The sequence below is a fragment of the Pseudomonas sp. CJQ_9 genome, from assembly GCF_043106615.1.
In the GTDB taxonomy this organism is placed as follows: domain Bacteria; phylum Pseudomonadota; class Gammaproteobacteria; order Pseudomonadales; family Pseudomonadaceae; genus Aquipseudomonas; species Aquipseudomonas juntendi.
In genome coordinates this window covers 1-45,266 of the sequence record NZ_JBICMS010000100.1, presented here as the reverse complement: position 1 = coordinate 45,266, position 45,266 = coordinate 1, and the positions used below count along the sequence as shown (strand labels likewise).

The 45,266-nt window shown below is 60.6% G+C and carries 41 protein-coding genes, 1 tRNA gene and 1 pseudogene; 17 read left to right on the top strand and 26 right to left on the bottom strand.

The features are described from left to right. Positions 1–40: 40 nt before the first annotated feature. Together ACF8SD_RS22815 and ACF8SD_RS22810 are read right to left on the bottom strand one after the other, a co-directional pair. Positions 41–997 (bottom strand): FecR domain-containing protein, encoded by a 957-nt coding sequence (locus ACF8SD_RS22815; RefSeq protein WP_392485106.1) that lies wholly within the window; start codon positions 995–997, stop codon positions 41–43. Then, the gene (locus ACF8SD_RS22810) at positions 984–1,499 is read right to left on the bottom strand and encodes a sigma-70 family RNA polymerase sigma factor (RefSeq protein WP_173887558.1); all 516 of its coding nucleotides are present in this window, start codon (positions 1,497–1,499) and stop codon (positions 984–986) included. Before ACF8SD_RS22810 ends, ACF8SD_RS22815 begins: the two co-directional genes overlap by 14 nt. A 170-nt stretch (positions 1,500–1,669) precedes the next feature. On the opposite strand from ACF8SD_RS22810, the gene ACF8SD_RS22805 reads away from it, so the two are divergent. Genes ACF8SD_RS22805 through ACF8SD_RS22795 form a run of 3 tightly spaced genes read left to right on the top strand, consistent with a single transcriptional unit; the run spans position 1,670 to position 5,876 of the window. Then, entirely contained in the window at positions 1,670–2,296 is a 627-nt protein-coding gene (locus ACF8SD_RS22805; RefSeq protein WP_054903916.1) for a DNA-3-methyladenine glycosylase, read from the top strand. A 53-nt stretch (positions 2,297–2,349) separates the two neighbouring features. Continuing rightward, complete coding sequence (gene ada / locus ACF8SD_RS22800; RefSeq protein ID WP_392485105.1) at positions 2,350–3,408, top strand: bifunctional DNA-binding transcriptional regulator/O6-methylguanine-DNA methyltransferase Ada; 1,059 nt, start codon at positions 2,350–2,352, stop codon at positions 3,406–3,408. 56 nt (positions 3,409–3,464) lie between these two features. Then, positions 3,465–5,876 carry a DUF3772 domain-containing protein gene (locus ACF8SD_RS22795; RefSeq protein WP_173887560.1) on the top strand — a complete coding sequence of 804 codons (2,412 nt, stop codon included), beginning with the start codon at positions 3,465–3,467 and terminating at the stop codon, positions 5,874–5,876. 81 nt (positions 5,877–5,957) lie between these two features. Here ACF8SD_RS22795 and ACF8SD_RS22790 read toward each other — a convergent pair whose 3' ends face one another. The 3 genes from ACF8SD_RS22790 to ACF8SD_RS22780 form a co-directional block, all read right to left on the bottom strand. Beyond that, on the bottom strand, positions 5,958–7,388 hold the full coding sequence (locus tag ACF8SD_RS22790) for an aldehyde dehydrogenase family protein (RefSeq protein WP_392485104.1): 1,431 nt from the start codon (positions 7,386–7,388) through the stop codon (positions 5,958–5,960). Positions 7,389–7,400: 12 nt separating this feature from the next. Beyond that, positions 7,401–8,900 carry a purine-cytosine permease family protein gene (locus ACF8SD_RS22785; protein ID WP_392485102.1) on the bottom strand — a complete coding sequence of 500 codons (1,500 nt, stop codon included), beginning with the start codon at positions 8,898–8,900 and terminating at the stop codon, positions 7,401–7,403. Positions 8,901–8,990: 90 nt separating this feature from the next. Beyond that, complete coding sequence (locus ACF8SD_RS22780) at positions 8,991–9,380, bottom strand: YybH family protein (RefSeq protein ID WP_392485100.1); 390 nt, start codon at positions 9,378–9,380, stop codon at positions 8,991–8,993. A 749-nt stretch (positions 9,381–10,129) separates the two neighbouring features. Between ACF8SD_RS22780 and ACF8SD_RS22775 the strand changes: the two genes are divergently transcribed. From ACF8SD_RS22775 to ACF8SD_RS22765, 3 genes are all read left to right on the top strand, one after another. Continuing rightward, on the top strand, positions 10,130–10,504 hold the full coding sequence (locus ACF8SD_RS22775) for a hypothetical protein (protein WP_392485099.1): 375 nt from the start codon (positions 10,130–10,132) through the stop codon (positions 10,502–10,504). Positions 10,505–10,623: 119 nt separating this feature from the next. Further along, positions 10,624–12,006, top strand: coding sequence for an AAA family ATPase (locus tag ACF8SD_RS22770; protein WP_054912439.1), 1,383 nt, complete (start codon positions 10,624–10,626; stop codon positions 12,004–12,006). Further along, the gene (locus ACF8SD_RS22765) at positions 12,003–12,806 is read left to right on the top strand and encodes a retron system putative HNH endonuclease (RefSeq protein WP_392485097.1); all 804 of its coding nucleotides are present in this window, start codon (positions 12,003–12,005) and stop codon (positions 12,804–12,806) included. The genes ACF8SD_RS22770 and ACF8SD_RS22765 overlap by 4 nt, the downstream gene beginning before the upstream one ends. Positions 12,807–12,888: 82 nt before the next feature. On the opposite strand, the gene ACF8SD_RS22760 is transcribed toward ACF8SD_RS22765, so the two are convergent. The 14 genes and pseudogenes from ACF8SD_RS22760 to ACF8SD_RS22695 all read right to left on the bottom strand — a co-directional run bounded on the left by ACF8SD_RS22760 (position 12,889) and on the right by ACF8SD_RS22695 (position 28,417). Beyond that, a complete protein-coding gene (locus tag ACF8SD_RS22760; protein ID WP_392485095.1) occupies positions 12,889–15,261 on the bottom strand; it encodes a DEAD/DEAH box helicase family protein in 2,373 nt (790 codons plus the stop codon). A 1,177-nt stretch (positions 15,262–16,438) separates the two neighbouring features. Then, a pseudogene (locus ACF8SD_RS22755) lies at positions 16,439–17,713 on the bottom strand (tyrosine-type recombinase/integrase). Positions 17,714–17,906: 193 nt separating this feature from the next. Next, the gene (ychF, locus tag ACF8SD_RS22750; RefSeq protein WP_064314338.1) at positions 17,907–19,007 is read right to left on the bottom strand and encodes a redox-regulated ATPase YchF; all 1,101 of its coding nucleotides are present in this window, start codon (positions 19,005–19,007) and stop codon (positions 17,907–17,909) included. A 24-nt stretch (positions 19,008–19,031) separates the two neighbouring features. Continuing rightward, positions 19,032–19,616 (bottom strand): aminoacyl-tRNA hydrolase, encoded by a 585-nt coding sequence (gene pth, locus ACF8SD_RS22745; protein WP_009686183.1) that lies wholly within the window; start codon positions 19,614–19,616, stop codon positions 19,032–19,034. A gap of 79 nt (positions 19,617–19,695) precedes the next feature. Then, positions 19,696–20,295: a 50S ribosomal protein L25/general stress protein Ctc gene (locus ACF8SD_RS22740; protein ID WP_009686184.1), complete on the bottom strand. Its 600-nt coding sequence runs from the start codon at positions 20,293–20,295 to the stop codon at positions 19,696–19,698. 120 nt (positions 20,296–20,415) lie between these two features. Beyond that, on the bottom strand, positions 20,416–21,357 hold the full coding sequence (locus ACF8SD_RS22735; protein ID WP_003247410.1) for a ribose-phosphate pyrophosphokinase: 942 nt from the start codon (positions 21,355–21,357) through the stop codon (positions 20,416–20,418). A 48-nt stretch (positions 21,358–21,405) separates the two neighbouring features. Next, positions 21,406–21,480, bottom strand: a tRNA-Gln gene (locus ACF8SD_RS22730). Positions 21,481–21,501: 21 nt separating this feature from the next. Continuing rightward, positions 21,502–22,362, bottom strand: a complete 861-nt coding sequence (gene ispE, locus ACF8SD_RS22725) for a 4-(cytidine 5'-diphospho)-2-C-methyl-D-erythritol kinase (RefSeq protein ID WP_173887564.1) — start codon at positions 22,360–22,362, stop codon at positions 21,502–21,504. A 4-nt stretch (positions 22,363–22,366) separates the two neighbouring features. After that, positions 22,367–22,984: a lipoprotein insertase outer membrane protein LolB gene (lolB, locus tag ACF8SD_RS22720; RefSeq protein ID WP_392485092.1), complete on the bottom strand. Its 618-nt coding sequence runs from the start codon at positions 22,982–22,984 to the stop codon at positions 22,367–22,369. A gap of 4 nt (positions 22,985–22,988) precedes the next feature. After that, complete coding sequence (locus tag ACF8SD_RS22715) at positions 22,989–24,710, bottom strand: tetratricopeptide repeat protein (protein ID WP_392485091.1); 1,722 nt, start codon at positions 24,708–24,710, stop codon at positions 22,989–22,991. A 250-nt stretch (positions 24,711–24,960) separates the two neighbouring features. After that, positions 24,961–25,320, bottom strand: a complete 360-nt coding sequence (locus ACF8SD_RS22710; RefSeq protein ID WP_392485089.1) for a hypothetical protein — start codon at positions 25,318–25,320, stop codon at positions 24,961–24,963. 1,240 nt (positions 25,321–26,560) lie between these two features. Continuing rightward, positions 26,561–26,944, bottom strand: coding sequence for a hypothetical protein (locus ACF8SD_RS22705; protein WP_392546458.1), 384 nt, complete (start codon positions 26,942–26,944; stop codon positions 26,561–26,563). Then, entirely contained in the window at positions 26,941–27,918 is a 978-nt protein-coding gene (locus ACF8SD_RS22700; protein WP_392485087.1) for a hypothetical protein, read from the bottom strand. The genes ACF8SD_RS22705 and ACF8SD_RS22700 overlap by 4 nt, the downstream gene beginning before the upstream one ends. Positions 27,919–27,928: 10 nt before the next feature. After that, a complete protein-coding gene (locus ACF8SD_RS22695) occupies positions 27,929–28,417 on the bottom strand; it encodes an Hcp family type VI secretion system effector (RefSeq protein ID WP_392485085.1) in 489 nt (162 codons plus the stop codon). 581 nt (positions 28,418–28,998) lie between these two features. On the opposite strand from ACF8SD_RS22695, the gene hemA reads away from it, so the two are divergent. From hemA to ACF8SD_RS22665, 6 genes are all read left to right on the top strand, one after another. After that, positions 28,999–30,276: a glutamyl-tRNA reductase gene (gene hemA / locus ACF8SD_RS22690; protein WP_173887568.1), complete on the top strand. Its 1,278-nt coding sequence runs from the start codon at positions 28,999–29,001 to the stop codon at positions 30,274–30,276. Beyond that, positions 30,273–31,355, top strand: coding sequence for a peptide chain release factor 1 (prfA, locus tag ACF8SD_RS22685; protein WP_173887569.1), 1,083 nt, complete (start codon positions 30,273–30,275; stop codon positions 31,353–31,355). Before hemA ends, prfA begins: the two co-directional genes overlap by 4 nt. Continuing rightward, complete coding sequence (prmC, locus tag ACF8SD_RS22680) at positions 31,355–32,185, top strand: peptide chain release factor N(5)-glutamine methyltransferase (RefSeq protein ID WP_392485083.1); 831 nt, start codon at positions 31,355–31,357, stop codon at positions 32,183–32,185. The genes prfA and prmC overlap by 1 nt, the downstream gene beginning before the upstream one ends. Continuing rightward, positions 32,179–32,934, top strand: a complete 756-nt coding sequence (locus ACF8SD_RS22675; protein WP_392485081.1) for a molybdopterin-synthase adenylyltransferase MoeB — start codon at positions 32,179–32,181, stop codon at positions 32,932–32,934. Before prmC ends, ACF8SD_RS22675 begins: the two co-directional genes overlap by 7 nt. Next, complete coding sequence (murI, locus tag ACF8SD_RS22670) at positions 32,927–33,724, top strand: glutamate racemase (RefSeq protein WP_173887572.1); 798 nt, start codon at positions 32,927–32,929, stop codon at positions 33,722–33,724. Before ACF8SD_RS22675 ends, murI begins: the two co-directional genes overlap by 8 nt. Before the next feature lie 103 nt (positions 33,725–33,827). Continuing rightward, the gene (locus tag ACF8SD_RS22665; RefSeq protein ID WP_173887573.1) at positions 33,828–34,346 is read left to right on the top strand and encodes an acyloxyacyl hydrolase; all 519 of its coding nucleotides are present in this window, start codon (positions 33,828–33,830) and stop codon (positions 34,344–34,346) included. 65 nt (positions 34,347–34,411) lie between these two features. On the opposite strand, the gene ACF8SD_RS22660 is transcribed toward ACF8SD_RS22665, so the two are convergent. The 5 genes from ACF8SD_RS22660 to ACF8SD_RS22640 all read right to left on the bottom strand — a co-directional run bounded on the left by ACF8SD_RS22660 (position 34,412) and on the right by ACF8SD_RS22640 (position 39,485). Next, positions 34,412–35,113 carry an SDR family NAD(P)-dependent oxidoreductase gene (locus ACF8SD_RS22660; protein ID WP_392485079.1) on the bottom strand — a complete coding sequence of 234 codons (702 nt, stop codon included), beginning with the start codon at positions 35,111–35,113 and terminating at the stop codon, positions 34,412–34,414. Positions 35,114–35,132: 19 nt separating this feature from the next. After that, positions 35,133–36,551, bottom strand: a complete 1,419-nt coding sequence (gene phrB / locus ACF8SD_RS22655; protein WP_392485078.1) for a deoxyribodipyrimidine photo-lyase — start codon at positions 36,549–36,551, stop codon at positions 35,133–35,135. Beyond that, positions 36,542–37,441 (bottom strand): MerR family transcriptional regulator, encoded by a 900-nt coding sequence (locus tag ACF8SD_RS22650; protein WP_392485076.1) that lies wholly within the window; start codon positions 37,439–37,441, stop codon positions 36,542–36,544. Before ACF8SD_RS22650 ends, phrB begins: the two co-directional genes overlap by 10 nt. Further along, positions 37,431–38,399, bottom strand: coding sequence for a YbgA family protein (locus tag ACF8SD_RS22645; protein WP_392485074.1), 969 nt, complete (start codon positions 38,397–38,399; stop codon positions 37,431–37,433). The genes ACF8SD_RS22650 and ACF8SD_RS22645 overlap by 11 nt, the downstream gene beginning before the upstream one ends. Positions 38,400–38,498: 99 nt before the next feature. Further along, the gene (locus ACF8SD_RS22640; protein WP_173887578.1) at positions 38,499–39,485 is read right to left on the bottom strand and encodes an NAD(P)/FAD-dependent oxidoreductase; all 987 of its coding nucleotides are present in this window, start codon (positions 39,483–39,485) and stop codon (positions 38,499–38,501) included. Between the two features lie 187 nt (positions 39,486–39,672). Here ACF8SD_RS22640 and ACF8SD_RS22635 point away from each other — a divergent pair, with 187 nt between their 5' ends. Next, complete coding sequence (locus ACF8SD_RS22635; protein WP_173887579.1) at positions 39,673–40,578, top strand: TIGR01777 family oxidoreductase; 906 nt, start codon at positions 39,673–39,675, stop codon at positions 40,576–40,578. A gap of 13 nt (positions 40,579–40,591) precedes the next feature. Then, positions 40,592–41,614, top strand: coding sequence for a ferrochelatase (hemH, locus tag ACF8SD_RS22630; protein ID WP_173887580.1), 1,023 nt, complete (start codon positions 40,592–40,594; stop codon positions 41,612–41,614). Between the two features lie 78 nt (positions 41,615–41,692). On the opposite strand, the gene ACF8SD_RS22625 is transcribed toward hemH, so the two are convergent. Both ACF8SD_RS22625 and upp read right to left on the bottom strand, forming a co-directional pair. Then, positions 41,693–42,967, bottom strand: a complete 1,275-nt coding sequence (locus ACF8SD_RS22625; protein ID WP_392485072.1) for a uracil-xanthine permease family protein — start codon at positions 42,965–42,967, stop codon at positions 41,693–41,695. A 2-nt stretch (positions 42,968–42,969) separates the two neighbouring features. After that, the gene (upp, locus tag ACF8SD_RS22620) at positions 42,970–43,608 is read right to left on the bottom strand and encodes a uracil phosphoribosyltransferase (protein WP_392485071.1); all 639 of its coding nucleotides are present in this window, start codon (positions 43,606–43,608) and stop codon (positions 42,970–42,972) included. Positions 43,609–43,767: 159 nt separating this feature from the next. Between upp and ACF8SD_RS22615 the strand changes: the two genes are divergently transcribed. The 3 genes from ACF8SD_RS22615 (at position 43,768) to ACF8SD_RS22605 (ending at position 45,199) form a co-directional block, all read left to right on the top strand. Further along, on the top strand, positions 43,768–44,325 hold the full coding sequence (locus tag ACF8SD_RS22615; protein ID WP_173887583.1) for a hypoxanthine-guanine phosphoribosyltransferase: 558 nt from the start codon (positions 43,768–43,770) through the stop codon (positions 44,323–44,325). Between the two features lie 44 nt (positions 44,326–44,369). Continuing rightward, positions 44,370–44,840, top strand: coding sequence for a hypothetical protein (locus ACF8SD_RS22610; RefSeq protein WP_173887584.1), 471 nt, complete (start codon positions 44,370–44,372; stop codon positions 44,838–44,840). Positions 44,841–44,908: 68 nt separating this feature from the next. Further along, positions 44,909–45,199, top strand: coding sequence for a PA4642 family protein (locus ACF8SD_RS22605; protein ID WP_173887585.1), 291 nt, complete (start codon positions 44,909–44,911; stop codon positions 45,197–45,199). Positions 45,200–45,266 lie beyond the last annotated feature (67 nt).

Genomic DNA, 45,266 nt, shown 5'->3' with positions numbered 1-45,266 from the left:
GCTTTTCAAATTTTGAGAAAGACAGTTGCTCCTGCAAGCGTCAGGCGGCTGCGATGCTGACCCAATACTGGGTACGGTACTCGACCCGCACTGGCAGGCTGCGGCTGAGCAGGTGCAGAATGGCGCCGGTGTCGCTCAGCTGGAAGGTGCCAGACACCACCAAGCCGGCTACGTCCGGCGCACAGCGCAGCAGGCCGGGGCGATAACGGCCCAGTTCGGCGACAAACTCGCCAAGCGGCATCTGCTGCACGCTGAGTACGCCGTCAGTCCAGCCCCACGGGTCACTGTGCAACGTCACGGCCTGGACACGGCCGTCGCGCCGCACCTGCAAGGTCTCGCCCGGCGGCACTTGCCTGCGCAGTGCCGAGGCGGGAAACAGCGTGACCTGGCCACGACGCACCGCCAGCAGCAGGCCCTGGCGGTTTTCACGCAGCAGCAACTGGCCGTCCAGGGTGACCAGCCGCCCAACCGATGTTTCGATCAGGAACGGCCGGTGGTCGTTGGCGTTGCTCTCCAGGCTCACTTCACCGCGTAGCAGCGCCAGCTGGCGCTGTTCAACGCTGTAGTCCAGGTCGATGGCGCTGGCAGTGTTCAACTGGATACGGCTGCCGTCGCGCCCCTGCACCTGGCGACGCTCGCCGACGGCGGTGCTGTTGTCGGCCAGCAGCTCGGGTAAACCCAGTGGTTCACGCGCCGCCAGGCCCAGGCTGCCACCGACGGCCAGCAGCGCCAGCAGCTTGAGGTGGTTGCGTCGGCTGCCACGCTGCTGCTGGCTGCCTTCCAGGGTGCGCCGGCTCAGGTCCTTGGGCAGCCCTGCCAGTTCGTCGCTGAGCAGGCTCACGCGCTGCCAGGCCAGTGGGTGATGCGGGTGGCTGGCCAGCCATTGCTGAAACTGTTGCCGCGTACGCGGGCAGGGGCTGTCGAAGCGCAGCTTCACCAGCCAATCGATGGCCTGGTCAACCTGGGCTTGGGTGGGGGTGGCATCAGGCATCGGCATAGCGCAACCGGTAGCAGACACCCAGGGCGGTGGCCAGGTCGCGCTCGATGGTCGCGCGCGACACCCGCAGTTGCCGGGCGATCTGAACAATGCTCATACCGTCCAGCTGGGCCAGCATGAAGGCCTGGCGCGCCCGCGGTTTGAGCTGGTGCAGGGCGCGGTCCAGGCGCGCCAGGGCATCAAGGATGAGTAACCGAGCCTCTTCGCTGGGCACCTCGGTTTCTGGCACCTGGGCCAGGCTCTGCTGGTAGGCCCGCTCCAGCGCGCGGCGGCGGAACTGGTCGATCATCAAGCCACGGGCAATGCTGCTCAGGTAGGCGCGCGGCTCTTTCAACGGCGATGCCTGGCGTGCGCGCAATACCCGCACGAAGGTATCCTGGGCCAGATCGGCCGCATGTTCACTGCACCCCACGCGGCTGCGCAACCAGCCACGCAGCCAGGCATGGTGGGACTGGTAGAGCAGAGCGACCTCGGCCGGTTTGAGCGTGTCGTTAATCTGCATCGTTGCCAAGGCCGGTCCCATGAGATGTGCGAATGTGAACAGTTCTCAATTCTATGCGCGGAGGATGGCGCGGGGCAATGGTGGGCCAGGAATTAGCCGCGCAAGAACCGGCGTTCGCCCGATGAACGGCTGCGCTAAGCTGCACCTGCACTCGACGTGATGGAGCCGCCATGATTCTGGCCGACCTTTCCCCAGCGGCTTACCGCCAAGCCGGCGAATACCTGGCGGCGCTCGACCCTGACTGGGCGCGGCATGTCGCCGCGACCGGGCCATGCCTGCACCAGGCCACCCCTGGCCGCGAACCTTACGAGGCGCTGGTGCGCGCGATTGCCTACCAGCAGCTGCATGCCCGGGCGGCCGAGGCGATTCTGGGCCGGTTGCTGGCGTTGTTCCCGCAGCATGCGTTTCCGCCGCCCGAGCAGTTATTGGCCGCAAGCCCGCAAACCCTGCGTGCCTGCGGTTTTTCGGCGAGCAAGATGGCGACTATCCAGGGCATTGCCCAAGCCAGGCTGGACGGCCTGGTGCCGACCCGCGAAGCAGCACTGGCCATGAGCGACGACGCCCTGATCGAACGCCTGGTAGCACTGCGCGGGGTAGGGCGGTGGACGGTGGAAATGCTGTTGATATATAGCCTGGAGCGATCGGATATCCTGCCCGTCGACGATTTTGGCGTGCGTGAGGGGTATCGCCGCCTCAAGGGCCTGGACAAAGCGCCGACACCGGCGCAGATGCGCTCGCTGGGCGGCGCTTGGCGGCCATACCGAACCGTGGCGGCCTGGTACCTGTGGCGTGCCTGAGGTTTATACACCGTCAAGGCCGGAGCCGGCCGCACGAGTCTGGAAGCATACCAATGACCGCGTACACCACCCCCGACCAACGCTGGCAAGCCGTCGAAGCCCGCGACTCCGCTGCGGTCGGCCACTTCGTCTATGCCGTGCGCACCACCGGCATCTATTGCCACCCCAACTGCAAGTCGCGGCTGGCCAAGCGCGGCAACGTCGAGTTCTTCGACACCCCTGCGTTTGCCGAAGCCGCTGGCTATCGTGCCTGCAAGCGCTGCACCGCTAGCGCCAAGGCCAGCGCGGCTCGCCACAACCAGTTGGTCATCCGCGCCTGCCGCCTGATCGAAGCCAGCGACCCCAGCCCCAGCCTCGACCAGCTCGCTGCGCAACTGGCCGTCAGCCCATACCACCTGCACCGGCTGTTCAAGGCCGAAACCGGCGTCACCCCAAAGGCCTACGCCACCGCTTTTCGCGCCCGGCGCCTGCGCGCGCACCTGGAAAATGCTCGGTGCTCGGTTACCGATGCCATCTACGATGCTGGCTACACCTCCAACAGCCACTTCTATGCCAGCGCCGACCAGCGCCTGGGCATGCGCCCCCGGCAGTACCGGGCCGGTGGCGCAGGGGCCACCATTCATTTTGCTCTCGGCCAGTGTTATTTGGGCGCCATCCTGGTGGCCCAAAGCGAGAAAGGCATTTGCGCGATCCTGCTGGGCGACGACCCTGAAAGCCTGCTGCATGAACTTCAGGATCAGTTCCCCAAGGCCCGGTTGATCGGCGGTGACCGCGGTTATGAGCAACTGGTTGCCGAGGTGGTGGGGTTCGTCGAGGCCCCGGCGCTGGGCCTGGCCCTGCCGCTGGATGTACAAGGCACAGCGTTCCAGGAGCGCGTGTGGCAAGCCCTGCGCGAGGTGCCGGCTGGCAGCCGCATCAGCTACAGCGACCTTGCCGAACGCATTGGCGCGCCCAAGGCGGTGCGGGCGGTAGCCCTGGCGTGTGCAGCCAATCGCATCGCCGTGGCCATACCTTGTCACCGTGTGGTGCGCCGCGATGGCGACCTCAGCGGCTACCGTTGGGGCGTGGCGCGCAAGCAGCAACTGCTGAGGCGAGAAACGGCACTCTCCTGATACCTTGAAGCCGCGTAGAATCCCCCGCCAAATCGGATTGTAAAGAGGAATATTCGATGAGGCGTCTGAGCCTTGTTCGTTTTTGCCCTGGCCTGATGGCCATGCTGGCGCTGCTGCTGGTGCTCACCGGCCCGGCCGCGGCGGCTCCCGCCACACCGTTGTCCAACCTGGCCAATGCGGCAGCCCCGGCACTGGATGAAAACGCCAGTATCGAGCAGTTGAGCGATAGCCTGGACCAGATTCGCCAAGGCGTCAGCAGTAACGCCAACGACGACCTGCTGTCGCAGTTGCGGCTGGCGGCCATGCAGGTTCAGCGCCAGGCTGATGCCTTGAGTGCGCAGCGCACCACCGATGTGGAAAAGCTCGACGACAAGCTCAAGGTGGTTGGCCCGGCCCAGCCCGACGAGCCTGCGGCCCTGACCCAGCAGCGCAAGGCCCTGGAAGCCGAGAAAAAGGCCTTGGTCGCCCAGCAGGACCAGGCCACCAAGCTGACTCAGTCGGCGCGCGACCTGTCTACGCAAATCGTCAACTTGCGCCGCAGCCAGTTCAACTCGCAGATCACCAGCCGCGCCGCCTCGCCGTTGAGCCCGGCATTCTGGCAGAGCATCATCCGCCCCACCCAGGATGACGTGGCGCGCCTGCGCGACCTGCGGGGCGAAGCAGCCGTTGCCATTGGCAGCGCGTTCAGCCCCGAACACCGCTGGCCGTTCATGGCCAGCCTGGTAGCGGCCATCCTGGTCTGGACCTTGGTACGCCTGTGGATAGAGCGGCTATTGGCCCGTGCCATGGTCCGCTGGTTGCCCGAAGGCCGGCTGCGCCGCAGTGCCCTGGCGCTAGGGGTCAGCCTGGCAACCCTGGGCACCATCGCCGGTTCGGTTTCCCTGCTGCGCTGGGGGTTGGAGAGCAATGCCGAACTGGGCAGCGATATCGCCAGCCTGGTCAACCACATCCTGGCGCTGGTGGTGTTCAGCGCGTTCATCGCGGGCCTGGGCCGTGCCATGCTGATGCTGCAGCGCCCGTCCTGGCGCCTGCCCGCCATTCACGACGAAGTGGCCAGCGCGCTGGGCTGGTTCCCCAAGGTGCTGGCCCTGGCACTGATGGTCATGATGACCATGGAGCGCATCAACACCGTGATCGGTGCCAGCCTGGCGCTGACCGTGGCGGTGAACGGCCTGACCGCGCTGGTAGTGGCGATGATCTTCGCCGGCGCGTTGCAGCGCTACCGCCGCACCCTGCGCAAGCATGAACTGGAACGCCCCACCGGCCTGGGCGGGTTGATCCCGTTCGTGATGGTCATCTGGCTGGGGTTGATCATGCTGGCCATGGTGACCGGGTACCTGACCCTTGCCTACTTCCTTACAGCCAAGCTGCTGTGGGTCAGCCTGGTGATCACGTGCGCCTACCTGCTGACCAGCTTCTTCGGCGACCTGTGCGAAACCCTGCTGTCGCCACGCCAGCCCGGCGGCCTGGCACTGGCGTCGACCCTGGGGCTGGCGCCACGTCACCAGGCCCAGGCCAGCACCATCCTGGCCGGTATCGGCCGCACCGTAGTGCTGTTCCTGGCGCTGCTGCTGGCGTTGATGCCTTCGGGCACCAGCCCCAGCGAACTGCTGCTCAGCCTGGGCGACTGGGACGGTACTGGTGGCAAATTGCTGGGCAACCTGAACATCGTGCCGCAGGACATTCTGCTGGCGGTGGCGATTCTGCTCGGCGGCTTGTTCGCCATCCGGGTGGTCAAGCGCTGGCTCAGCGAACGGCTGCTGCCGGAAACCGACATGGATGCCGGCATGCGCGCCTCGCTGGTCACCCTGGTGGGCTACCTCGGATTCATTTTCCTGGCCATGCTGGTGATGTCTACCCTGCGCATCAACCTTACCAGCCTGACCTGGGTGGTCAGTGCCTTGTCGGTCGGTATCGGTTTTGGCCTGCAGCAGATCGTGCAGAACTTCATCTCGGGCCTGATCCTGCTCACCGAACGCCCGGTGAAGGTCGGCGATTGGGTAAGCCTGGCCGGCGTCGAGGGCGACATTCGCCGTATCAACGTGCGCGCTACCGAAATCCAGATGTCCGACCGTTCCACGGTGATCGTACCCAACTCGCAGTTCATCTCGCAGAACGTGCGCAACGTCACCATGGGCAACGCGCTAGGGGTGGTCGGCATTACGTTGACCCTGCCGCTGGATACGGATGCCAACCGTGTACGTGAGTTGCTGCTGGCGGCTTACCACGAACACGAGGCGATTCTGGACGCGCCCGCCAGCTCGGTGTCGTTCAAAGACCTGACCAGCAATGGCATGGTGATCGCGGTCAGTGGCTATGTGGCTGGGCCGCGCCAGGTGTCTGGCACCCGCAGTGACCTGCTGTTCACCATTCTTGGGCGGCTGCGTGACGAGGGTATCGCCTTGTCTTCGCCGCAGAGCATGGTGCTGGTACAGGAAGCTGCGCGCCCGGCTGACGAAGCGCCGTGATGCGCTTCATGCCAGTGGCACGCGACTAGATGAATGGCAGAAGCTGTCGAAAGGGGCCGCCACGTGCGGCCCTCCTACAGTTCAGCCCAGGCACCGCGTTACATGCTTGACCGACTGGTAGCCCGACAAGCCCCAAGGGCCCAGCTCACGGCCTATACCGCTGCCCTTGGTGCCACCCCATGAGGTCTCGACGAACACCGCCTGCACCGAGTTGATCCACACATGGCCCACCTCCAGCGCATCGGCCACCCGCTCGGCGCGCGCCAGGTCTGTGGTGCACACCGTCGCCACCAGGCCGAAGCGGCTGTCGTTGGCCTCGGCAATTGCCTGCTGTTCGCTGGCGAAGCGCCGTGCGCACAACACCGGACCAAAGATTTCTTCGTTCCACAGGCGGCTGTCTTCAGGCACATCGGCATACAGGGTAGGGCTGACGAACCAGCCGCCACGGTCCAGCACTTTGCCACCGACCAGGCACTGCAAGCCTTCCTCCCGCGCCGTGGCAAAGTAGCCGGCCACCTTCAGCCACTGGGCCTGGCTGGTCAGTGGGCCCATGTCGGCTTCTTCGCTCAGCGGGCTGCCCACCCGCAGCTTTTCCAGCGCTGCCTGCAGGCGCGGCAGCAGGGCGTCGGCAATGCCGTCCTGTACCAGCAGGCGTGATGTGGCCGAGCACATCTGGCCCGCGTTCCAGCAGATGCCGGCAACGATCCATTGCACCGCCGCATCGACGTCGCAGTCATCGAACACCAGAATCGCCGACTTGCCGCCCAACTCTAGCGTGACCGGCCGGCATTGTGCCGCTGCGCTGCGCATCACCTGGCTGCCAACGTTATTGCTGCCTGTGAACGACAGTTTGTCCAGGCCTGTGTGGTTGCTCAGCGCGGCACCCGTCTCGGCTTTGCCATTGACGATATTCAGCACTCCGGCCGGCAGGCCCAGGGTGTCGGCGATCTGGCCGTAGGCGAGTTCGTTCAGTGGGGTCACTTCCGAAGGCTTGAGCACCACGGTGCAGCCAGCGGCCAGCGCAGGGGCAAGCTTCCAGGCGCTGGTCACCAGCGGGAAGTTCCAGGGTACGATCAGGCCGACCACGCCCACCGGCTCCAGGCGGGTGCGGGCGGTGAAACCGGGTGCAGCCAGCGGTACGTCGCGGTTTTGCCCAGGCAGTTGTTCAGCCAGCTCGGCGTAATAGCTGAAGGTCGCGATGGCGTCGTCCAGGTCGACTTCTGCCTCGTGGCGCGGCTTGCCGTTGTTGCGCATCTGCAGGTTGACCAGCGCTTCGCGGCGTTGCCCAAGCTGTTCGGCGAAGCCGCGCAGATACGCCGCGCGTTCACTGGCGCTGGTGCATTTCCAGGCGGGCAGGGCTGCACGTGCGGCGGCCACGGCCTGGTCGACTTGCTCGGCACTGGCAGCCATCAGTTCGGCAAACGGTTGGCCCAGTGCAGGGTCGTTGACGCTGATGCAGTCGCTGCCCTGGCCGTCGACCCAGCGGCCGGCAATGTAGTGGGAAGTGGTCATGGTGGTTTCCAGTCAGGCCATTTCGGCAGTGGTTACAGGCGTGTGCGCAGTCTGTTTGCAACGCACCCAACGTGGGCCCTGCGGGCCATACACGCCGGCAGGTTCGGGGAACAGGTTGAGCAGCAGCAGGTACAGCACCCCGGCCAACCCCAGGGTGACCGGCAGGCTCAGGTCAATGCCACCGGCCAGGTCGCCCAGCGGCCCGACGAACTGCCCCGGCAGGTTCACGAAGCACAGGCCGACCACTGCGCTGGGGACCCAAGCGCCCATGCCGCGCCAGTTCCAGCCGTGCAGGAACCAGTAGTGGCCACCCCGCTGGCCGCGGGTGAATACCTGCAGGTCATCGGCGTGGTAGAAACCACGGCGGGTGACCAGGCCGAGGATCATGATCACCATCCACGGGCTGGTGCAGGTAATGATCAGCACGGCGAAGGTCGACACGCTCTGCACCAGGTTGAAGGTGAAGCGGCCGATGAAAATGAAGCCGATCGCCAGCACCCCGATCAGCAGCGTGGCGCCGGCACGGCTGAGCAGGCGTGGGAACACGCTGGACATGTCCAGGCCTGTGCCATACAACGCCGTGGTGCCGGTGGACATACCGCCGATCACCGCAATCAGGCACACCGGCAGGAAGAACCAGCTGGGGGCGACAGCCAGCAGCCCGCCGACATAGTTGTTGGCGGCAATGTAGTCCGGTGCCTGGGTGGCCACCAGGGTGGCGGTGCACAGGCCGAACAGGAATGGAATCAGCGTGGCACCCTGGGCCGCTATCACCGCCAGCATGATGCGCGCCTTGGGGGTTTCGCGTGGAATGTAGCGCGACCAGTCACCGAGGAAGGCGCCGAATGACACCGGGTTGCTCATGGCCAGGATCGCAGCGCCGACGAAAGCTGCCCAGAAACCGGCCTGGCCCAGGTTTACGCTGCCTGCGTAGCCGGCGTCGAACGGCTCGGCAAAAGCAGCGATACCCAGCAGGAACAGCAGGCTCGACGCCCACACGGCAATCTTGTTGACCCACAGCATGAAGCGGAAGCCGAAGATGCACACCACCAGCACCAGCACCGCGAACAGGCCGTAGGCCAGGCCCAGGGTCAGGTCGGTTTCCGGCAGGCCGACTAGGCGCTTGGCGCCGCCGACAAGGGCATCGCCCGAACTCCACACCGACAGCGAAAAGAATGCCACTGCCGTGAGCAGCGACAGGAACGAGCCGACGATGCGTCCGTGCACGCCAAAGTGCGCGCCCGAGGAGACCGCGTTGTTGGTGCCGTTCAGCGCGCCGAACAGGCCCATCGGTGCCAGGATCAGCGCCCCAACGGCGACACCGAGCACGATTGCCCACACTCCCGCCTGGAACGACAGCCCGAACAGCACCGGGAAACTGCCGAGCACGGCGGTGGCGAATGTGTTGGCGCCGCCGAAGATCAGGCGGAACAGGTCCAGCGGGGAGGCGTCGCGTTGATCGGCGGGGATCTGTTCGACACCGTTGGTCTCGATACCGGTCGAGTGGCTCATGGTGATGCTCCAGCGCTTGTTGTGGGCCGGCGAAGTGCGCAAGCCTTCTTGTGGGTGCGATGGCAGGGCGGCAGGGCCGCAAAAAGGTGATCAGGCCGGCGATACGGCCGACAGGTGTTCGTGGCAGGCCAGCCACTGGTCAGCGTGGCGGCGGAACACGATGGTCTCGCGCTCGTTCAGCTGGTGCTCGGCACCGCCGATGCGCAGATGCGTGGCCACATCATGCATGAAGATCGCCACGTCGCCTTGCAGGCTGACCTGGGCGTTGCTGGACGCGCAGGCGAGCACGGCAAACCCTTCGGCCTGCCACTGGGCCCAGACCTCCTCATAGGCCCGGCGTGACAGCAGTGGTTGCGCCAAGGTGTGAAAAAGGAACGTGGCGTCTTCGCTGAAGCAGGCGAAGTAGCGGGCGGTGTCATTGCTGGCGAAGGCGGCAACAAGGTCGGCGGCGGCTTGCCGTACCTGCAGGGTCTGGTCCACGGGGTGGCCTCACGGTTTTTTATGATTGTGGTGAAGCGATTCTGGTGGGGCTTGCCGGGGGGAAAAATCGCTGGCGACAAATAATCAGTTCAGGAATTTGTGAAGTGATGCGCTGGCAGCCCGGCGTTTGGCCATACCGGACCGGCGGACCAGGTCGGAGCAATTGTCTTTCTCAAAATTTGCAAAGCCTGCGCGATACATTGTGGGAGATTACCCAGCCCTACGGGCTGGTCTGTCGCGCAGAGGCGGCCTGTGGGAGCCGGCTTGCCGGCGATGAAGCCGGCACAGGCCACAAAAAACGAAAACCCCTTGAGGCATAAGCCGCAAGGGGTTTCTGGTTACTGCAGGCTACCGCTTAGACGTTAAACCAGAAGTCAGAGCGCTTAGGCCTCATAAGGTCTGGGTTTTAGTACGAGTCGATATGTGTCATACCCGGTTTAGCGCCCGGTTTGAGTGGCGTGTGACTTTGCTGTCACCGCGGTTGCGTTTTGCTCCGCACGCTGAGGCATTTGACCAAACCTCTCTGCTATGGTGAGCCCGGTGTCAAGGTGTGTAGCAGTTCGGTGCTCAGCTCCATTTGTGAACCGTGGCGCGTGCCAAGCCAGGTGAATTTGCCTCGGTGGAGCCGACGTCCCGTCAAGCAGATGTCCAAGCCGTCGTCTATCGGGGCTTTCTTTCTGAGAGGGTCGAGTGACGAGGTCGGCGGCATTCAAGTAGACTGATAAAGTTGACAATTTGTAGAAACTCGAATGGTCAGTCTGGAGGACATCGCAAAAGACGCTCAGATTCGCGGCCTGCATGGCGACGAGGTGGTTAAAGGCACAAGTGTCGACAAGGCTGGTGACTCGGCGGTCCGCGTCGGCTACCAGAAATGTGCCGGTCGTCACGGTGACCAGATACTGCTTCGCAGCGACGAGCCCCGCCTTGAGCTGGCCCAGGCTAGTATAGCTCTGGCGGTTGATGCCCCAGCTAGCGAATTCAAGCTGACCTTGGAGGCGTGGTGTATCCAACTGGCGCATCTATTCGATCCGATGATCGCGGAGCACACCAAGAACGAGATCTTCTCCCGCTACAATCCGGGCGAAAAATACATTCTTGCCAATTTACTGGTGGATGGCCGATAGGTGAGTAGCCTTTATTACATTAAGCATCCATTCAAGAGCGAGCTGGAGTTCGACATTGCCAGAGTCAAATGCGACTTGAGTGAGATGTTATCCCTAGTGATTAAGCCGGAGGAAAGCCTGTGAAGCTGGATCTGTTGCGTCTGGAGAACTTCCGCTGTTACGCAGATCTGGAAGTCCCCTTGCATTCACAGCTAACCGTATTGGTGGCTGAAAATGGCCAGGGCAAATCAACCCTGTTGGATGCTATTCGTATCGCGCTCTGGCCCTTTGTCAATAGCTTCGACCTCGCACGTAATGCATTCAACGACCCTGGTAACGCTATCGCTATTGATGACGTGCGCCTGTTGCGTCTGACCAGTGGAGATATGGCCCGGCAGTTACCAGCTCGGGTAACTATGTCTGGAGACTTTGGTAGCGGGGCAGTCTCTACATGGGTTCGCTATCGAGATAAAGAAGCCAGAGCTACCAAGACCAAGGATGACGGTGATACCGGGTTTATGCGGCAGTGGGCTGGTGCTGTCCAGGATCAAATCCGAGACCCGGAAAAGCCGACTTTGGATCTGCCGGTATTTGGCTACTACGGTACTGGGCGGCTCTGGGCGCAGAAGCGCCTGACTGAAAATTTGAAAGGCAAAGATGACACTCGCGAAACCGACTTTTATGTCCGCACATTCGCCTACCTGAACTGCCTGGATCCGGCCTCATCCTACAAGCACTTCAAGGAATGGTTCATCTGGGCATTTCAGAGTCTGCGCGAACAGCAAATTCGCCAGCTTGAAAGGCGCGCACGTGTTGAGGAACTGCAGGCTGCAGAAGATCGTGTTCGTGTTGTTCAGCAAGCCATCGATAGCTTTCTCAGTACGACGACCGGATGGCACCAGTTGGAATTCAGCGTAACTCAGGAAAGCTCGTTGGTACTCAGCCATGACCTACATGGCACCTTGGATGTTGACCAACTCAGCGATGGCATCCGAAGTGTGCTAGCCATGATCGGTGATATCGCCTATCGCTGTATCAAACTCAACCCTCATCTGGGGGGCGATGCAGCAAGGCAAACACGCGGCGTGGTGCTGATCGACGAAGTGGACATGCACCTGCACCCACGTTGGCAGCAAATCATCCTTACCCAATTGCGAGAAGTATTCCCGCAAATCCAGTTCGTTATAACCACTCATAGCCCGCAAGTGTTGACGTCCGTGCCTTCCGAGTGCATCCGCATACTGAAGGACAATAAGGTCTATTCCGCGCCACCAGGCACCGAAGGCTCGGAGCCGGAGCGTATGCTTCGGCAGGTGCTGGGTCTTGATGAAGTACGTCCTCCAGCCAGCCTTGCGACTCAAGAGTTGAAGGAGTACCTGGCGTTGGTTGATAGAGACCAGTGGAGTAGTCCGCGAGCTCTGGAACTGCGCAAAAAGCTAGATGAGCGCTATCAGGGGCAGGAGCCAGCACTGCTTGATGCTGATCTTCAGATTGAGAATCGTAAGTGGGAGTTGGGTGAATGAAGCAAGTCATTAGGCTTGATGAACCCGATGAGCTGGCGGGGTATCGTGCAGGGAATTTGCGGAGTACTTGGGATCAGATGCGGGGCGACGCAACTGGTCGAACTGCGTACGAGGCTATCCGGTTTCGCTTAGTCAATGGGCAGGGCGGACTGTGTGGCTACTGTGAAATTGACATCCGCGACAATGATTCACTTAAGTGTCGAGTGGAGCATTTTCATCCCAAATCGGATACCGCGACGGCCCATAATTGGGCACTTGATTGGCAGAACATGATCGCAGTCTGCATGGGCGGATCTCAGCGCCATGTGCCGGCGCCCTATGCGCTAGATCCGTTACCGTCCAACCTCAGTTGTGATGCCTACAAGGATCAGATGATTGGAACTGGCAAGCTTGCTGAAAGCTGCGAGGGCTGGGTCATCAATCCAACAAATTTACCTTCTTTCCCAAGCCTGTTTTTCCTGGAGAGAAGTACAGGACGATTGCTTCCCGATGAGCAGGCCTGTGCCCGCACGGCGCTGCCGGGGAACAAGCACCCTAGTACCCAGGAGTTGGTGCAGCACACAATCGATATGCTCAATCTCAATTGCGTTCGCTTGTGTGAGGCGCGCTTACGTGTTCACTGGGATATAGAACGCAATAAGAAGAGCTTGCGCCTTCAGAACATTCGTCCTGAGGAAGCCTTGCGCTCACTCGCGGAGCGCTATTACCGTCAACGTTGGCCGGGTTTTTTTACCACCATTCGTTTTTGTCTGGGCAATACTGCCGAGCAGTACCTGAGTGATATTGGGTTTCGAGTGTAAGCGGCTAACGAACCGGATATTGAGGATAACTATGGTTTCGCGATTGCAGCGGAGTAGTGGCGTATGAACCGTCAAACCGTATTCAAACTAGGTCCATGGTAATCAAGGGGTCGGTCATGCGGTAGCCCATCGCTTTGTAACCTGCTTGGCGCTTATCCCACATTCTCATTAGCGCGGCACTGCCCTCGTCAACGAAGTCGATCACTCGCACGTCGGCTTTATCGGCATGTGACCGATGCAATCGTCCTGCATATTGCTGGAGGATTCCCTTCCATGAGATGGGCATTGCCAGCACCAGCGTGTCCAATGGCGGATGATCGAAGCCTTCACCGACTAGTTTCCCCGTCGCCAACAGTACTCGTGGTGCATCCGGGGCAAGGCACTCAAGCTCATGCATACGGGCAATTCGTTGTTTTTTAGGCATTCGCCCATGAAGTGTGAAAAGGTTATTCACGCGCTGCTTCAACTCAAGCTCCAAGGTATCCACATGCTCCGTCCGTTCTGTTAGAACTAGAATTTTTCTACCTTGGCTGTATGCCAGTTCGATCTCCGAGACGATTTTGGCTGTCCGCTCAGAGTCGCTTGCTAACTTCCGGAAAACGTCTTGGATTCCAGAACCGTCAGGGACCACAACTGGCTTTGGTAGCAGTCTGGGCACGACAGATAGATCATGAGGTGCGCTCGCCGGTCGAGCAGCAGAGTGTCGGATCGGTCCGCATTGCATGAAAATTATTGGTTGTTGCCCATCTCGTCGCACTGGGGTTGCCGTGAGGCCCAGCACGTATCGCGCAGTCGTGGTTCTCAGTAGTGCCTCGAATGACACTGCTGACAAGTGATGACACTCATCGACGATAATTTGTCCGTAGTTTTTAACGTGATCGCTGATCTCACCTTTTCGCGATAACGATTGCATTACGGCAATATCGATGATGCCTGTAGGTTTTGCTTTTCCGCCCCCAATCGTTCCAACCACACCCTTGCCAACACCCAAGAACGCTTGCACGCGTTCTTGCCACTGTCTTAATAATTCGGTCCGATGCACAAGTATTAATGTATTAACGCCACGTCTAGCAATCAATGCAGCTGCGCTGACCGTTTTGCCGAACGCCGTAGGTGCGCAAAGAATTCCGGTATCATGATTCAGCATTTTGCCGATGGCATCTTCCTGGTCTGGACGCAAGGTCCCGAGGAAACTCACGTCAATCGGGTCACCGGCGAAGCGTTCATCTTGAAACTCAGGGGAGATGCCATTTACCCCTAGCAGCTCCAGTGCAGCATCCAGGCAGCCACGTGGCAGCGCAATATGTTTGGGGAAGTTCTGGGCGCAACCGATTATTCTCGGCTTGTTCCACACCGACATGCGCATGGCTTGAGCTTTGTAGAATTCGGGATTTTGAAACGCGGCTAGCCGGACAAGCTGGTTTGCTAATGGTTGCGGCAACGCCGACTTTTCAAAGTAAATCATGTTAGCCAGCGTGACGTTGATAGAGGCTGGCAATGGGCACGTCAATTTTGGTGACTTTGACTCACGAGCCTTCCAAGGTTCTGCATCGCCGTCGTCGTCAACATACATGACTCCTGTAGGGTCCTGCTTCCCAATCGCTTGGGTGACAACGAACGGAATATCCTCCGGAGGCATTTTCTGAACCGATGCTAAGAAGGCCCACTGATCGAGATAAGGTTCAAGCTCGCTGTCGACAAAAACGCTGTTGTTGTGAGCTCTGGCTCGCTTTTGCAATGGAAGCGCGATAAGATTTCCGAAGCCGCCTCTAGGCATGTAGTCCTGATTTGGGAACAACCGATCATAAGAAGCGAGTGCCAATTGGCGTGTACGTTCACATGCATGGCTGATGATTGCCGCACCAAGACGTCGGGCATCATGAGCGGGAACACTTTGCTTGAAGAAAATCCAGCAATGAGCGCCTTTACCTGAACGGGATATTTCCAGTGCCATTGGTACGTTCAGTTCATGACACGACTGAGCGAAGGCTCGTGCATCATCACGCCATTCGGCTTCATCAAAATCGACCGCCAGAAGATAGCAGGTGTCATCCGGGAGCAGGGGGTAGATGCCAATAACCACTTCACCAGCTAGATGGCGATAAACGACCTCATCGGTGAGAGGAAGTAGCTGACGATTACCGCAGTCCCCGCATTTAATTCGGGGCTTTTCACAAACGCCAGGTTTCCATTCATTTGCGCAGGCGGGTGTGTATCCTGATTTGCCTGCCTTGCTTTCCCAGCGAATTGGATAAACGTCTGTCCTACCACGAAACAAGCTCCGGAATAGGGCAAGCTTTGCTTCTGTGCCGAATTGTTGTGTGTGTTCTGCTTGAACAACCTCGATCTTGACTGGCTCGGCCGGCAGACGCCAATCGATGCCATGAGCATCCAGCAAGGCGACCAATCTTGCATTCTCAGCCTTTAGCTTCGCCACTAGGCTAGTATCTATCACCGTCTTCAGCCTCTACGTCCCAGGTGAAGCTTGTAGCCTCTCGCTACAATCCTCAGTGAACCAGTAAGCGTAGAGGTTACCAAACAATAGCCCTTGCGATGACGAGGTGTCCAACTTCAGGTTTTCGTGAAGCTTAAATGGGGCCGGCTTCGCTAGTCTTGGGACTGACCTTCCACCCACCTCGCGTTTCAACTACAGCCATGATCTGTGTCCTCTCTTAGCTAGCCTGAAGTCCATCCTCACGTCATCCCGCCAAGAATGCTGAGTGTTATCAGGGATCAAGGCCCCTGCGACCTGTGAGGGTGTCCACTGACGCGGGACTGGCGGCTCCTTACGACTAAGAGCAAGGGCATCTCATGATCTGGCCTCCTGAGCACCGATAGCGGTGGGCGGGTGGAGGCTGCACTGGCTGACGAGACCAGCGCCGCGAGATCCTGAGCCACAAGCAAGCAGCAATGCGATGACCGGGGCATGCCTGACTGTCAGTCAGGTGCAGTCCATTCCCTGGGCTGCGGCACCATCATCTACAGCGCTGTTGCTGGTGACATCGGCGTTTGTCACGCCGATTGTCACGAGGGGGATGGCCGCAAAGCCATGTGCGAGCAGGGCTGCAGCAGTGTCAGGAGCGCCCGTCTATTTTCTGGAAAAAGAGACGGGCGCAAGTTGGCGCAAGAATCGGAGGTTGCTGCAGGACAGCGCAGTACGGTGTAGCTGGCGCACGAGGGCCATGAGGTTAAAGAGCACCCATCACCGGGAAGGTGACCGGGCGAGCTGCCGGATGCTAATCGCCCTTGGGAGAACGACCGTATAAAGCGGCGTGACCTTGAAGGTTCGGGTCACCTGGGTGCTGCCAGCGGCAGCGCTTCGAGGCTTCTTTCTAGCGCCGGTGGGATGGCTGGGTCAATCAAGTTAGGCACTGCTCATTGCGCCAAAATTCGATAGCGGAAAGAGGTAGCCGTGAGTGGTGGTGAGTGGACGATGGGCCGTTTGTCGCCTTCTTGATGCGAGCCCCTGTGCATGGGAATGCGGAGCCTTCCCATGCGCAGGGACTTTGACTGAAAAGCCGTCGTTCACGTCGTACCACGGCGACAGTCGCCACCGATGTCGCCTGCTGCCGGCCAAGTCGCACGTGGGATGTCGCCAGTGTCGCCGCTGTCGCCACACCGTGGACGCGTCATTATCGGGCCATGCTCTTGGTGATCGGCGTAATATTCGTTTCCCCGCGCATCCATGCGTCGAGCATATCTGCCCACTGCTGCATCATGACTGTGCGATCTGCCAAGTATTCCGCCTGATTGTAGGTGCGTCGCACCGCGTTCGGTTCAGCCTGGGCAAGTTGACGCTCAATCCAATCTCCCGGATAGCCCAATTCATTGAGGCGGGTGCTCCCCGTGGTCCTGGTGGCATGAGGGCTGTACTTCCCACTCCAGCCCAGGGATTTCAGCATCTGGCGAAACGACGCCGCGACCATGGGTTTCGAGCGTTCATCTCGATGGGGGAAGAGGTGCTCGTATTTGCCAGTGACGGTTTGCAAGCCTCGTAACATTGCGACAGTCTGAGTTGGCAGGGGCACGTTGTGCTCTTTACGCTTCTTCATTCGCTCGGCCGGGATACGCCAGCGAGCTGCACCCAGGTCGAACTCTGCCCAGCGGGCTTCGACTGCTTCATTGGGTCTGCATAGCGTCAGCCACATCAGGCGAAAGGCAATTTCTGTTTCATGACGCCCGCAGTGGCCTTCCACGTCGCGTAAAAGCTGGCCAATTTCATCGGTTGTTAGCGGACGTTTGTGCTGAGTTTTGTTAGCGGGCAGGGCGCGGCGGACTGGATAGACCGGGTCTGTATCTGCTCGCAGCCTCGAGACGGCGAGTTCGAAAATACCGGACATGCTCCGTTTAGCCGCCGCAGCGACCGTCAGGCCGTTTTTCTTGGCGGAAGTAGTGAGCACATCAAGGATGTGGGCGGGGGTAATGCTCTTGATCGGCCACGGACCAATCTTCGGGAACACTACGCGTTCGAGCATTTCCAGACGCTTGACCTTGGTGATGTCTTCCCAGTCTTTGAGTGCCAGCCACTCCCGCGCGACCGCCTCGAATGTAGTGGCGTTGTCTTGCTGCTGCTTGATGCGTAGCAGTTGTCGATGTCTGGCGGGATTGATGCCTTGTTTCACCAGGCCTCGGGCCTTGAGACGTTCTTCGCGTGCTTCTGCCAGGGTAAAGCGTCGACCTTTACGACGTGCCAGGGCGTCTTCATCACTCTCGCCACGGGACGCAATGGCATAGTCACCCACCCGCGAAGGTGCTTTCCTTGGTGGTGTCTGTGATACGGATACTGAATCGGTAGCGCCACGCTTTGGTGCCGTTGGGTTTGACCTCGAGATACGGCCTTTTCCATCCGTGAGTTTATAAGGTTTGTCCTTGGGCTTCGCGGTGCGGCATTGGGTATCAGTAAGCATCGTCTGATCTCCGGTTTTCGCCATACCCGGTTTTTGAAATCGGGTTATGGGCGTCGTACCCGGAAGAGTAGTCAACGAACGCTCGGATCTCAATGGATGAAAATGGTGGCCCAAAAACACAAAACCCCCGTATCGCCTGGCGATCAGGGGGGTTTTGAAGTCTTTCAAGTACCGTGGAATTCCACGGCATCCATCAGACGTTGAAGCGGAAGTGCATCACGTCGCCATCTTTGACGATGTAATCCTTGCCTTCCAGGCGCCACTTACCGGCTTCCTTGGCGCCGCTTTCCCCCTTGAACTGGATGAAGTCGTCATAGGCCACGACTTCAGCACGGATGAAGCCTTTCTCGAAGTCGGTGTGGATTACGCCGGCCGCTTGTGGTGCGGTGGCGCCCACGCGTACGGTCCAGGCGCGAACTTCCTGCACGCCAGCGGTGAAGTAGGTCTGCAGGTTGAGCAGTTCGTAACCAGCGCGGATCACGCGGTTCAGGCCTGGCTCTTCCAGGCCCAGGGCCTCGAGGAACATGTCTTTCTCTTCGCCATCGTCGAGCTCGGCGATTTCTGCTTCGATCTTGTTGCACACCGGCACCACGACCGCGCCTTCTTCCTCGGCAATGGCCTTGACCACGTCCAGGTGCGGGTTGTTGTCGAAGCCGTCTTCGGCGACGTTGGCGATGTACATCACCGGCTTGCTGGTCAGCAGGTGGAAGCCGCGGATGACCGCCTTGTCTTCGGCGCTCATGTTCTTCATCAGGCTGCGTGCCGGCTTGCCTTCGGTGAAGTGCGGGATCAGCTGCTCGAGGATGGCCTTCTGTGCCAGCGCCTCTTTGTCACCGCCCTTGGCATTGCGCGCGACCTTCTGCAGTTGCTTCTCGCAGCTGTCCAGGTCAGCGAAGATCAGTTCGAGGTCGATGATCTCGATGTCACGCTTGGGGTCCACACTGTTGGAAACGTGGATCACGTTCTCGTCTTCGAAGCAGCGGACTACATGGGCAATGGCGTCGGTCTCGCGGATGTTGGCGAGGAACTTGTTGCCCAGGCCTTCGCCTTTCGATGCACCGGCCACCAGGCCGGCAATGTCGACGAACTCCATGGTGGTCGGCAGGATGCGGTTCGGCTTGACGATTTCAGCCAGCGCAGCCAGGCGCGCGTCGGGCATCGGCACGATGCCGCTGTTCGGCTCGATAGTGCAGAAAGGGAAGTTCTCCGCCGCGATGCCAGATTTGGTCAAGGCGTTGAACAGGGTGGACTTGCCGACGTTGGGCAGGCCGACGATGCCGCAATTGAAACCCATGGGTATTCCCCTCTCTAAAGGAAATCAGGCCTTCTGGCTGTGCAGTTCGCGCATCGCCTTGGCGAAATCGCCGGCAAGCACGTCCGGCAGCACGCCGAGGGCAAAATCGATGCTGGCGTCGAGCTTCTCCTGCTCGGCGCGCGGCGCGCGGCCCAGGACGAAGTTGGAGACCAGTTTGGCGTCGCCCGGGTGGCCGATGCCAAGCCGCAGGCGGTGGAAGTCGTTCTGGTTGCCGAGCTGCGCGATGATGTCGCGCAGGCCGTTGTGCCCCCCATGACCGCCGCCGCGCTTGAGCTTGGCAACGCCCGGGGGCAGGTCGAGTTCGTCGTGCGCCACCAGGATCGCTTCCGGCTTGATGCGGAAGAAATTGGCCAAGGCCGCCACGGCCTGGCCGCTACGGTTCATGTAGGTGGTGGGGATCAACAAACGAACGTCGTTGCCCTGATGGCTGAACTTAGCCGTCAGGCCGAAATATTTTTTGTCAGCGGTCAGCGAAACACGCTGTGCGCTGGCAATGCGTTCAACGAAAAGAGCCCCTGCGTTATGCCGGGTCTGTTCGTATTCGGGGCCGGGGTTACCCAGGCCGACGATCAACTGGATGGCGGTCACGTCAGGGGCTCTTCCTTGGAGTTGGTGGGCTACAGTGCGCGCGGCACTGTAACCCGATCAACGCCGGCGTGCGAGTGGATTACTCGGCAGCGCCTTCTTCAGCAGCTTCGGCGGAAACGCGCGGAGCGTGAACGTTGGCAACAGCTTTGTCATCACCGTGGGCCAGAGCGACGAACTCTACGCCTTTCGGAGCTTTCAGGTCCGACAGGTGGATGATGGTGCCGATTTCAGCGTTGGCCAGGTCGACTTCGATGAACTCTGGCAGGTCTTTGGCTTCGCAGGAAACTTCGATCTGCGATTCAACGTGCGAAACTTCGCCGCCTTTCTTGACCGGTGCTTCTTCGTTGATGAAGTGCACTGGAACAACAGCGGTCAGCTTCTGGCCAGCTACGACGCGAACGAAGTCGGCGTGCATGATGAAGCCTTTGGCTGGATGACGCTGCATGGCCTTGACCACGACGTTCTGCTTGGCGCCGTCGACGTTCAGTTCGATAACGTGGCTGAAGGCAGCTTCGTTTTCGAACAGTTTGGCGATTTCCTTGGCCACGATGGTCAGGGATTGGGCTTCTTTATCGCCACCGTAAACTACGGCAGGGATGCTGGCGGAGTGACGCAGGCGGCGGCTCGCACCTTTCCCCAGGTCAGTACGCGCTTGGGCGTTCAGGATGAAATCGGTCATTTTACTTCTCCAAAATAGCCTCCCGAATGGCGTTTGCGACCAGCGCCAGACGGGGATGGCAAAAAAGCCCCGCCCCAACACAGGTTGGGGCGGGGCGCTTCATATCAACACGGGTTCCGCTTAGCGGAACATCGCGCTGATCGATTCTTCGTTGCTGATACGGCGTACCGCTTCAGCGACAACCGGTGCGATATCCAGCTGGCGGATACGGTCACAGGCTTGAGCAGCGGCGGACAGCGGTACGGTGTTGGTCACCACCAGCTCGTCCAGTACCGACTTCTCGATGTTCTCGATCGCGCGGCCCGACAGGACAGGGTGCGTGCAATAGGCATAAACCTTGGCAGCGCCGTGTTCTTTCAGGGCTTTGGCCGCGTGGCACAGGGTGCCGGCGGTGTCGACCATGTCGTCTACCAGGATGCAGGTGCGCCCTTCGACGTCGCCGATGATGTGCATGACCTCGGAGTGGTTAGCCTTTTCACGGCGTTTGTCGATGATACCCAGGTCGACACCCAGGGACTTGGCGACGGCGCGTGCGCGCACAACACCACCGATGTCCGGGGATACGATCATGAGGTTCTCGAAACGCTGGTCTTCGATGTCGTCTACCAGTACGGGCGAGCCGTAGATGTTGTCGACGGGAATATCGAAGAAGCCTTGGATCTGGTCAGCGTGCAGGTCGACAGTGAGTACACGGTCGATACCGACGACAGTGAGCATGTCAGCGACGACTTTGGCGCTGATGGCTACACGTGCCGAACGCGGACGGCGGTCCTGGCGGGCATATCCGAAGTAAGGAATCACGGCGGTGATTCGGGATGCTGAGGAGCGGCGGAAGGCGTCGGCCATCACTACCAGTTCCATCAGGTTATCGTTGGTCGGGGCACAGGTCGGCTGAATAATGAAAACGTCTTTACCACGAACATTTTCATTGATCTCAGTGCTGATCTCGCCGTCGGAGAATTTACCGACAGAGACGTCACCGAGAGGGATATGCAGCTGACGTACTACACGCCGAGCCAGATCGGGGTTAGCGTTCCCCGTAAAGACCATCATCTTGGACACGCGCAGTACCTGGAGGCTGAGGGTATACCTGGATGAGTATAAGGAAAATGGCAGGGGCGGCTGGATTCGAACCAACGCATGGCAGGATCAAAACCTGCTGCCTTACCGCTTGGCGACGCCCCTGTATCTGTTGCTTGCGAACGCTTATGCGCCCGACTTCTTGACCAGACTTTGCAGCTTGCGATGCAACATCGAAACATTGCTTCCTTTCGCCACAAACCCTGTTTGGGTCGCTGAAAGAAGGGCCAGAACTTTATCAGCTTCGGCTTTGCTTGGGAAGGCCCCAAACACACAGCTTCCAGTGCCGGTTAATCGAGCTTCGGTGAATTTCCCCAGTGAATTTAATGCATTTCGAACTTCTGGGTAATTCTGCTCTACCACCGGTTGGCAGTCATTTCGACTGTTTCCCTTGGGAACGGGGCGCATCTTAAGGGGCAGTGAATCACGTGTCAACTGCGGATGTGAAAAAATTTCTGCTGTGCTGACAGACACTTGCGGCACCAGCACGACATACCAGGGTTCTTCCGGGTCGACCGGGGTCAGCTGTTCGCCCACGCCCTGGGCGAAGGCTGCATGGCCGCGCACGAATACCGGTACATCCGCCCCCAGGCTCAGGCCCAGGGCGGCCAGGCGGTCTTCGTCCCAATCCAGCTGCCACAGGTGGGCGAGGGCCAGCAGGGTGGTGGCAGCATCCGAACTGCCGCCACCGATGCCGCCACCCATGGGCAGGACCTTGGTCAGCCAGATGTCCGCACCCAATGGGGTACCTGATTGCGCTTGTAGCTTGCGCGCAGCACGCACGATCAGGTTGCTGTCGTGCGGTACTGCCTCGACAGGGGTATGCAACTGAATCACGCCGTCATCGCGCAGGGCGAAGCGCAGTTCGTCGCCGTGGTCGAGAAACTGAAACACCGTTTCCAGCTCATGGTAGCCGTCGGCGCGGCGGCCAACGATGTGCAGCCACAGGTTGAGCTTGGCCGGTGCCGGCAGGGTCAGCGTGTGCATGGGCTCACTGCCCCAGCTGGCGCGGCTGCCAGTCCTTGATCACCAGGGTCACGTCCAGGTCCTGGCCGTGCAGCTTCAGGCGCTCGGGCAACCAGTAGCCGTTCTGCTCGGTGTAGCTCAGGTACTGCACCTGCCAGCCATCCTGGTCGAGGGTAGCCAGGCGGCTGTCGCCGTCAAGGCTCAGTTTGCTCTTGCTGTCAGGGGCGGGCAGGCCGCGTACCCACCAGACCAGGTGCGAGACCGGCAATCGCCAGCCCAGTTGCTCTTCCAGCAGGGCTTCGGGGCTGGGGGCTTCGTAGCGGCCCTGGTTGGCCACTTCCAGCACCACGCCGCCGGGGCGACCGGTGAGGCGGGCGGCACCTCGGCCCAGCGGGCCGGCCAGGCGAATGTCGTAGTAATCCTGGCGTTGCAGCCAGAACAGCGTGCCGCTGCCCGAATCGCGCGGTGCGCGGATGCCGACCTTGCCGTTGATCTGCCAGCCATCGAGGCTGCTCAGTTGCTCTTTATGGGCGCGCCACTGCTGTGGGTCGCCATGGCCTTGCAGGGCCTCGCGGCTTCCAAAGCCGGCGCAGCCGGCGAGCAGGGCGATCAGGGTGAAGGTAATGCAATGGCGCAGAAACATGGCGTTAAAGGGTCTCGGATCCGGTCAGGCGCAGGAGGGTCTTGCGCAGGAGGGGGCTGTCGGGCTGGGCATCGAAGCCCTTGGCCCAGACCTGGCGGGCTTCGCGGCGTTTGCCGTTGGCCCACAGCACTTCGCCCAGGTGGGCAGCCACTTCGTGGTCGGGGAAGTTGGCAAACGCCTGGCGCAGGTAGGTTTCAGCCGCGTCGAGGTTGCCCAGGCGGTAATTCACCCAGCCCAGGCTGTCGAGCACTGCCGGGTCGTCGGGGGTCAGCTGGTGGGCCTTTTCGATCAGCGTCCGGGCCTCGGCGTAGCGGGTCGTGCGGTCGGCCAGGGTGTAGCCCAGGGCGTTCAGGGCCATGGCGTTTTCCGGCTCGCGGGCGATGATCGCGCGCAGGTCTTGTTCCATCTGCGCCAGGTCGTCGCGTTTTTCGGCCAGCATGGCGCGTGTGTAAAGCAGGTTGAGGTCGTCCGGGTAGCGCTGGATGGCCTGCTGCAGCACCTGGTTGGCCTGGGCGTCCTTGTTGTTGTTGCTGTAGCTTTCCGATTCGATCAGGTACAGCTGGATGGCGTAGTCCGGCTGCGCTTCGCGGGCCTCGGCAAGCAGGCGCGAGGCCTCGCTGCCACGGCCGTTGGCGATCAGAATGTCGGCCTGGCGCAGTTGCGCCGGCAGGTAGTCGGCGCCCGGGCCGACCAGGGCGTATTCACGCAGGGCACCTGCGGGGTCGTGGCGCTCTTCGCGGATACGGCCCAGGTTGAGGTGCGCGGCGTCGACATTGCTGTCGCGCTCGATCAGTTCCTGCAGGTAGCCCTCGGCCTCGTCCCAGTCCTTGTTCTCCAGGCACACCAGGGCCAGGGAGTAGCGCAGTTCGTCGTCGTCGGGGTACTGCTGGACCAGGCTGAGGAATTCGCCCTTGGCATCGGCGATACGGTCCTGCTCGACCAAGGTGCGGGCGTAGGTCAGGCGCAGGCGTTTGTCGTCCGGGTTGTCGCGAATGGCGCCGCGCAGCAGGGGCAGGGCCTCGGGGCCGCGGTCCAGCGCCTGAAGCAGGCGGGCGCGCAGCAGGATCGGGGCGATTTCACCATTTTGCGGGGGGTGTGACTCGAGCAGTTCCAGGGCTTCTTCGGTCTTGCCGTCCTGGTTCAGCAGCAGTGCCTTGCCGAATACCAGCTGGCCGTTGTCGGGGTATTTCGCCAACAGCCGCTCGAAGCTCTGCAGCAAGCCGTCACGTGTGCTCTGGTCGGTTTCGGCAGCTGACAGGGCCAGGAAATCGAAATGGGTGTCGCCCTGACCCTGCAGTACCTTTTCCATGTAGGCCATGGAGTCGTCATAACGGCCGGCGCGCGCCAGTTGAATGGCAGCGGCGCGTTGGGCGTCGAGGTTCTGTGGGTCGTTGCGGGCCCAGACCAAAGCGTTTTCCAGGGCGGGTTCGTCGGCGCCCAAGTATTCGGCGATGCGGTAGGCGCGCTCGGATACGCCGGGATCCTGGGTCTTGGCGGCCTGGTCGGTGTAGTTGGCAAGGGCGATATCGAAGCGGTTGCGCTGCCCGGCCAGTTCCGCCACCAGCAGGCTGTAAAGGGTGTCTTGCTTGAAGGATCCATACACCACGGGCTTCTCGGCCTCCGCCTTGGCGGCATCGGCAACGGGAGGCTCGGCCTTTTGCGGGGCCAGGCTCTGGCAGCCCTGGAGCAGGGCGAAGGCAAGCAGCAATGCGTATGGTTTGTTCATAGAAGGCTTAATAGGAGGACTCACCGGCGGTCGCAGCATGATGACACAAGCGCGGGGGCAAACCCACCTGTGGGCGTATATGGTTAGGTACGACCTTCGAGGGGCTGAAGGGTTCCTCAGAGCGTAGATGCTGGGGTGCCTGGCTTGATGTTTTTTGGTCTGTGTGATCGGGCGCCGCCTGCGCGGCTCTCGATTCTCACACCCACACAGCTCCAAACCATACTACTTTGTAAGTCGTATCGGCATGAAGTCATAGATAATGCGACAGCATCAGTGCAATGAACAAGGTGATGTGAATAATCCATAGGGTTAACAAAATGCGCTTTTCGCGGAGGGGGAAGTTTTTTACTTCCTCAATTTCAGCGTAACCCCTGTAAATGAATATTTTGGGTATAGCCAACAGTGTTGCAATCTGACCGGTTCTTATTGTTTTGCCCAAGAGTCCGGCGTGCTGGTAATTCTTGATGTTGTCAGATACGAGGCGAGAGGTGGGCAGGAAAGATTCAAAATGCTCGGTGTATTTGTGTGAAGCAATAATTTGCGCGCTAGCGGCAATTAACATTGATGTAATTAGGATCAGCGCGATCAGTCCTGGCTCTATGTTAGTCATTTTGAGAGCTCGTGATACAAAAAGTCACCTAATACCTTAATGCCAGTCAGTTAAGCCTTAGTGGCAGCCATTGGGGCTGCTTTGCAGCCCATCGCCGGCAAGCCAGCTCCCACAGGGACCGCGCAAAGCTTGAGGTCTGCACTGCTCCTGTGGGAGCCCGGCTTGCCGGCGATGGGCCGCAAAGCGGCCCCAATCGCTTAACTGACCGACATTAACCTAATACCTCGCCTTTTTCTCCTGCGAAATCACCGGCTCACTTCGCCTCGGCAGCGCCACCGATGACCGCGCAGGTGAGTGCCCCTAGTCCGGCAGTCCCTACTCCTAGTGCTGCACATACTGCGGGTGCAACAATATTTCCTCCTAGATAACCGCCTACAGCTCTACCAGCCAGACCTCCAGCTAATGATGCAGAGTTTACATATGCAGCTCGCTTCAAGCATGGCGAACTTCTAGACCGGTTACTGCTACGTTAAGCATTAAGCCAATATAGGTCCACGCATATGCTATTGGCGCTGTTAGTAGCAATAACAACGGGAGCGTTTGATCGAGATTCAGTACTGGTTTTCAAAGGGTTTGGTAGTGATCAGCAGCATATAGGCATGCCCTAAATAATAGCAGTGTGAGAAAAAGTGCTAAGCACACAATGACGAGTCTGCTAAGTAATTTTTTTATGCGGGCCGGTAGTTGGTTTACTTCGTTAATGTCTATCAGGCCTTTACGTGCATAGGCTTTTGGGGAGGCTAACATTAAAGATATTGTCCCGAATCGAAAAACTTTTCCGATAAAGCCAAGTTCAGCGTATGTTTTTCTGTTCTCACTGATCAGCTTGCAGTTGGGTAGCAGCGATTCAATGTGTTCAGTCAGGCGATGGGACAAATATAGCGTTATCGACATGGATATGAAGATCGCGGTGATAAGGAGGGCGAACACCGCTCCCAAAATTTCATGAGCTGTGGTCACTTTATCACCCGTTCGTAGAATAAATCTCCCATGAATTCTCCACCATCGCTTCCGAACTTCCCGCCTAGCATCCCCCCAAAGGCTCCGCCCGCTACACCGCAAGCGATTCGCTCCAGGCCCGCCCGATACGGTTCCGAGAACCACGCCGCAAGCTGCTACGCCAACTATGTTGCCTGCATATGCGCCAACTACGCCTCCACCTACGCCACCTGCCAATGAGCTACTCTCGACTATTTTAGAACTTCTGCAATCTTCCTAGGCATTCGTTATCCTCACGCTACTAACTGCGGCTTGGGTCCAGGGTATGCAACCAAATGCGAAATAGAATAAGTGCTCCGATAAGTGTTGGGTGCATAGCCCCTAAGATGATCAGGGTGCGCTTCATGCGTATAGGGAAGCTCGTGACCTCATCAAGGTCAACTAAGCCTTTTCGTGCATATATCTTTGGTACTGTTAGTAGTATTGATATTGAGAGTGTGCGCATTACCTTGCCAATAAGGCCTGCTTGTGAAAAGGTTTTTTTATTTCCGCTCACGAATGCGCTATTCGGTAGTAGTGATTCGATCCTGCCAAGATGATAGATTGATATGTAGAGCGATGCGCAAAGCGTGATGGTCATAGCGGCAAAAATTATAAATGCAACAATGCCCACAGCAGTACTCATTGGCTGCCTACCTTTTCATACAGTACTTCGCCGAGCGCTTCCCCTACAGCACCGCCAAGCATGCTTCCTCCCGTGGCTCCCGCAGCCCCACCAATAACAGCGCAGAGGAGTGCGCCTGTACCGGCTATTGGCACGCCAAGAGCGAGACATATACTAGTGGCAATAGCACCGCCGTAGCTTGCTGCTATCCCTCCCGCGGCGACACTGCCTGTCAAGGAAGATCCATGGACGTATTTAGCTCTTCTACACTCATTATCGCGGCCATCGGTACAGGCTTTATGGATCTCAAGACCCGTCGCGGCGACCTCCAGTGCAATGCCTATATAGGTGCCTTTTTTGATCAGGTTGGCAGCCTTGCCCACCCCGGCGACCTTATCTGCATACCCCGCAATTTCACCCGTGTGCAAATAGCTTTTCGTGGAAATGGCCAGTGTCCTCTTGATCGATCCCTTGTTGCGCAATCCAGCGCCGAGCGCCGCCAGCTTGCCCAACTGTTCGTCAAGTTTCGAGAACAGTGCCGCACGCTTGGCATAAAACTGGTCGCGGGCATTGAGCGTCCCTGAGCCCAGATGCTCCCTGTGCAATTTCTCGATTTCCAGCAACGTGTCCTGAATCGCCTTAAGGTGCCTGCTCCAGCCATCGCTTACCACGCCTGCGCCCAGTGATGCGTGGGCGAGCAGGCTCTTCAGCAGCTCGAAATTATCCAGGAAAAACTCGTCGGCACCTTGCCCGCTACGCATCAGTCCCATATGCGCCTTTGCAGCCTTTGCCATCAGATACGCCTCTTGGCTGGTACAGGAAGGCGTTGACCAGTTGCCGACAACGACCAGTTCGCCGCTTCTGACCACACGATTGTAAATGTGTGAATTCAGGACATCGAACTTGCTGGCCGAATGCCCGCTAAGCGCAAGGCCAGCCTTGAGTGTGTGGTAGTTCTGCATCTTGGGGTTGATGAACGCGCGGGCTTCGGTCATGGCGATTTCCTCACGCGTATTTCTTGTTACCGATCCGGTCCCATCCGCCAGCGATGTTGCCGCCACCGGAACCGTCGATGCGTTTTTGCTGGGTATAGGTGGTCTTGATTCGTCCGTAATCGAGTTGCACCACCTCTATCGGTACTCCATCGGCGGCGCTTTGGGTGTAGTCGGCAATGATCACTTCTTCGAGAATGATTTCGTAATATTTGAGCTTGTCGCCGCCCGCGCGGCAGAGTGCGAGTTTAACTTCCTTGAGATGTTGGCCTGCGCAGCTGGCTTCCATCAATTTGCAACTGGCACTGTCGAGAAACTTGGTGAAGGTGAAATGGCTGACGGCCGTGCGGCCTGATGTGGCGCCACCGGCAGAGCTTGCGGTGGCTGAAGTGCTTTGGCTTACACCGAATTGGTAACCCGTGACTTCGATCCATCTGTTGTATTTTTCGTCCAGGGCCTCGCCTGGGATATCATCAATTTTTATATAAGCGTCAAAAGCCATGCTTACCTCTGTTTGGTAATAATTGTCAGGCTTTAATTTTCTGGCGAGGAACGAAATTCAGATCAGTGATTGGAAAGGCTAGGCATTGAAATTGGGTGAGGCAATAGCTGGAGCTGCAATTCAGAAATGGACTACAAGTCGATGGAAAAAATCGATACAGATATATCGAAAAAAGTAATTCACATGAGCTTTTGCAGGAAAGATCCCCTCGTTACGTTGTCACGTCGGGTTTCCATTCGGTCAAGTCAGTGGGTCTCTTATTTGCCGCTGCTTCAGTGGCCTAGCGTGCCTCGGTTTTTGCTTCTAAGCACGCGGTAGTTCAGGCGCCGCGCATTGCGATTCAGGAGGCCGAGCGAAGGGTATGCGGAGGGAGGTGAGGGGCATGGATGCCCGTCAAGCGCTGAGGTCCATGGTGATAATCCTTGCAAGGGGGCTGCAGGATCCGGCGCTGGAATCACAGGTCAGGCGGGCGTGCAGCCGGCGATAGCCGCCGCGCTATCAGCGCAGTAGCGAACGGTGGTTGTCCTGAAACCTGCGAAAGAGGACAATTATCGGCTTCCCGTCACAACCAGCGACCTCGCATGGCCTTTCTTGCACTCGGTATCAACCATAAGACTGCCTCGGTAGACGTACGCGAGCGCGTGGCGTTTACCCCAGAGCAGCTGGTAGACGCCCTGCAGCAGCTCTGCCGACTGACGTCCAGCCGCGAAGCGGCGATTCTGTCGACGTGCAACCGCAGTGAGCTCTATATAGAGCAGGACCACCTGTCCGCCGACGCCGTACTCAAATGGCTGGCCGACTACCACCGCCTCAGCCTCGACGAACTGCGCGCCAGTGCTTACGTGCACGAAGAGCACGACGCCGTGAAGCACATGATGCGCGTGGCCTCGGGCCTCGACTCGCTGGTGCTCGGCGAGCCCCAGATCCTCGGCCAGATGAAGTCCGCCTACGCCGTGGCCCGCGAAGCCGGCACCGTCGGGCCGTTGCTCGGGCGCCTGTTCCAGGCAACCTTCAGCGCCGCCAAACAGGTGCGTACCGACACCGCCATTGGCGAGAACCCGGTGTCGGTGGCATTCGCCGCCGTCAGCCTGGCCAAGCAGATCTTCGCCGACCTGGGGCGTAGCCAGGCCCTGCTGATCGGCGCCGGCGAAACCATCACCCTGGTCGCCCGCCACCTGCATGAGCAGGGCGTGCGCCGCATCGTGGTGGCCAACCGCACCCTGGAGCGCGCCAGCATCCTGGCCGAACAGTTCGGTGCGCATGCCGTTCTGCTGGCCGACATCCCCCAGGAGCTGGCCAACAGCGACATCGTCATCAGCTCCACTGCCAGCCAGTTGCCGATCCTTGGCAAAGGCGCGGTCGAGAGTGCGCTGAAGCAGCGCCGGCACAAACCGATCTTCATGGTCGACATCGCCGTACCCCGCGATATCGAAACCGAGGTCGGTGAGCTCGATGACGTCTACCTCTACACCGTCGATGACCTGCACGATGTCGTGGCGGAAAACCTCAAGAGCCGCCAAGGCGCGGCCCAGGCTGCCGAAGAACTGGTGACAGTCGGCGCCGAAGACTTCATGCTGCGCCTGCGTGAACTGGCCGCCGTGGATGTGCTCAAGGCCTATCGCCAGCAAAGCGAGCGCCTGCGCGACGAAGAACTGCAAAAGGCCCTGCGCCTGCTGGCCAACGGCGGCAACCCCGAGGACGTACTGGCCCAATTGGCCCGTGGCCTGACCAACAAACTCCTGCATGCGCCCAGCGTGCAGTTGAAAAAGCTCTCGGCCGAGGGGCGCGTCGATGCGCTGGCCATGGCCCAGGAACTCTTTGCCCTCAACGAGGGCTCGACGGACAAAACCCCGCAATGAAAGCGTCGCTGCTGAACAAACTGGAAATTCTCCAGGACCGCTTCGAAGAACTCACCGCCTTGCTCGGCGATGCCGAGGTCATTTCCGACCAGACGCGCTTTCGCGCGTATTCCCGCGAGTACGCCGAGGTCGAGCCAGTCTATGCTGCCTATAAAGAGTGGCGCAAAGTCCAGGGCGACCTTGAAGGTGCCCAGGCGCTGCTCAAGGACAGTGACCCGGACATGCGCGAAATGGCCGTGGAAGAAGTGCGTGAAGCCAAGGAGCAGTTGCTGACGCTCGAGGCGCAGCTGCAGCGCATGCTGCTGCCCAAGGACCCGAATGATGGCCGCAACGTGTTCCTCGAAATCCGCGCCGGTACCGGTGGCGATGAGGCCGCGATCTTCTCGGGTGACCTGTTCCGCATGTATTCGCGTTACGCCGAAAAGCGTGGCTGGCGCCTGGAGATTCTGTCCGAGAACGAGGGCGAACACGGCGGCTACAAAGAAATCATTGCCCGTGTCGAAGGGGAAAACGTCTACGGCAAGCTCAAGTTCGAGTCCGGCGCCCACCGCGTGCAGCGCGTGCCGGAGACCGAGTCCCAAGGCCGTGTGCACACCTCCGCCTGCACCGTGGCGGTCCTGCCCGAGCCAGACGAACAAGCGGCCATCGAAATCAACCCGGCTGACCTGCGCGTGGACACCTACCGCGCCTCCGGTGCCGGCGGCCAGCACGTCAACAAGACCGACTCGGCGATCCGCATCACCCACTTGCCCACCGGTATCGTGGTGGAGTGCCAGGAAGAGCGCTCGCAGCACAAGAACCGCGCTCGCGCCATGTCCTGGCTGTCGGCGAAGCTCAACGACATGCAGACCAGCGCCGCCCAGAACGCCATTGCCAGCGAGCGCAAACTGCTGGTCGGGTCGGGTGACCGCTCGGAACGCATTCGTACCTACAATTACCCACAGGGGCGGGTGACCGATCACCGTATCAATCTGACCTTGTATTCGCTGGACGACATCCTCAGTGGTGGCGTAGACGCGGTGATCGAGCCGTTGCTGGCCGAATACCAGGCCGATCAACTGGCTGCCCTGGGGGACTGATGACCATCATCGCCAGCCTGTTGCGCAACGCACAGTTGCCAGAATCGCCTACCGAACGCCTGGATGCCGAACTGCTGCTGGCAGCGGCCATCGGCAAGTCGCGCAGTTATCTGCACACCTGGCCCGAGCGGATCGTCAGCAGCGAAGACGCCCAGACCTACGCCGGGTACCTGCAGCGCCGCCGCGGCGGTGAGCCGGTGGCGTATATCCTTGGCCAGCAAGGTTTCTGGAAAATCGACCTGGAAGTCGCGCCGCACACGCTCATCCCGCGGCCGGATACCGAGCTGCTGGTCGAAACCGCCCTCGAACTGCAGCCCGCAGCCCCAGCCAGGGTTCTCGACCTGGGCACTGGCACGGGCGCCATCGCATTGGCCCTGGCCAGTGAGCGCCCAGCCTGGCAGGTCACGGCCGTCGACCGGGTAGCAGAGGCCGCTGCGCTTGCCGAGCGCAACCGGCAGCGACTGGGCCTGAGCAATGCCCAGGTGCGCCTCAGCCATTGGTTTGACAGCCTGGCGGGTGAGCGTTTCGACCTGATCGTCAGCAACCCCCCTTACATCGCCGCAGCAGACCCACACCTGGTGGCTGGCGACGTGCGTTTCGAACCCAGCAGTGCGTTGGTGGCTGGCCCCGATGGCCTGGACGACCTGCGCGTGATCGTTACCCAGGCCCCAGGGCACTTGCTGCCCGGTGGCTGGTTGCTGCTGGAGCACGGCTATGATCAGGCCGCGGCGGTACGGGCCTTGCTGGTCGGGCAGGGGTTCAACGAGGTGGCCAGCCGAACCGATCTGGGTGGCCATGAACGCATCAGCCTGGGGCGCCTGCCATGCTGAGTGATCAGGAACTGCTGCGTTACAGCCGCCAGGTGCTGCTGGCGCAGATCGACATCGACGGCCAGCTACGCCTCAAGCACAGCAAGGCATTGATTGTCGGGCTGGGTGGCCTGGGTTCGCCGGTCGCCCTGTACCTGGCAGCTGCCGGGGTTGGCGAACTGCACTTGGCGGACTTCGATACGGTCGACCTGACCAACCTGCAGCGCCAGGTGCTTCACGACAGCGACAGTGTCGGCATGAGCAAGGTCGACTCGGCGCTGCAGCGCCTGCAGGCCATCAACCCGGAAGTCACCCTGGTTGCCCACCGCCAGGCGCTGGACGACGACTCCCTGGCAGCCGCGGTAGCCGCCGTCGACCTGGTGCTGGACTGCTCCGATAATTTCTCCACGCGCGAGGCGGTCAACGTCGCCTGTTTCACTGCCGGCAAACCCTTGGTCAGCGGTGCGGCAATCCGTTTGGAGGGGCAGCTGTCGGTGTTTGACCCGCGTCGCGATTACAGCCCTTGCTACCACTGCCTGTATGGGCATGGCAGTGAAACCGAGCTGACCTGTAGCGAAGCCGGTGTGATCGGCCCGCTGGTGGGCCTGGTCGGCAGCCTGCAGGCGCTGGAGGCGATGAAGCTGCTGGCAGGCTTTGGCGAGCCGCTGGTCGGCCGGCTGCTGTTGATCGACGCCCTCGGCACCCGTATTCGCGAACTGCGCGTCAAGCGCGACCCGGCGTGTGCCGTGTGCGGCAAGCGCGATGGCTGAGCGCTCGGCGCCGGTCGGCGTGATGGACTCTGGTGTTGGCGGCTTGTCGGTGCTCGCCGAGATCCAGCGGCTGTTGCCCAATGAGACACTGTTGTACGTGGCCGACTGCGGCCATGTGCCTTATGGCGAAAAGTCCCCGGACTACATCCGTGAGCGCTGCCGGCGCATTGCCGGGTTCTTCCGCGAGCAAGGCGCCAAGGCCCTGGTGCTGGCCTGCAACACCGCCACGGTGGCGGCCGCAGCGGATTTGCGCGAACTGTACCCGAACTGGCCATTGGTGGGGATGGAGCCCGCAGTCAAGCCTGCCGCGGCTGCCACACGCTCAGGCGTGGTTGGGGTGCTGGCCACTACCGGCACGTTGCAAAGCGCCAAGTTCGCGGCTTTGCTCGACCGCTTCGCCAGCGACGTGCTGGTGATCACCCAGCCTTGCCCGGGGTTGGTCGAGCTGATCGAGACCGGCGACCTGTGCAGCCCCACGCTGCGCCAGATGCTGTGGGGCTATGTCGAGCCGCTGCTGGCCGCTGGCTGTGACACCTTGATCCTGGGCTGTACCCATTACCCCTTCCTGCGGCCGCTGCTGGCCGGCATGGTGCCGCCAGATGTGGCCATCATCGATACCGGTGCCGCCGTAGCGCGCCAGTTGCAGCGGCTGCTAGGCAACAATGACCTGCTGGCCGCCGGACCGGCGCAGGCTACCCGCTTCTGGACCAGCGCCGATCCCTCTTCACTGAAAAAAATCCTGCCTGTGTTGTGGCATAAGTCTGACGATGTGCAAAGCTTTGCCATGTGAAAAAAACGTGAAGAAAAGCTGAACTATCGTACCACTGCCGCTTTCTATCCCTTGCCTGAGATGAGGCGACACTAAAACAGCACTAGGATGAAGGATGTTTCTCATGAAGAAACTGCTGGGCTTGGCGGCGGCTGCCGTTTTCACCATGGGGCAGGCAATATCGGCGCAGGCTGCTGATGTATCGGTTTCGGTGGGGCAGACCGGCGACTCGACGATGGTCTATCGGCTGGGGCTGCAGTCGAACTGGGATGCCAGCTGGTGGCAGACCAGTGTCGGCCGCGTGACCGGCTATTGGGACGGCGCCTACACCTATTGGGACGGCGACGACACGGCTAGCAACCACAGCCTGTCGTTCGCACCCGTGTTCGTGTACGAGTTTGCCGGCCAGTCGGTCAAGCCCTATATCGAGGCGGGCATCGGCGTGGCAGCTTTCTCCAGCACCGAGCTGGAAAGCAACGAACTGGGTTCGTCGTTCCAGTTCGAAGACCGCATCGGCTTCGGCCTGCGCTTCGCCGGTGGGCATGAAATTGGTGTGCGTGCGATCCACTACTCGAACGCCGGCATCAAAGAACCCAACGACGGGGTCGAAAGCTACAGCTTGCATTACCGCATGGCGCTCTGACCCGATCGGGTCATCATCAACCGCCAAGCGCGACCCAGGTTCGCGCTTGGCGGGGAGCTTGGCCGTCACCTCTGCGGCAGCGGCCATAGCCCACTGAGGTCAAGCGTCTCCAGCACCAACTCGGGCTCGGCCGCGGGCCAGCGCCGCAACAACTCCTGTGCGGCGCTTTGCGGCGTCCACTGCTCCGGAAAGGCCTGCGCAGGCGTAACTGGCGTTTTCAGCGACTGCGGTCCTACCACGGTCAGCGATATCCCCAACGCCTTGAGCGCATCACGCTGCTCACGTACCCACTGCGGCAGCTGGTTCCAACCGGCGGTTACCTGGCTTGGCGCGTACAACTGCAGGGCCGAATAACGGTTGAAAACAGCCATCACCTGGGGTGAATCACCCTTGGCCAGCAAGGGCGTCACCGCTGTCAGGCAGTGTTTGCCCGCCAGCTGGTTGCTGGTGACGATGGCCTCGATCAATCCGCTGTCAGCCACATCGCCCGGTAGATAATCGCTGGTACCGGCGTTGATGATCAAGCCGTCCAGTGATTGCCAGTGACGGGCGATCAACTGACAAGCGTCAGCGGCTTGCTGTGCGTCGTGCAACTGCCAGGGCACTTGCATGAATTGCTGGCCATAGCGTTCGCCCAGCGCTTCGAACACAGCCGCATCCTTGCCACTCGCGGCCACCCGATGGCCTTGTTCGAGCAGCCCATGCAACAACGCCAAGCCAAGTCCATTGCTTGCGCCTGTAACCCAAAAACTGCGTGAGTTATTCAAGACGTTCTGCCCTCTGATGTTACCGCGGCAGGCCTTTGAAGGCCTCCAATGCACGTTGGCGACTACTGCCCAGATCAACTATTGGATTGTGATACGAATTACTAGCGAAAAGATCCGTAGATTTCATCGGACCATGAATTGTTTTTTCATCAATGTCGCGAAGCTCCGGCAGCCAGTGGCGAATGAAACGCCCCTCAGGGTCGAAACGCTGGGATTGTGAGACCGGGTTGAAAATACGGAAATAGGGCACCGAATCGGTGCCGGTGGAGGCGCTCCACTGCCAGCCGCCATTGTTGGCGGCCAGGTCACCGTCAATGAGGTGGCGCATGAAGTGCCGCTCGCCCTTGCGCCAGTCGATCAACAGGTTTTTGCTGAGGAACATGGCGACGATCATGCGCAGCCGATTGTGCATCCAGCCCGTGTGCAGCAGCTGGCGCATGGCCGCGTCGATGATCGGGAAGCCGGTACGGCCCTGCTCCCAAGCCTCGAGATCGTCCGGCGCATCGCGCCAGGGCAGGGCTTCGGTATGGCTACGGAAGGCGCGGTGCCGCGATACCTGTGGGTAGCCGGTAAGGATATGCTTGTAGAACTCGCGCCACAGTAGCTCGTTGACCCAGGTCTGCACACCCGTGCTACCGCTGTCGAACTCGCCCTTGTTAGCCGCCAGGGCCCCATGCAAGCACTGGCGGGGTGAAATCACCCCGGCGGCCAGGTATGGCGAAAGCTGGCTGGTCCCTGGCATGGCCGGCAGGTCCCGGGTTTTATGGTAGTCGTCGATGGTTTCGTCCAGAAACTGCGACAGGCGCTGCTGCGCGTGGGCCTCACCCGCCGGCCAATGCTCACGCAAGGTGGGCGTGGTTTTTTCGAAGCCGTCGATGTGTTGCGGGATCGGGTCACTGTCGATATTCAGCGCAGCCTGGCGTTTTACTCGCTGCGCCAGCGCAGGTAGGCTGCGGTGCAGGTGTTCAAGGCAGGTTTTCTTGAACTGGCTGAATACCTGAAAGTAATCGCCACTGCGGGTCAGGATGGTACCTGGGCGAAACAGCAGTTGGTCAAGATAGCTGTGCGCCTGGACGCACGCTTTGTCCAGCAGTTCGCGCGTAGCAGCGTCACGGCGCTGCTCGTTGATGCCGTATTCCTCGTTCCAGTGCACGCTTTGCACCTGGTGCTGATGGCAAATATCGAGCACGGCCTGGGGCGCCTGGTCCCAGGTGTCGATCTTGCGGATCAGCAGTGGGATGTTCAGCTTTTCCAGCGCCTGGCGCAGGTCGCGCAGGTTGCGTAGCCAGAAATCGACTTTGCAGTCGGCATCGTCGTGCGCACGCCATTGCCCGGGGCTGACCAGCCACAAGGCGATGGTCGGCCCGCGCTCGGTTGCAGCGCTCAGTGCGGTGTTGTCATCGATGCGCAGGTCACTACGCAGCCAGGTCAGGTGCATGGGTCACTCATCTCTACGGGCTGGCGGCCATGGGCTTGAAGCAGGCGCAAGGCCGCTTGCGGGGTATCGAACAGGAAAAGGTCAGGCAATTCGCTGTCTTTCAGGCGGGTTTCATGCAGCGTAACCATGCTGCCACCGAGTAACTTCGGCCCCGGCACCCCCTGCAGGGCACGCAGCAACGCTTTGTCGTCTATGCGCGGGCCCAGGTGCAGCAGCATGGCGCGGGGTTGGAAGATGCTGACTGCGCTTTGCAGTTGCGCCGCGCTGACAGGCTGTTCAAGCACCTCAACGGGGATGCCATTGCTGGTGAACAACCAGGCGCACAGCCACAGCCCAGGGCTGAAGGCCCGCTCGCTGTCCTCGGCCAACAGCACGGCGGGGCCGTGCAGCAACTGGTTGTCGTGGTAAACGCGGGCGCCCAGCTTGCTGCGCAGCCAGCCATAGAAGAAAACCTGCTCCAGCCGCGCGTTGAAGTAGTTGCCCCAGCGCAGGTCGAGCAGGTCGAGCAAGGGCAGCAGCAATTGCTCGCACAGGGTCAGAGCCGGATATAGCGCCATGGCCTGGTTGAGCTGCTGGTCCAGGTTGCGTTGCGACAGGCTGGCGATGGCTTCGACCAGCTCGAACTGACGGGCTTGCCAGTCGCCTTTGGGCGCGGTGCTGGTCGGCTTGTCGAGCAACTCGCGCACTTGGCCAACAGAGGCGCCACGCTGCAACCACGCCAGGATCGTTTCGACCCGTTCCACCTGATTTTGTGGGTACAAACGGTGACCCTTCGCCGTTCGTTGCGGTTTGAGCAGGCCGTAACGACGCTCCCAGGCGCGCAAGGTGACCGGGTTCACGCCGGTGCGGCGGGCCAGCTCACCGATTGGCAACAGCACTTCAGACCGCATTGCGTAAACCTAGGCTTTCAGGGTGGGGTTGCAGGTAGGCTTGCTGAAGCAGGTACGGGTCCGGGTGCTTGCGCAAGTGGTGTTTGAGCAGGGTCAGTGGCACCACCAGCGGCACTACACCCTGCTGGTACTGGCCGATGAGCGTCTGCAGCTCGGCTTTGTCCTGCTGTGTAAGGGCGTCCTTGAAATAGCCGCTGAGGTGCTGCAGCACGTTGCAATGGGTGCCGCGGCTGGCACAGCGGCGCAACGCCTGCATCAGCTGGCTGAAATACTGCTGGCCGACCTGTTGCGGGTCATCGTCCTTGCTCATGCTGCCGAGCAGGCGCCCCAGGGTGCGGTACGCCTGAGGGTTGTTGGCCATCAACAGGTACTTGTAGCGCGAGTGGAAGCTCACCAAGGCACCCCGGCTGAGACCGTCGGCCAGCAGGCGTTGCCAGTCGGCGTAGGCATACACACGGCTGATGAAATTCTCCCGCAGTACCGGGTCATGCAACCGGCCTTCCTCTTCCACCGGCAGGTCGGGGCGTAACGCGCAGAATGCCTGGGCGAAGGCGCCGCGACCACTCTGCACCGCAGGGTGACCATTTGGCTGATACACCTTGACCCGCTCCAACCCGCAAGACGGCGATTTCTGCATGAAGATGTAGCCGCAGATGTCTTGCAACTCAGCGGCCATCTGCTCGCCATAGCTGCGTAGCGGCCCGGTCAGGTCCATGCCAGGGTTGCGAGTGCCAACCACTTCGGGCTTGTCAGGGTCGCCAACCAGGCGGATCGGATCGCGTGGTACGCCTAGACCGATGGCCACCTCTGGGCACACAGGTAACCATTCGAAGTGTTCTTCCAGTTGCTTGCGACACAGGTCGGAGGCCTTGTGGCCGCCGTTGTAGCGCACGCTGTGCCCGGTGAGGCAGGCGCTGATGGCAATGCGCGGCTTGCTAGGGGTGGGCGGGTTTTGCATGACTGCCTCCGAAAACCTGTACGTATGTAAAAACTTGTACAGGTTTATTCCAGCACAGTGCGGAAGTTATGCAAACCAGTTTTTTTGTATAAGGTGAAATCAGTCCAAATGTTCGAGCAGTCGCCGTGCTGCTTCCTGGCCGCTAAGCCAGGCGCCTTCGACACGCCCCGACAAGCACCAGTCACCGCATGCATACAACCCCTGATCGGCGTCCGCCAGGGCACCCCACTCATGATTGCTGCTGGGGCGGGCATACAGCCAACGGTGGGCCACAGAGAAAGCGGGCGCGGGCACCACGCAGCCAACCAGTTCGGCGAATTCGCCGTACAGTTGCTCGATCACTGCTTCTTTGGGCAGGTCGATATGTTGCCGGCTCCAATCTGCCGTGGCGTGCAATATCCAGGTATCGGGCTGTTCGGCGCGGCCAGGCTTGCTGCGGTTGCGTGCCAGCCAATCAAGGGCACTGTCCTGCACGAAGCAGCCTTGCATCGGCGTTTCCAGCGGGGCTGGGAATGCCAGGGCCACGGCCCACGTGGGTTCCATCTGCACGCCGGCGGCCACGGCGGCCAACTTGGGCGTGGCGGCCAGCAGCGGTGTCGCCTGGGGCGCCGGCACGGCGATCACTACCCGGCTGTAGGGCCCGTGGCTGCAGCCGTCGGTATCCTGCAGGTGCCAGTACTGCTTGCCGCGAAACACCTCGGCAATGCGGCACTCGAAATTCACCGTCACATCTTTGAGCAGGCCGCGGGTGATCGCGCTCATGCGCGGCACGCCTACCCAGCGTGTCTGCTCGTCGGGGGAGGGGCTGAGGCTGCCGTCGCGGTAGTTGTACAGCTGGGGTTTCCACTGTTCAGCCCAGCCTGCGGCCACCCATTGCTGGACCTGTTCGACAAAGCGCCGGTCGCGGGCAGTGAAATACTGCGCGCCAAGGTCGAGCGCGCCGGCCTCGCTGAGCTTGCTGGCCATGCGCCCGCCGCTGCCCTTGCCTTTATCGAACAAATGCACCGACTGCCCGGCCTTCTGCAAAGCCTGGGCGGCAGACAAGCCGGCGATACCGGCACCAATGATGGCAATAGGTACTGTCATGATGGCCTCTTCAAACCTTGCTATGAGCAGACTACGCTGTCAGGAAAACCTGTACAAAGCAAAAATATTGTATAAGGTAATTCCGCTTTGCCGCACAGGTTGGCCTATGTTTATCCGAGAGCGTCGGGTCAAAAAAGTGCCTTGATGTTAAAAATAGACCACCGCTGCAATCTGCGAGGACACAGGCATGCATATATTGCTGACAGGCGGTACCGGGTTGATTGGCAAGCACCTGTGCCAGTACTGGCTCAGCCAGGGCCACCGGCTGACAGTGTGGAGCCGGCGGCCGCAGGAGGTGGCGAAGCTCTGCGGCGCCGGGGTGCGGGGCATCGCCCGGCTTGAGCAACTGGAAGCAGACGATCAGCTCGATGCAGTGGTCAACCTGGCGGGGGCACCGATTGCCGACCGGCCCTGGACGGCCGCCCGGCGCAACCTGCTGTGGGCTAGCCGCATCGCCCTGACCGAGCAGTTGCTGGCGTGGCTAGGTAGCCGCGAACAGCGCCCTGAGGTGTTGATATCCGGGTCAGCGGTGGGCTGGTACGGTGACGGTGGTGAGCGCGAGCTGACCGAGACCTCGCCCCCGGTGCGGGAAGATTTCGCCAGCCAGTTGTGTATTGCCTGGGAAGAAACAGCCCAGCGCTCGCAGGCCCAGGGCATTCGTGTGGTCCTGGTGCGTACCGGGCTGGTGCTGGCCAGCGATGGCGGCTTTTTGTCGCGTTTGCGTATCCCCTTCAAGCTGGGGCTGGGCGGGCCGTTGGGCAATGGTCGGCAGTGGATGCCGTGGATCCATATAGACGACCAGGTCGCCCTGATTGATTTTCTCTTGCAGCATAAGGACGCCAGCGGTCCTTATAATGCCTGCGCTCCGACGCCCGTGCGCAACCGCGAGTTCGCCAGGCGGCTGGGCCGTGCGCTGCATCGCCCGGCGCTATTGCCGGTGCCGGCACTGCTGCTCAAGGCCGGCTTGGGCGAGCTGTCGACTTTGCTGTTGGGCGGCCAGCGTGCGCGCCCGGTACGTTTGCTGGAGGCGGGCTTCGCCTTCCGTTTCAATGATCTGCAATCGGCCCTGGACGACCTGTCCAGCCGCCTCTGACATAGGACGCTGCATGACTGATCACGCCCTGCTGCTGGTCAACCTGGGTTCCCCGGCCTCCACTTCGGTGGCCGATGTACGCCGCTACCTCAACCAGTTTCTGATGGACCCGTACGTGGTGGACCTGCCGTGGCCGCTGCGGCGGCTGCTGGTGTCGTTGATCCTGATCAAGCGACCGGAGCAGTCGGCCCATGCCTACGCGTCCATCTGGTGGGAGGAGGGCTCGCCGTTGGTGGTGCTGACCCGCCGCCTGCAGGCCGCCATGGTCGAGCACTGGCCGCATGGGCCGGTTGAAATAGCCATGCGTTACGGCCAGCCGGCGCTGGAGGATGTGTTGGCGCGTCTGGCAGCGCAGGGCGTGCGCAGGGTTACCTTGGCGCCGTTGTATCCACAGTTCGCGGACAGTACGGTGACCACGGTCGTGGAGTTGGCGAAACAGACCATCCAAGAGCGCCAGTTGCCGTTGCAAATGCGGGTGCTGCAGCCGTTCTACGAGCACCCCGCCTATATCCAGGCACTGGCGGCCAGCGCCGAACCTTACCTGGCGCAGGATTACGACCACCTGTTGCTGAGTTTTCATGGGCTGCCGGAGCGGCACCTGAAAAAGCTGTACCCGCGCGGCACGCCCGGCAAGCATGATCTGCGTGCAGCCGACTGCTGCAAAGACGCCAGCGCCGAGGTGCGCGCGGTGTGTTACCGGGGTCAGTGCCTGGCCACCGCCAAAGCGTTTGCGGCGCAGTTGGGTATACCCGACGGCAAGTGGTCGGTGAGTTTCCAGTCGCGGCTGGGGCGTGACAAGTGGATCGAGCCGTATACCGAAACACGCCTGGACGAGCTGGCCAAGGCGGGGGTCAAGAAGTTGCTGGTGATGTGCCCGGCATTCGTGGCCGACTGCATCGAAACGCTGGAAGAAATCGGCATGCGCGGCAGTGAGCAGTTTGTCGAGGCCGGCGGGCGGGAGCTGGTGCTGGTGCCGTGTTTGAACGACCACCCGCAGTGGGTGGGGGTGTTGGCGGACATGTGTGAAAAGGCCTGAGTGAACCGGCCTTTTCGCGGGTGAACCCGCTCCCACAGGGTGTTTTGCTGCCCTGTGGGCGCTCAGGTCAAAGGTGGCTCAAGGCTGCTGATCCTCGAGCTTCTTGTGCTTCCAGCCGTCATTGCCAGGCAAGATCAGGTTCAGGGCAATCGCCACGATGGCACACAGGGCAATCCCCTTCAGGCCCCAATCATCCGGGCCATCACCGCTGCCGATCAGTACCCCGCCAATACCGAACACCAGGGTCACCGACACGATCACCAGGTTGCGCGCTTCGGCCAGGTCGACCTTGTGGCGGATCATGGTGTTCAAGCCTACCGCGGCGATCGAGCCGAACAGCAGGCACAGGATGCCGCCCATCACCGGCACCGGAATACTCTGCAGCAGCGCGCCGAACTTGCCGATGAACGCCAGGGTAATGGCGAATACCGCCGCCCAGGTCATGATCTTGGGGTTGTAGTTCTTGGTCAGCATCACCGCACCGGTCACTTCGGCGTAGGTGGTGTTCGGCGGGCCGCCAAACAGGCCGGCGGCGGTAGTGGCCAGGCCGTCACCCAGCAGGGTGCGGTGCAGGCCGGGCTTCTTCAGGTAGTCACGGCCGGTTACGCTGCCAACCGCGATTACCCCGCCAATGTGCTCGATCGCAGGTGCCAGGGCTACCGGAACGATGAACAGAATGGCCTGCCAGTTGAACGCTGGCGCCGTGAAATTGGGCATTTCCAGCCAGGGTGCAGCGGCGATTCTGGCCGTGTCGACCACGCCAAAGGCAAACGACAGGGCAAAACCCACCAGCACGCCGGCGATGATCGGCACCAGGCGGAAGATGCCTTTGCCGAACACAGCCACGATCAGTGTGGTCAGCAGCGCCGGCATGGAGATCAGCATGGCTGTCTTGTACGGCAGCAGCACGCTGCCGTCGCCAGCCTTGCCCATCGCCATGTTGGCGGCAATCGGCGCCATGGCCAGGCCGATGGAGATGATCACCGGCCCGATCACCACGGGCGGCAGCATGCGGTCGATGAAACCGGTGCCTTTGACTTTCACCATCAGGCCCATGAAGGTATACACGAAACCTGCGGCCATCACGCCGCCCATGGTCTCGGCCAGGCCGAACTGGCCCTTGGCGAGAATGATCGGGGTGATGAAGGCGAAGCTCGAGGCCAGGAACACCGGGACCTGACGGCCGGTGACCAACTGGAACAGCAAGGTACCGATACCTGCGGTGAACAGCGCGACGTTCGGGTCCAGGCCGGTGATCAGTGGCATCAGTACCAGCGCACCGAATGCCACGAAGAGCATCTGCGCGCCCGAAACGACCTGGCGCCAGAGCGGGTCGTTGAAGCCGTCCTGCATGATCAGGCGTCCTTTTGCTTGGTGCCGAAGATCTTGTCACCGGCATCGCCGAGGCCCGGCACGATATAGCCGTGCTCGTTCAGGCGCTGGTCGATCGAAGCGGTGTAGATCTGTACATCGGGGTGAGCTTTCTCCACCACGTCGATGCCTTCTGGTGCCGCGACCAGGACCATGGCGCGAATCTCTTTGCAGCCAGCCTTCTTCAGCAGGTCGATGGTGGCAACCATCGAGCCGCCGGTTGCCAGCATGGGGTCGATGATCAATGCCAGGCGCTGGTTGATGTCCGGGGCGAGCTTTTCCAGGTAGGTGTGGGCTTCGAGGGTTTCTTCGTTGCGGGCAACACCGACCGCGCTCACCTTGGCACCCGGGATCAGGCTGAGTACGCCGTCGAGCATGCCGATGCCGGCACGCAGGATCGGCACTACGGTGATCTTCTTGCCGGCGATTTTCTCTACCGAGACCTTGCCACACCAGCCGTCGATCTCGTAGGTTTCGAGCGGCAGGTCCTGGGTGGCTTCATAAGTCAGAAGAGCGCCGACTTCCTGGGCGAGTTCGCGAAAATTCTTGGTGCTGATATCGGCACGGCGCATCAGGCCGAGCTTGTGGCGGATCAGCGGGTGGCGGATCTCACGAGTGGGCATAGGGGGGGCTCCGAAAGGCGGGCAAAAAAACCGCGCTAGATTAATCTATTCAGCCTGCGCTGTCGTCTGATCATTCTGCACGTTAGTCCATAAACGCTTGATCTGTGACGAGCGGATGCGTACCTTTGCCCGCTTTTCCAAAATCCCCCGGAGCGCGCCATGTCCGCCGATCTCGAGCATATCCGTCAAGTCATGCGTGAAGCTGACTGCCTGTACACCGAAGCCGAGGTCGAAGCGGCCATCGCCAACGTTGGCGAGCAGATCTGCAAGGACCTGCACGACAAGAACCCTGTGGTGTTCTGCGTGATGAACGGTGGCCTGATTTTCTCCGGCAAACTGCTGACCCACCTGCAGTTCCCGCTGGAAGCTTCCTACCTGCACGCCACGCGCTACCGCAACCAGACCAGTGGCGGCGAGCTGTTCTGGAAGGCCAAGCCCGAAGTGTCGTTCATCGACCGCGACGTGCTGATCGTTGACGACATCCTCGATGAAGGCCATACCCTCAGCGCCATCATCGAGTTCTGCAAGCACGCCGGCGCGCGCTCGGTGTACACCGCCGTGCTGATCGACAAGGACCACGACCGCAAAGCCAGCCCGGACCTGAAGGCCAACTACGTGGGCCTGCCGTGCATTGACCGCTACATCTTCGGCTATGGCATGGACTACAAAGGCTACTGGCGCAACGCCAACGGCATCTTCGCCGTCAAGGGCCTGTAAAAACGTCCACGTGCTAGAGTGCGGCTTCATACAAGGAGCCTCACATGCGTGCGTTTCTCCCCCTTCTGGTGGCCATCAGCCTGCCGCTGGCCGCTGCACCGCTGCACAGCCAGTTCCTGCCCCCGGACGACATGGCCCTGCGTCAGGAAGCACCCACCAGCCAGCAGTTGCTGCAAGTGACCGACTACTCGGTGGTAGTCGGTGCCCAGCGGCAGTCCGACCAGCAGCCGATCCCGATCACCTCGTCGCTGCAAGTGCGCCTGAAGGGCAAGCCGCTGAGCAAGGGGGCGACCATTGCCCAGGTGCTGCTGACATTTGACGGTGAGGCCGCCAAGAGCCTCAAGAAACCGGTGTACGACGACAAGACCCGCACCTTGAGTCTGAATTACCCCCTCAGTGACTACCGGGTGATCATGGACCTGCTGCGCAACGAAACGCTGTATGTGCAGTTCCTCACCTATGGCAACGGCCATATCTGGGCCGACCTGCACACAGGCACCGTACGTACGCGTTGAGGCCTGCGGCCTGCGGGGGGTAAACTGCCGGCCTTCGAAATTCCGTGATGGTCCAGATGGAGCCGGCAATGCGTAAAGACAAGAAACAGGTAATCGGTGACGAAATCAGCGACGACTACATCAAGTCGTTCCTTCAGTTCGAGCCGGCCGATGGCGTCACCTCACCCTCGCTGCACAAACTGGTGAAAGCCTACCGCGGCCTGCGTGTGGACGACTTCCAGCGTTTTGTCGGGTTCTTCGTCGAGGCCGGCCTGGACCTGGATGGCAAGGACGAACACGGCAAAACCTTCGTCGAGCAGATCGCCGACCAGCGCAATGCGCAGGAGTACATCGAGATCATCGCCCAGGCCCGTGCTTGATCGTTAGCCTGTTCCGCCTCTTCGCGGCGCAAGCTGACCGACACGCAGGCAGAAAAAAACGCCTCGA

Coding starts and splice junctions, on each gene's coding strand:
- ACF8SD_RS22695 (WP_392485085.1), bottom strand. CDS start 28,417: ATGGCTTTTGACGCTTATATAAAAATTGATGATATCCCAGGCGAGGCC.
- hemA (WP_173887568.1), top strand. CDS start 28,999: ATGGCCTTTCTTGCACTCGGTATCAACCATAAGACTGCCTCGGTAGAC.
- ACF8SD_RS22625 (WP_392485072.1), bottom strand. CDS start 42,967: ATGCAGGACGGCTTCAACGACCCGCTCTGGCGCCAGGTCGTTTCGGGC.
- ispE (WP_173887564.1), bottom strand. CDS start 22,362: ATGCACACGCTGACCCTGCCGGCACCGGCCAAGCTCAACCTGTGGCTG.
- ACF8SD_RS22710 (WP_392485089.1), bottom strand. CDS start 25,320: ATGACTAACATAGAGCCAGGACTGATCGCGCTGATCCTAATTACATCA.
- ACF8SD_RS22775 (WP_392485099.1), top strand. CDS start 10,130: ATGGTCAGTCTGGAGGACATCGCAAAAGACGCTCAGATTCGCGGCCTG.
- ACF8SD_RS22805 (WP_054903916.1), top strand. CDS start 1,670: ATGATTCTGGCCGACCTTTCCCCAGCGGCTTACCGCCAAGCCGGCGAA.
- ACF8SD_RS22645 (WP_392485074.1), bottom strand. CDS start 38,399: ATGCAAAACCCGCCCACCCCTAGCAAGCCGCGCATTGCCATCAGCGCC.
- ACF8SD_RS22665 (WP_173887573.1), top strand. CDS start 33,828: ATGAAGAAACTGCTGGGCTTGGCGGCGGCTGCCGTTTTCACCATGGGG.
- upp (WP_392485071.1), bottom strand. CDS start 43,608: ATGCCCACTCGTGAGATCCGCCACCCGCTGATCCGCCACAAGCTCGGC.
- ACF8SD_RS22615 (WP_173887583.1), top strand. CDS start 43,768: ATGTCCGCCGATCTCGAGCATATCCGTCAAGTCATGCGTGAAGCTGAC.
- ychF (WP_064314338.1), bottom strand. CDS start 19,007: ATGGGTTTCAATTGCGGCATCGTCGGCCTGCCCAACGTCGGCAAGTCC.
- phrB (WP_392485078.1), bottom strand. CDS start 36,551: ATGCACCTGACCTGGCTGCGTAGTGACCTGCGCATCGATGACAACACC.
- ACF8SD_RS22640 (WP_173887578.1), bottom strand. CDS start 39,485: ATGACAGTACCTATTGCCATCATTGGTGCCGGTATCGCCGGCTTGTCT.
- ACF8SD_RS22815 (WP_392485106.1), bottom strand. CDS start 997: ATGCCGATGCCTGATGCCACCCCCACCCAAGCCCAGGTTGACCAGGCC.
- ACF8SD_RS22700 (WP_392485087.1), bottom strand. CDS start 27,918: ATGACCGAAGCCCGCGCGTTCATCAACCCCAAGATGCAGAACTACCAC.
- prfA (WP_173887569.1), top strand. CDS start 30,273: ATGAAAGCGTCGCTGCTGAACAAACTGGAAATTCTCCAGGACCGCTTC.
- murI (WP_173887572.1), top strand. CDS start 32,927: ATGGCTGAGCGCTCGGCGCCGGTCGGCGTGATGGACTCTGGTGTTGGC.
- ACF8SD_RS22605 (WP_173887585.1), top strand. CDS start 44,909: ATGCGTAAAGACAAGAAACAGGTAATCGGTGACGAAATCAGCGACGAC.
- hemH (WP_173887580.1), top strand. CDS start 40,592: ATGACTGATCACGCCCTGCTGCTGGTCAACCTGGGTTCCCCGGCCTCC.
- ACF8SD_RS22705 (WP_392546458.1), bottom strand. CDS start 26,944: ATGAGTACTGCTGTGGGCATTGTTGCATTTATAATTTTTGCCGCTATG.
- ada (WP_392485105.1), top strand. CDS start 2,350: ATGACCGCGTACACCACCCCCGACCAACGCTGGCAAGCCGTCGAAGCC.
- ACF8SD_RS22650 (WP_392485076.1), bottom strand. CDS start 37,441: ATGCGGTCTGAAGTGCTGTTGCCAATCGGTGAGCTGGCCCGCCGCACC.
- ACF8SD_RS22790 (WP_392485104.1), bottom strand. CDS start 7,388: ATGACCACTTCCCACTACATTGCCGGCCGCTGGGTCGACGGCCAGGGC.
- ACF8SD_RS22740 (WP_009686184.1), bottom strand. CDS start 20,295: ATGACCGATTTCATCCTGAACGCCCAAGCGCGTACTGACCTGGGGAAA.
- ACF8SD_RS22635 (WP_173887579.1), top strand. CDS start 39,673: ATGCATATATTGCTGACAGGCGGTACCGGGTTGATTGGCAAGCACCTG.
- ACF8SD_RS22765 (WP_392485097.1), top strand. CDS start 12,003: ATGAAGCAAGTCATTAGGCTTGATGAACCCGATGAGCTGGCGGGGTAT.
- prmC (WP_392485083.1), top strand. CDS start 31,355: ATGACCATCATCGCCAGCCTGTTGCGCAACGCACAGTTGCCAGAATCG.
- ACF8SD_RS22810 (WP_173887558.1), bottom strand. CDS start 1,499: ATGCAGATTAACGACACGCTCAAACCGGCCGAGGTCGCTCTGCTCTAC.
- ACF8SD_RS22785 (WP_392485102.1), bottom strand. CDS start 8,900: ATGAGCCACTCGACCGGTATCGAGACCAACGGTGTCGAACAGATCCCC.
- lolB (WP_392485092.1), bottom strand. CDS start 22,984: ATGTTTCTGCGCCATTGCATTACCTTCACCCTGATCGCCCTGCTCGCC.
- ACF8SD_RS22715 (WP_392485091.1), bottom strand. CDS start 24,710: ATGAACAAACCATACGCATTGCTGCTTGCCTTCGCCCTGCTCCAGGGC.
- ACF8SD_RS22610 (WP_173887584.1), top strand. CDS start 44,370: ATGCGTGCGTTTCTCCCCCTTCTGGTGGCCATCAGCCTGCCGCTGGCC.
- ACF8SD_RS22675 (WP_392485081.1), top strand. CDS start 32,179: ATGCTGAGTGATCAGGAACTGCTGCGTTACAGCCGCCAGGTGCTGCTG.
- ACF8SD_RS22795 (WP_173887560.1), top strand. CDS start 3,465: ATGAGGCGTCTGAGCCTTGTTCGTTTTTGCCCTGGCCTGATGGCCATG.